Source organism: Rhodanobacter glycinis, from assembly GCF_900114325.1.
GTDB lineage: Bacteria > Pseudomonadota > Gammaproteobacteria > Xanthomonadales > Rhodanobacteraceae > Rhodanobacter_A > Rhodanobacter_A glycinis.
In genome coordinates this window covers 283,936-341,606 of sequence record NZ_FOSR01000002.1, presented here as the reverse complement: position 1 = coordinate 341,606, position 57,671 = coordinate 283,936, and the positions used below count along the sequence as shown (strand labels likewise).

Sequence of the window (57,671 nt, the reverse complement as noted above, 5' to 3'; positions counted from 1 at the left end):
GTAGTAGCTCATCTGCGGCAGCAGGCGGCCAAGGCTGATGCTGTTGGCGGAGCTGAGCGGGCGTTCGGCCTGCAGTTCGGCATCGTTGAGCGCGGCTTTCACCATGCGCTGGCAATCGTCGAAGCGGCCCTGCACGCGCAATGCCAGCACGTTGTCGCCGAAGCAGCCGAGCTGGTGCGCCTGGCGCGGCGAAACCAGGCCGTCCGGATACAGAATCACCACACGCACGTTCGGCTGGTGATGGAACGCGGCACCCACCGCGGCGCCGGTGTCGCCGGACGTGGCCACGAGGATGGTCAGCGGGCGTTCGTCCTTTCGCGGCAGGCGGCGCAGGCAGGCGGCGAGGAAGCGTGCGCCGACGTCCTTGAACGCAGCGGTGGGGCCGTGGAACAGCTCCAGCATGTGCGCGTCGCGATGCGGCAGCGGACGCAGCGGGGTGTCGAAGTCCAGTGCTTCCTTGCAGATCGCGGGGAGCGCCTGCGCGAGCGGGTCGCCGACGAAGAACGGCGCCAGCAAGGTGGCGGCGGTATCGGCCAGCGTGCCGCCTGGATCGAACGCGTCAGGCGAGAGCCGCGGCAGTGCTTCGGGCACGTACAGGCCGCCGTCCGGAGCCAGTCCGGCGGCAATGGCACCACTGATGCCCACGGCGGGACTGCGGCCGCGGGTGCTGAGGTAAAGCAGGGGTTCGGTCATGTCAGGCTTCGTCCGGCAAGGCATCAACAAGGGTGGCAGCAGGGCCGTCGACCGGGGCGACGAAGGTGTCGCTGTCCAGTCCGGCCTCGGCGAAAGCGGCGCGCATGGCGCTGGCCGCCGCATCGGCGTCGGCACGGCAGGCGTACCAGCCGAACACGCTGGGGCCGCCACCGGAGATGCTGGCGCCGAAGGCGTGATGATCCAGCGCTGCCTGTTTCACGCGGATGAAACCCGGCACCAGCGGGGCGCGGCGCGGTTCCACCAGCACGTCCTTCAGCCCTTCGCGCACCAGCGCGGCATCACCGCGGAAACAACCGGCCAGCAGCAGGGCGAGGTTGGCGCTTTGCGCCACGAATTCGCCGAGCGCGTAATTCCCCGCCAGTGCCGCGCGCGCCTTGCGCGTTTCCAGCACGCAGTGCGGATGCACCAGCGCGCAATGCCATGCAGGCGGCACGGGGATGCGCAGCAGGCGTTCGTGCGTGGCCAGCACCAGGCCGCCGAGCAGCATCGGGCCGAGGTTGTCGCCATGCCGGCTGCCGCTGGCCACGGCCTCGCCTTCCAGCGCAAAGCGGTACAGCGCCTCGCGCGACAACGGCTGTTCCAGCAAGGCATTGGCGGCCACCAGGGCGGCCACGCAGGACGCGGCCGAGCCGCCCATGCCGGAACCCAGCGCGATGCCCTTGTGCAGGGTCAGTTCGAAACCGAAAGGCAGGTCCAGCGCTTCGCGCATCGCCAGCAGGGCCGCGCCGGCGGTGTTCTTGTGCGGCTCCAGCGGCAGGTCGGCGACGCAGCCGCGGATGGCGGCGATGCGCACCTCCGGCTCGGCGAGGCGGCGCACTTCGGCGCGATCACCGGCCTCGACCATGCTGTGGCCGAGGATGTCGAAACCCACCGCCACGTTGCCCACGCTGGCGGGGGCGAAGGCGCGCGCCACATCGGTACGTGCGGCGGCCGCGGGAGCGGGAGTGGCCAGCACGGCGTCCACGGCTGGGCTGCTCATGCGTGCACCGCCAGCGATTCGGCGATGCGCAACATGTCGGCGAACACGCCGGCGGCGGTCACTTCCGGGCCTGCGCCGGGGCCTTGCACCAGCAGCGGGTTGTCGCGGTAGCGCTCGGTGCGGAACTGCACGATGTTGTCGGTCAGGCGCGTATGCGCAAAAGCGTGGCTGGATGGCAGCACCGCCAATCGCACGCGTGCGCGGCCGGCATGGTCGAGGCTGGCGACATGGCGCAATACGCCGCCGGCGGTGTGCGCGCTGGCCAGGCGCGCGGCCATCGGCGCATCGAGTTCATGCGCACGTTGCATGAAGGCATCCAGCGGCAGCGCGGCCAGCGCCGGCGGCACCAGGCTTTCCACTTCCACGTCCTCCAGCGACAGCGGCAGGCCCGCCTCGCGGGCCAGGATCACCAGCTTGCGCGCCACGTCGATGCCGGACAAGTCGGTACGCGGGTCCGGCTCGGTATAGCCCAGCGCATGCGCTTCGCGCAGCAGTGTGGAGAACGGCAGCTGGCCGTCGTGGCGGTTGTACAGCCATGCCAGCGTGCCGGAGAACATGCCTTCGATCGACAGCATGCGGTCGCCGGTGTCGAGCAGGTCACGCAGGGTCTGCACCACCGGCAGGCCGGCGCAGACCGTGGCCTCGTAGCGAAAGCGTGCGCCATGAGTGCAGGCGGCGCGGATCGCTCGCCACTGGGCCAGGTCGCCGCTGCCGGCCAGTTTGTTCGGCGTCACCACGTGGATGCCCGAAGCCAGCCAGTGCGGGTAATGCGCGGCCACCGCGGGATTGGCGCTGCAATCGACCAGCAGCGCATGGCGGCCTTCGTTGCCGCGCACGTGCGCGGCGAATTCGTCGAGGTCGCTGGGGCGCCAGGTCTGCGCGCTGTGGTGGCGTGCGTTGAGTTCCGGGTCGTCGCAATCCAGCCACATGCGTTTGCTGGCGACGACGCCACACAGGCGCAAGTCCAGCCCCGAATCGCGGGCCAACCGGGGTTGCGCCGCCCGGAGCTGTTCGAGCAACGCGCTGCCGACCCGGCCGGGGCCAACCACACCGACCGCAAGCGTGCGCTGGCGCGGGGTACGCGTGGGCAGCGCCAGGGCCGGCGGGAGCGGGTTCGGGTGTTCGGCGAGCGGTGAAGCGCAGATGTTCACAGTGACCTCCGGTAGAGGCCCCGTTTCGCTTGGCGGTGTCGGTGTGCGCCGGCCCGCCTCATCGAGGGCGGGGCCGTTGCGAGTGATGAAGCTAGTCGCGCACGGACACCCACCCGGAACCGGTCGTACCGGTGCCGGTGGTAATAATCGTGGCGATGATGGATGCCGTCGTGCCGCCCGCGAACAACGACGCGCGCCCGGTGGAAACCGGGGCGAAATGCGTGCGTGCGAGTGCGAAGAAGGGCGACATGGCTTTGGAGACTACGGGGCGGCTTGGGCGGCTGTCAATAGACTTTGTGGAATATGGGTGGGCGGTTGCCGCGTGTTTCGGTGCTGGACGTATGGATGTCCATATGAATGCCGACAGTCTTCTCCCTCTCCCCTCCGGGGAGAGGGTTGGGGTGAGGGTCGGCCTTGCGAGAGCCTTACCAACGAAGTGTTTTTGCGAGCACCCGCCCCTCACCTCGGTCCTCTCCCCAAAGGGAAGAGGAGGTAAAAGTTTCAGTGTGACAAGTCGATCGCGTAGACAGCGGTGCCGTCGCCGTTGTCCTTGATCTGGCGGATGTCGGTGAGGCCGTCGCCGCGGGCCACGTGCTGCTTGCCGCTGGCGGTGGTGAACAGCACCGGGCCGTGTGTCTTGATCTGGGCGAAATGCCACGAGCGGACGGGCAGGTGGTGCGCGCCGAGGTCGGGGTGGCGTTGCAGCCACTTGGCCACGATCTCGCGGGTGCCGTCCGGTGCGGCCAGCACGATGCTGCTGCCGTCGAGGCCGGGGAAGTGGCCGCCGCCGCTGGCGCGGTAGTTGTTGGTGACCACCACGAACGGCTGGTCCGGCTTGACCGGCTTGCCCTTCCATGTGAGCGAGACGATGCGCTGGCCCACCGGCTGGGTCACGTCGATGACGTAGTGCAGGCCGCCGCCCTGGATCTGGTCGAAGTTGAAGCCGGCGAAGTGCGTGTTGATCAATTCCTGCGGACCGGTTTTCGACGGATCGATGCGCTGGAAGCGTTCGGCCGATTTCTCCAGCCACGCTTTCACGCCGGCACCATCGGTTTTCACCGCGGCCAGGGTGTTCGGGTAGAAGTACAGGTCGGCGGCGCTGCGCAAGGTGAGCGGGCCGGGCTTCACGTCGGTGTAGTCGTCGGGGCCGCCGAAGCCGGTGCGGAACGCGGCGGCCGCGGCCAGCAGCGGTACGTGCGCCAGTTCCGGGTGCAGGCGCGGCAATTCGCGCCGCGCATAGTCGAGCTGGGCGGCGTTGACCGCGGCCAGCGCGGTCATGTCGCCCTCGTCGACGAAGTAACTGGACAGGCGCACGCGGCTGCTGCCGATCGGCGTGTTGACGTAGGCCACCGCGGACTTCTGCACATTGCTGATCAGCGGCGCGATCGACGGATCGGCTGGCACGCAGCTGCCGGCATCGCCGGGCTTGCTGCAGATCGGCCGCACTTCGCTGCGGGTCTGGCTCTTGTCGATCACCCAACGGCCATGCTCGCGGTCCAGCGCCAGCTTGATCACGCCCAGGTCCTTGCCGAAGAAGCCGCCCATCACCGCCGGTACGCCGCGCACGAAGCCCTTGCTGTCATCCACGTCCTTCATGTGCGCGAAGCGTGGGCCGGGGAAATCGGTGTGCATGTGGCCGAGCAGCAGCACGTCGATGCCAGGCACGCCGGCGAGGTACCAGCCGCCGTTCTCCATGGTCGACGTGTACGGCGCGGTGTCGAGGCCGCCGTGCAGGATGGCGATGACCAGGTCCGGGTGCTGCGCCTCGATCTGCGGCATGTATTTCTGCGCAGCCTCGACCACGCCGGTGGTGGTCACCTTGCCTTCCAGGTTGTGCTGGTCCCACTGCATGATCGGCGGTGGCGCGAAGCCGATGATGGCAATCTTCAACGGCACACTGAGCTCGCTGCCGTCCGGCGTATACGCGGCGATCTGGCGGTGGATCATCGTCCACGGCTTGAAGATCGGCTTGCCGTCGCGCGTGCTGACCACGTTGGACAGCACCAGCGGAAAGTGCGGGCCGGCGCAATGCTCGGCGGGCACGCCATCCACGTTCATCGGCGTGCCGGTGACCTGCGACAGGAACGGCAGGCCGTAGTTGAATTCGTGGTTGCCGATGGTGCCGCCGTCGTAACCCACCGCGTCCATCGCGCGGTACACCGCCAGTTCCTGGTGGCAGGTCACCGGCTTCACCTGGGCCTGGTAGTCGGCCAGCACGCTGCCCTGGATGGTGTCGCCGGCATCGAACAGGAAGGTGTTGGTGAACTCGGCGCGGGCGCGACGGATCAGCGTGACGGTGCGCTCGAAGCCCAGCGTCGGGTCGGCCTTCTGCTTGTAGTAGTCGTAGCTGAGGACGTTGGAGTGGATGTCGGTGGTTTCGAGAATCGCCACATCGGCCCGCGCGCCATCGGCCAGCTGTGCCGAATCGACATCGGGCCGGGTGGCCTGGCGGGCGCAGCCGGCGAGCAGCAGGGCGGCAGTGAGGGCGGCGAGACGGGTGAGACCTTGCGACATGACAGCTTCCGGCAGGATGGCGTGGGGGTGAAATCTGGCAGATCGGAGTGACGACACGATGTCGCGACACGGCCACTGCGATGGCGGCAAACCTTCTCGCCGCAGGCAAGGAGCGTAGCTCGCGCGGCAGCCGAAGTCGAAGCCCGAACGCGTGCGCGGCGGCGGGCACGGCCGTGCCAGGAGGGTCATGCCGACAGCCTGGCGCACGGAGCCGTTCCTGCGCGTCGATCCGGTCACGTGAATGGGGCCCAGACGCGCTGCGCCGGTGCCTGCCGAACCGCGCTCCGGCGCCGTGCAAACGCTCTAGAATGGCGGCCTCATCGATCATGACGCGCCGCGTACCACGGCCGTCGCTGCACAGGGGCGGCATACATGCAGGGCAACCCGTTTCGCGTTCCGCGACCGCGCGTGACGCTGGCCTGCGCGCTGGTGTTCTTCGCCGTCTGCGTGTGGCTCACTGCGTGGCGTGAACCGCTGCCGGAACAACGCGGCTTCGTATTCGCGCTGATGCTGTGCGTCAGCGGCGGGGTGCTGTTCGCCTCGGCGCGGCGTGCGTTCGCGCTGGTGTTCGGCGGCGGGCTGTTCCTGCTGTTGCGCGCGATCACGGTGATGAAGCAGGAGTATCTCGAATCGCCGCTGATGCCGGCCGACTTCGTCTACTACCTGCGCTCCAGCCTGTTCGAGACCTTGCGGCGCTATCCGCATATCTACAGCGTGGGGCTGGCCGTGCTGGTGGCAATCCCGCTGCTGCTGTGGCTGGCCTGGCGCGGCGACCGCCGCTTGTTCGCGCGCTGGCGCGGAGGGTTGCAGGCGATGCTGCGCGTGGGCGGCGTGGTGGTCTGCGCGGCGGCGTTCTGGGTCTGCCTGCTGCCCAATGGTCCGTTCGCCCAGGTGCATGCACGCGATACGTGGGACAAGATGTCCGACGACGCGGTGCTCACCGATTTCTTCGTCAACCTGCGCGATTCCAGCGTGCACCTGCCGCCGATGGCTGATGCTGCCACCGCCGAGCGCGACTGGCAGTCCACCGCCACGGCCGCCCAGGCCACGGTGCCGGCCAGCCAGTATCCGGACATCGTGCAGGTGCTGGAGGAAAGTACCTTCGATCCGGCGCCGTTCACGCATTGCAACGTACCGGCCTGCCATCCGGCGATGCTGCAACCCGACGCGCGCACCCGCGGCCACGGCTTCCTGCGCACGCACACCTTTGGTGGCGGCACCTGGGTCAGCGAGTTCGCCGCGCTCACCGGTTTGCCGCAGGACATCTTCGGCCCCGGCGGCATGTACGCGCCTTACGTGCTGGCGCCGCACATGCGCGACTCGCTGCCGCTGCTGCTGAAGCGGCTGGGTTACCTCACGGTGGCGATCTATCCCACCCACGGCGATTTCCTCAATGGCGAGGACGCGTACAAGGCCTACGGCATCGATCATTTCTACGGCGCGGATGCACTGGGCCTGGACGACTGGGAAGAGACCGACGCGCAGATGTTCACCGCGGCCAAGCGCGTCTACGACAAGCTGGAGACGTCGGGCTTGCGCAAGCCGGGGCAACCGGTGTTCGTGATGATCCTGACGATCAACGAGCACGGCCCGCACGACGACCCGATGTCCACCCTGCCCAAGCCGTTCCAGAACCTGCTGCAGGGTCTGCCGGCGGATGCGGCGCTGAATTTCGACACCTATCTTGCGCGCCTGCACGACTCGGACGTGGCGATGGCCGGGCTGGAACACGACTTCCTCGATCGCGCCCGGCCCACCGTGCTGGTGCACTTCGGCGACCACCAGCCCTCGTTCGACAGCCTGATGTCGACCTTGCCGCGCACGCTGCCGCCGGCGCTGGTGCCGTATCGCGATTACCTCACCTATTACATGATCAAGAGCAACGTGGCCGGGCCGCCGCTACCCGGCTACCCGATGCTCGACATCGCCTATCTGCCAGGCATGGTGCTGCAAGCCGCGGGCTTGCCGCTGGACCCGTATTTCGCCGCGCAGAAGGTGTTGCGCGAGCGTTGCGACGGGCGCTACGACGATTGCCCGGACAAGGCGCTGCTGGCGTCGTATCACGCGTGGATATTCGGGAAGTTGCACGTGTACGAGGAGTAGCGAGGCATTTGGCGCCCTCTCCCCGCCGGCGACCGAAGGGAGTCCCCTTGCGGGTGGAGGAGGGTTGGGGTGAGGGGCGGGTGCTCGCGCCAGACTTCATTTCCGTTTTTTTTTGCTCTTGTCGCAACTGACAGAGCAGGCGTCAAAAGCACCCCGCCCCAACCCTCTCCCCTGCATGCAGGGGAGGGAGTCATACGTTGCGTTCCCTTGAAGAGGATGGGCAAGCATGCGCTGCATGACCGCGAACGCACGCCGCAGACTGAAAGTCAGTCGATCGGGTGGGCCACGCCACCGATCCACGTCTCGCGCGCAACCAGCGCATCATCCAGCACCGCGAAATCCGCCCGGTAGCCGGCTGCGAGGCGTCCATGCGTGCGCCCGAGTCCAAGCCAGGCGGCGGGATAGGCACTGGCCATGCGCGAGGCTTCGGCCAGCGGCAGGCCGACCATCTCGACCAGGTTGCGTACGCCGGTGGCCATGTCCAGTGCGGAGCCGGCCAGTACGCCGGCCTCGCTCTGGCAGATGCCGTCGCGGGCGACGATGGTCTGGCCGTTGAGCGTGTAGGACGGATCGTCCGAGCCCACCGGCGGCATCGCGTCGGTGACCAGCACGCACTTGCCGCGCGCCTTGGCGGCGATGGCCACGCGCAAGCTGGCGGGGTGGACGTGATGGCCGTCGACGATCAGGCCGCACCAACTGTGCGGATCGTCCAGTGCAGCGCCGACCACGCCGGGTTCGCGACTGCCCAGCGGGGTCATCGCGTTGTACAGATGGGTGAAGCCGCAGATGCCGGCGTCGAGTGCGGCGCGGGTGGTGGCGTAGTCGGCGGCGGTGTGGCCGGCGACGACGATCACGCCGGCTTCGCTGAGCGTGCGGATGACCTCGGTCGACACCTGTTCCGGCGCCAGTGTCAGCATGATCCGGCCGCGATGTTTCGCCGCGAGCATCGCAAGATCGTCGGCATCGGGATGACGGAACAGGCGCGCGTCGTGGATGCCCTTGCGCGCGGGAGCGAGGAACGGACCTTCCAGGTGGATGCCGAGGATGCCAGGCACGCGCTGTTCGATCGCCGCGTCCACCGCATCCAGCGCGGCATGCATCTTCTCGGCCGTGTCGGTGATCAGGGTCGGCAGCAGTCCGGTGGTGCCGAAAGTGCGGTGCGCGGCGGCGATGCCGCGCAAGGTGTCCACCGTGGGTGCGTCGTTGAACAGCAGGCCGCCGCCGCCGTTGACCTGCACGTCGATGAAGCCGGGCAGCAGCAGGTGGCCGCCGAGGTCATGCGATGTCGCGCTGGCGACGCATGGGTCATCCTGCGCCACGATGGCGGCAATGCGCTCGCCTTCGACCAGCACGGCCAGTCCTTCGCGCGGGCCGTGGTCGCCGAGCACGCGGCCGTTGACGAGGGCAATCGTCGCAGCAGTTTCCATCACACCGTCTCCGTGACCTTGTTGAGATGCGGCGGCACATCCGGATCGTAGCCGCGTGCCAGCGACAGCGCACTGGCGGCGCGGTAGAAGCTTTGCACCGCCAGCAACGGGATGACGATGGGCGCGATGTTGGCCGGCAGCGGCAAGGTGTCGATGCCGCTGGCGCCAGGCGCGGCAACGAATACGCGCGCACCGCGTGCGCGGAACTCTTCGGCCACGGCCAGGGTGTTGTCCTGGGTGCCGTCGTCCTGCGCGAAGAACAGCAGCGGAAAGCCGTTGCCGACCAGTGCCATCGGGCCGTGTTTCACTTCCGCCGCGCTGAACGCTTCGGCATGCAGGCCGCAGGTTTCCTTGAGCTTCAGCGCCGCTTCCAGCGCGGCACCAAAGCCGTAGCCGCGGCCCACCACGAACAGGTTGGTCGCGTTGCGCAGGCCGTCGGCAAGCGCGCTCCAGTCACCGTTCCAGCCGCGGCGCAAGTCGTCGGGCAGGCGTGCAATCACGTCGTGCAGGGTGGCGTCGTCGCTCCAGTGCGCGACCAGTTGCAGCACGGCGGCCAGCGTGGCGAGGTAGCTCTTGGTGGCGGCCACGCTGCGCTCGGGTCCGGCGTGCAGCGGAATGAAGGTATCGGCCAGCGCGGCCAGCGGCGAATCTTCCACGTTGACCAGCGCCAGCACCTGCGCGCCGGCGTCCTTGGCGGCCTGCGCGCTGCGCAGCAGGTCGGGACTCTTGCCCGACTGTGAGATGGCGATGAACAGCGCGCCGTCCAGCTTCAGGTCGGCGTCGTAGATCGACGAGATCGACGGCGACGCCGAGGCGGTGACCAGGCCCAACCGCGTCTCGAACACGTACTTGGCGTAGGCGGCGGCGTGGTCGGAACTGCCGCGTGCGCAGGTGACGATGAAGCGCGGCGGCTGCGTGCGCAGCCGCTGGCCGAGTGCGGCCAGCGTGTCGGCGTTGCGGGCAAGCTGGCGCTCGACCACGGCGGCGGTTTCCTCCGCCTCGCGGTACATCAGGGTGTCGCTGGGGGACTTCATGGGGACTCCGGGAAGGTCGGCGGCACGCCAGACGTGGCGTGCCCGAATAGCGCGGCTTCCTCTCCCCTTCGGGGAGAGGATTGAGGTGAGGGGTGGGTGCTCGTAGCAGCGTCGCCAGTGAGAATCTCGAAAAACCTTCGTCGCCCCAGCGAAAGCTGGGGCCCAGTGCCTTCAAAGCATTGAAAAGCAAAGGCGCTGGATTCCTGCTTGACCAGCCCTTCGGCTGTTGAGAGCCGCAGGAATGACGAGCAAGATGGGGTTTTCCGAGGCTCCCGAAGGGGAGCGGGAGAAAGGCGGTGGGCGGAGCTCAGCCCTGCCGCGGCGGCGCGGTAGATCCGCGTACCACCAGTTCGGGCATGAAGCCCTCGTTGGCGTCGCCGGCTTCCGGCTGCTGCAGGCTGCGCATCAGGCGCAGCGCGGCGTGGCGGCCGACTTCCTCGGTCGACTGCCGCGCGGTGGTCAGTGCCGGCCATGCCTGCTTGGAGAACGGGCTGTCCTCGAAGCCGGCGATCGACAGATCCCACGGCACGTCCAGCCCGGTCGAGCGCGCGGCGGCCAGCACGCCGGCGGCAATCTCGTCGTTGCTGCCGAAGATCGCGGTGGGGCGTTCCTTGTCCTTCAGCGCCAGCAATTTGCGGGCGCCGCGGAAACCGTCGTCGAAGGCGTAGCGACCCGGCAGCACCAGTTTCTTGTTCAGCGCGATGCCGTAGTCCTTCAGTGCATCCGCGTAGCCCTGGTAGCGCTCCGGGCTGGAACGATGGTGCGGCTCGCCCCACAGGAAACCGATGCGCGTGTGGCCGAGCTGGATCAGGTGTTCGGTGATCGCGTAGGCCGCATGGCGGTCGTCGATGAAGACGCAGGGCGAGCCGTCGCGCGGGTCCTCGCGCGAGGAGATGATGCGCACGAAGGTGACGTCGTTGGCCTTCAGCGTGGCGATCAGTCCGGCCTGTTCCGACATCGGTGGCGCCAGCACCAGCCCGGCCAGGCGCGCGCGCTTGACCAGCGACACCAGTTCCTCGGCCAGCTTCGGCGAGCTGGAATCGCAAGGATGGATCTGCAGGCCGAAGCCGCGTTCGCGGCAGGCCGACAGCACGCCGTTCTGCATGTCGATCACGTAGTGCGCGTTCGGGTTGTCGTAGACCAGCCCGATCGCGAACGAATGCGTGCTGCGCAGGCTGCGCGCCGACGGATCGGGGCGATAGCCGAGTTGCGCGATCGCCCGCTCCACCTTCTCGCGCGTTTCGCTGCGCACCGCCGGCTCGTGATTGATCACCCGCGACACGGTTTTCAGCGAGACGCCGGCGTGACGGGCGACGTCCTTGATGGTGGGGCTGCGCAACGAGGGGCACTCCTGTGATCCGGATGGACATGGTAGCCCAGCCCCGAGGTTCAAAGGTGCAGGGTTCAAATGTGGAGGAACGGCAGGCGGCTCGCGGCATGGCGATCCATCAGCCCACGTGCTCGCCCACGGCGTGTCCGCGCATGCCGTAGTACAGGATGTACAGGTAGCACGGCACGATCACCACCAGGAACGCCAGCTGGAAATCGATGTGTTCCTTCAGGTGCACGAACACCTGTGGAATCAGCGCGCCACCCACGATGCCCATGATCAGCAGGGCCGAGCCGAATTCGGTGTGGCTGCCCAGGCCCTTGATCGCCAGCGGGAAGATCGCCGGCCACATCATCGCGTTGGCAAAGCCCAGCGCGGCGACGAAGGCGATCGAGGCGTAACCGTGGGTGACGTAGGCACCGATGGCGAACAGCACGCCCATCACCGCCGACACCGCCAGGTAACGCTGCTGCGAGATGAAACGCGGGATCAGGGCCAGGCCCACCACGTAGCCGGCCAGCATCGCGAACATGGTGAACGCGGTGAAATGCTTGGTCGCGTCCAGCGGCAAGCCCAGCGCCAGGCCGTAGATACCGATGGCGTCGCCGGCCATCACTTCCACGCCCACGTAAAGGAACAGGCACAGCACGCCCAGCCACAGGTGCGGGAAGCTGAAGATGCTGCCGCCCTTGTGGCCGATCTGGCCCTCGCTGTTGGCGCCGGTCGGCTTGATCTCCGGCAGCGAGGAGCGCACCACCCAGATCGCCAGCAGCACCAGCAGCGCGGCCATGATCATGTACGGCCAGTAGACCCGCGAGGCGAAATGGTTGAGCAGTTCGGTGGCGGCGGCGGGACTGGGTGCGGCCTTGACCTGCTGCGCCAATGCATCGATGCCGTGCAGCACCAGTGCGCCGAACACGAACGGGGCGAGGAAGCCGGCCAGCTTGTTGCAGATGCCCATGAAGGCCACGCGCTGGGCCGCGCTGTCGATCGGCCCGAGAATGCTGATGTACGGATTCGATGCCGTCTGCAGCAGCGACAGGCCGGCGCCGATCACGAACAGGCCGACCAGCGCACCGTGGTAGTTGCGCATGTCGATGAACTGGCCGAACAGCACCGAACCGATGGCCATCACGAACAGGCCCAGCGCCATGCCTTTCTTCATGCCGGTGCGCTTGAGCACGGCCGCCGACGGCAGCGCCAGCACGAAATACGACACGTAGAACGCAAACGGCACCAGGAAGGCGCTGACATCGTCGAGGTTGAAGGCCAGCTTCACGAAGATGGTCAGTGGACCGTTGAGCCAGGTGACGAAGCCGAAGATGAAGAACAGCACGCCGATGATGATCATCGGCAACAGGTTCGACGTGCGTGACTCGTCGGTGGCAAGCGGAATGGACGACATGAACGTTTCCCCGTGATGAACACCGATAACGCCCGCCATGGACGCCATCGCTCCGGCGGCCTTTATTGACCGCAATGCGCAACGTTGTCAATTGATGCCATGACTTTGGTCATGCTGCAAGCGCATCCGCTGCCTGGGGCAGCCGGCCGTGATGGCGCGGCGCAACACCCCGAAGCTCGCGGCTTGAGCGGCCCGTGATGCCTGCTGCATAAGGATCGACGGGCATTTTTCGAAACGCCGTGGCGGTCGACGAGTCTACCGTTCCGCAACGCACAAGCGTTATGACGAATGGTTGCGAAAAAGAAGTTGACACCGTTGTCATCCATGGCCAGACTCCGGCATCGAATGGGGGTCGCGTGCAGACAACGGCGACGCGACGGGACAATCGAGGAGGAACGCGTGGCCCAGGCTGTCAATCACAGCGATGCGCAGACGGTACCGGCAACGGAACCCGCCTTTCTTGCCGCCGACGTCGGCGGCACCCATGCGCGCATTGGCCTGGTCAGTCCGCATCCGGATGGCCGCCGCCCGGTGACCATGCTCGAGTACCGCCGCTACGCCTGCGCCGAATGGCCGAGCCTGACCGCGGTGCTGCAGGATTTCGTCAGTCAGGTTGGCGTGGGCCATGTCAGCCGTTGCGCAGTGGCCAGTGCCGGCTACGTGCTGGACGACGCCATCGTCAACGACAACCTGCCATGGCGCGTGTCCATCCGCGACATACGCGACAGCCTGGGCATCGAGCGGCTCGCCGTCATCAACGATTTCGAGGCGGTGGCCTATGCCACCCAGTTCCTCGCCCAGGCCGACACCACGCCGATCATCGAGACCCGCGCGCTGCCGGTTGATGGGCCGGTGCTGGTGATGGGGCCGGGTACCGGGCTGGGTTCGGCGGTGCTGCTGCCGGGTCAGCCGCACGCCACCGTGCTGGCCACTGAGGCCGGGCAGATCGCGCTGGCGCCGGGCAACGAGCGCGAGATCGAGATCCTGCGCCTGTTCTCCCGCGACCGCTCGTACGTGTCGTTCGAACACGCGCTGTCCGGGCCGGGTTTGCTCAATCTCTATCGTGCGATCTGCACCTTGCGGCACGTGCCGGCCACGCTGGCACGGCCGGCCGACGTCACCGCCGCGGCATTGGCCGGCGGCGACGAAGCCGCCGTCGAGGCGCTGGACGTGTTCTGCGGGCTGCTTGGCAGCTTCGTGGGCGACCTGGTGTTGCTGTACGGCGCGCGCGGCGGGGTATTCCTCGCCGGCGGCATCCTGCCGCAAATCCGCGAGCTGCTGCTGCAGAGCCGCTTCGCCGAACGTTTCTTCAACAAGGGCGTGATGCGCCCTTACCTGGAACAGATACCAGTACGACTGATGGAGCACGGCCAGCTCGGGGTGATCGGCGCCGCGGGCCTGTATCTGGAGGGTCAACCTCCGGAAGGCCAGCCCATGGAAGGCCAGATTGCCCACGACGGGCACGCCGAGCGGACGTGACAAGCACGCGTGAATCAGCACTTAGCAATGAACCGGGCGCAAGCCCAGATCGCCACACAGCACGGATGGTTGTGAGTAGCCGCCGCTGCTGACTTAGCCTCTGAGGGGAGGACACCATGTCATATCGCAAGAGTCTGTTGGCCGCGAGCATCGTCGCCGGCCTGTGTCTGTCGGGGGCGCTCAATGCGCAGGACAGCAACCCGACTTCCGACAATTCCAGCACCAGTACCGCGCAGCAGCAGAAGGACAAGATCAAGCAACTGGCGGCGGTTACCGTCGTTGGTATCCGCGGCAGCGAAGAGCTGTCGCTCGATACCAAGCGGGCTGCCAATTCGCACGTTGAAGTAGTGTCTGCCGAAGACATCGGCAAGCTGCCGGCCAAGAACGTGGCCGATACGCTGGCGCAGTTGCCTGGCGTCAACATCAGCTCGTCCAGCGCAAGCGAAGGCGCCTTTGACGAGGCTGATCGTGTCAGTTTGCGCGGTACCAATCCGAGCATGACCCAGACGCTGATCAACGGTCACAGTGTCGGCACGGGCGACTGGTTCGTGTTGAGCCAGGTGCAAACGGTAGGCCGCAGCGTCAGCTACAGCCTGCTGCCGTCGGAAATCGTCAGTCAGGTGGTGGTACACAAGACGTCCGAGGCACGCCTGGTCGAAGGTGGCAGCGCCGGCACGGTGGACATCCTTACGCGCAAGCCGCTGGATTACGCCAAGCCGTTCACTGGCTCGGTGTCTCTGGGTGGCGTTTACTCCACGCTTCCCGGCAAGACCGAGCCGCAGTTCAGCGGATTGGTCAACTGGAAGAACGACGACAACACGTTCGGCGTATTGCTGGAGGGCTTCTACGAGAAGCGCGCTCTGCAGCGCGATGGCCAGGAAGTGGTGGGCGGCTATCTGCCGACCACGCTGGATGGTCGCACGGTGTATTACCCGAACGAAATCGGCAACGCCTTGTTCCAGCAGAAGCGCACCCGCAAGGGTGGCTCCATCGATATCGAATGGAAGCCGGCCGACAACCTGACACTGGACCTGAACGGCTTCTACTCCAAGCTGCAGGCCGACAACATCAACACCAACTACATGTTGTGGACGAGCAACGTGCTCGGCGCAGGCGGTTCGATCATGCCTGGCTACTCGTTGAACGGTAATGTGATCAGCAAGGCGAATCTTGCGCCGGGGACTTCCACGGCCTACGGCATCTACGACCAGATATCCCGCCCGGGTGCATATTCGAAGACCAGCTACGTCAGCCTGAGTGCCGACTGGAATGTCTCTGACACGCTGAGCTTCAAGGGCGAGGCTGGCACCACCAATGGTACCGGCGAGAGCCCGCACCAGAATGTACTCGAGCTTGGCGAGAACGTGGGTGGCAGTGGCAGCTGGAACATGAACGGTCTTGGCTCGCCGATCGACTGGTCCGAAGGCGCCAACAACACCACACCCGCGGGCATGGCGCCTTCCTTCGGCTGGATCTTCGGCGAACAGGACATCCATGTGAAGGACAAGGAGAACTGGTTCAAAGTCGATGGCGAGCAGGATTTCGACGGAACGCTGTCCTCGCTGCAATTCGGTATTCGCTATGCCGACCATACCCGGCAGAGCCTGGAAGACATTGCCCAGGGTCCGCTGGCAGGCTGGACCGATCCGGCCAACTTCCCGACTTCTTATTCCAGCTATCCGGGTGATTTCGGCAGCCAGTTGGGAGCGTCGGTACCGAACAACGTGTGGATGTATTCGCCGGCGCAGTTGGCCGCGTTCGATGCAAAGTGGGCCAATCGTGACCCGGTCACGCGCTTCTACTGGAATGACATCTACAGCGTGAAGGAAAAAGACAGCGCTGCGTACTTCCAGGTGAACTTCGAGGGCGATCGCTGGGGCGGCAACATCGGTGCGCGCTGGGTACACACCGGCGAAACCATCAACGATGCCACCACCAGTCCCGATCCGGCGGCCAGTTCCTCGAATGGCCCGATCACCACTTCGGCGTTTGGTCCTTACTACTGGAACACCATCAAGCGCTCGTACAGCAAGCTTCTGCCCAGTGCGAACATCAAGTTCAACCTGACGGAGGACCTGCTGTTCCGCTTTGCCGCTTCGCAGACGCTGACTCGACCGGATTATTCCGCGATGGCCGGCTCGGTGTCGCTGGATGACCTGACTCATACCGGTACGGGCGGCAACCCGTTGATCAAGCCGCTGATCTCGACCAATTTCGACAGCTCGCTGGAGTGGTATTTCATGCCGCGTGGCCTGCTGTCGGCCAGCGTGTACGAGATGTCGTTGAAGGACTACGTCGATTTCGCGGACGTGAAGCGTACCTACAAGGACATCCAGGCCAGCACCACCGCCGGGCATGACGTGTTTGCCACCTACACCGTCGAAGTGCCAAGCAACGTCAATGGCAATGTGCGGGGCGTGGAGCTGAATTACATCCAGCCGATTGGCGATAACTTCGGCGTATCAGCCAACTACACGTTCGCCAGCGCCCACGCCGATGGCAACCAGCCGCTGGAAGGTACTTCGAAGAACACGGGTAACGTTTCGGCCTTCTTCGAGAACAGCAAGTTCAATGCGCGTGTCAGCTACACCTATCGCTCGTCGTTCTATGCCACCGTCAGCCACGGTTCGCAGTATTACCAGCAGGGTGTCGGCAACTTGTCGATGTCGCTGGGCTACACGATCAACAAGTGGGCATCGCTGTCGTTCGATGCGATGAATCTCAACAACCCGACGACGAAGTACTACTACAAGGATCCGGCATTCGGCAGTCAGCCGTATGCGTTCTACACGAATGGTCGGCAGTACTACCTGAACCTGCACTTCAAGTTCTGATCCATCGCTGCATCATTGCGGGCCAGGGACGGCCCGCCTTCTCTCCCCGAACGGGCCCCTTAGCTGTTTCCGGGCCCGTTTTTTTCTTCTGCATGGCCATGTCATGCATGGCATGCTGGACTGCCCGCGCCGGAGACCGCCGATGACCTTCCGCCCATTGCTCGCCGCCTGCGCTTTCCTGCTATTTGGCGCGTTGCAGCCGTCGCATGCCGCACCGGTGATGGCGTCACCATCGCTGATTCCGCTGCCGGCACAGATGACGATGGCCGACGGTCGCTTCCACGTCGATGCGCACACGCCGATCGTGCTGGACGACCACTCCGCTTCGACACGACAGACGGCGGCGTGGCTCACCGACGTGCTGGCGCGCACGCGCGGGCTGCATTTGCATGTGGTGCACGGTGCCGCGACAGCGCATGCCATCGTGCTGAAGCTCGATCCGCACGCGCCGGTGGCGCAGCATGCAGGCTATGCGCTGGACGTCACCGCGCAAGGCATCCGCATCACCGCGCGCGACGACACCGGCCTGTTCTACGGCGCGGTCACGCTTTACCAGTTGCTGACCCCGAATGCGGCACAAGGCGCGGTGGATGTGCCGGCGCTGCATATCCGCGACTGGCCGCGCTTCGCCTGGCGTGGCCTGATGCTGGATTCCGCGCGGCACTTCCAGAGCGTGGCTGACATCAAGCGTCTGCTCGACCAGATGGCGCAGCACAAGCTCGATGTATTCCACTGGCACCTCACCGACGACCAGGGCTGGCGCATCCAGATCAAGCGCTATCCCGAACTGACGAAGATCGGTGCCTGGCGCACGCCACCCGACGCCGGCCATGACGGCGAGCCGAAGCGTTACGGCGGTTTCTATACGCAGGCGCAGATCCGCCAGGTGGTGGCCTACGCCGCCGCGCGCCACATCACCATCGTGCCGGAGCTGGACATGCCCGGCCACGCGCAGGCCGCCGTGGCCTCGTATCCGCAACTGGGCGTCACCGGCAAGCGGCCGCAGGTGTCGACGCTCTGGGGCGTCAATCCGTACCTGTACAACGTGGACGATTCCACCTTCACCTTCATCGACAACGTGCTCGACGAGGTGATGGCGCTGTTCCCGTCGAAGTACATCCACGTCGGCGGCGACGAGGCGATCAAGGACCAGTGGAAGGCTTCGCCTGCGGTACAGGCGAAGATGCACGCGCTGGGCATCAAGAACGAGGATGCGCTGCAGGGCTGGTTCATCGGTCGCGTCGGCAAATACCTCGCCGCTCATGGGCGCAAGCTGATCGGCTGGGACGAAATTCTGGAAGGCAACAACGTGCCGGCCGATGCCACGGTGATGTCGTGGCGCGGCACGGATGGCGCGATCACGGCCGCGAAAGCCGGCCATGACGTGGTGTTGTCGCCCTCGCCGCAACTGTATTTCGACGGCGTGCAAAGCGATCACGCCGACGAATATGCTGGCCGCATCCCGGTGCAAACGCTGCAGAGCGTGTACGCCTTCGAGCCGGTGCCGAAGGTGCTGACGCCGGCGCAGGCCAGCCACGTGCTCGGCGCGCAGGCCAACGTGTGGACCGAGCACATGCCGGCCATGGCGCACGTGGAACACGCGGTGTTCCCGCGGCTGGATGCCTTGAGCGAGGTGGACTGGTCGCCGGCTTCCGCGCGCAACTGGAACGGTTTCCTGGCGCGGCTTCCGGCCCAATTCGCGCGCTATCGTGCGCAGCACATCAACGTGGCCGACAGCGCGTTTGCGCCGGTCATCGCGGTGGACCGCAACACGGCACTCGCGAGCGGGACGGCCACCGTCACCTTGTCCGATCAGACCGATTTCGGCGCGTTGCGCTACACCGTGGATGGCCGGGCGCCGACGCTGGCGTCGCCGCTGTACCGTGCGCCTTTCACCGCGAAACTGCCGCTGACGGTGCATGCCGCCACCTTCGCGCCTGACGGCAGCGAACTGGCCGCGCCGCGCGAGCGAATCATCGATCGCACGCATTTGCTCAGCCGCATCGGCAACACCATGCCCAACTGCCCCGGCAGCGATTTCCGCCTGCGCGTGCAGACGATGCCCGACGCCACCTCGACGCAACCGGTATACGGCATCAACGTGTTCGACAGTTGCCAGATGTTCCCGTCCACACGGATGGATGGCGTGACCGCGATCCATGTGGATGGCGTGCGACTGGAACGCAATTTCGCGCTGGCGCACGATCAGAAGCTGGTGGTGTCGCGCCCGCACACCACGCCGTTTGGCGAGCTGGTGGTCCATGCCGATAGTTGCAAGGGCGCCGTGCTGGCCTCGATGCCGTTGCCCGACCCGGCGCACAGTGCGCGTACGTTCCCGCTCACCGCGAAGCTGCCTGCGCAAACCGGTAATCACGCGCTGTGCCTGATCTACACCGCGCCGATCAGTGGGCCCATCTACGCGCTAGGCCGCGTGTCACTGGTGGCCACCAGGCCCTGACGGGATGCCGTGTCATCGCCGGCCATCTGGCCGGCGACGGATGCGCGTACTTCCGGGCGGTGCGTGGCTGCCGTGCGGGTTATGCTGGTCGCCATTCGTGCATGAGTCGCCCCTATGCCTCCCGAAAAGCCGATGGTCCCGTGCGTCCAGGTCATCGCCCATCGTGGCGCCAGCGCGTTGCGGCCGGAACACACGCTGGCGGCGTACATGCAGGCGATTCGCGATGGTGCGGACTGGGTCGAGCCGGACCTGGTGATGACCCGCGACGGCGTGCTGGTGGCGCGCCACGAGAACGCCATCGGCGGCACTACCGACGTGGCGGCGCATCCAGAGTTCGCCACGCGCCGGACCTGCAAATCGATCGATGGCGTCATGGTCGACGACTGGTTCGTCGAAGATTTCACGCTGGCGGAACTGAAAACGCTGCGTGCGCGCGAACGTCTGCCGGCACTGCGTGGCACGCGTTTCGATGGCCAGTTCGCGATTCCAACCTTCACGGAAATCGTCGAGCTGGTAGCCAGGGAATCAGCGGTACGCGGGCGGCGCATCGGCCTCATTCCCGAGATCAAGCACGGCACCTATTTCCAGGGAATCGGCTTGCCGATGGAAGACGTGCTGCTCGATGCACTGGCCGCGCACGGCTATACGCGCATCGCGCCGGTGGAGATCCAGTCGTTCGAGATCGGCAACCTGCGCTATCTGCGCGAACGCCTGGGTGCGCAACATGCCAACGTGCGCCTGTTGCAATTGATCGACGCGGCGGACATGCAACCGTTTGATGCGGTGGCTGCCGGTGGTGCGCAGCGTTACGCCGACATGGTCACGCCCGCCGGCTTGCGTGACATTGCCGGTTATGCCGATGCGATCGGGCCGAGCACGCGTGCCGTCATCCCGCTGGATCCGGGCGGCCGCCTGATGCCGCCCACCACGCTGGTGCGCGATGCACATGCCGCCGGGCTGGAAGTCCACGTATGGACGTTCCGCCCGGAGCAGCAGTTCATGGCGCGTGATTTCTGGTGCGACGACGATCCGGCCACGCGCAATGCGGCGGGCAGCATCGCCGAGATCCGTGCCTATCTCGATGCCGGCATCGATGCCTTCTTCAGCGACGACCCGGGCCTGGGGCGTATGGCGGTGGATGGCGGCTGAGGTCGCACGACGGCGGTGGCTTCGCGGCAGCCATGGCACCCGCACTGCCGCTAAGATCGGATCAACTGTCCACCCGGAACATCGCATGTCCAGCCCGTCGCCCGTCGTTCGCACGGGGTCGCCATCGACCCGGTTTGCCGTGCCGGTGGCGTTGGCGGCGTTGGGTGCGATCCTTGGTGCGATGCTGGCGTCGTCGCAGGCCATCGATGGCTGGCACTGGCTGCATTGGATGTGCAAGCCGCTGGCCACGGTACTGATCGTGGTGATGGCGTGGCGCGCGTCGCCACCCGTTTCGGGCCGCTACCGTCGGCACATGCTGATCGGCCTGGTGGCTTGCCTGGGCGGCGATATCTGCCTGATGTTGCCGGGCGATCTGTTCGTGCCGGGACTGGTGTGTTTCCTGATCGCGCATCTCCATTTCATTACGGCATTCACCAGTGACGTGCGTTTTGCCGCGCGGCCGTGGCCGTGGATCGGCTGCCTGGCCGTCGGCGGCTTGGTCGCGTGGCAGTTGTGGCCGGCGCTGGCGCCGACGTTACGGGTGCCGGTACTGATCTATGTGGCGGTGCTGGCGAGCATGGCCGGGCAGGCGTTGGGTCGCGCCCGCTGGCTGGGCATGCGGGGTGATCCATGTGCTGCATCGGCGCGGTGGGCCGCGATGGGCGGCCTGTTGTTCATGCTGAGCGATGCCCTGCTGGCCTGGAGCCGTTTCCGCGGTGGCGTGCCATGGCCTGCGCTGTGGGTGTTGGCGACGTATTATGCGGCGTTGTGGCTGCTGGCCCGGTCGGTGGATCGTACGGCGGGCACGGGCAGGCAGGCGGAGCCGAGATGATCACACCCGAACGCATCATGGCCTGGGCGATCCCGGGTTTCTTCGTGCTGATCGCGATCGAGTTCGCGGTGGCGCGATGGCGCGGCCGCGGCGACACGTATCGCGGCAATGATGCGATCAACAGCCTTGGCCTGGGCATGCTGTCGCAGGTCGTCGGCATCTTCACCAAGGTCTTCGGCATCGGTGTGTATGCGTGGTGCGCGCGCCATCTGGCACCATGGCAGCTGCCGGCCGACAGCGTGTGGGTATGGGTCAGCGGCCTGCTGTTGTACGACCTGCTCTACTACGTTTTCCATCGTGCCAGCCATCGGGTGGCGGTGTTCTGGGCGGCGCACGTGGTGCACCACCAGAGCGAGCGCTACAACCTCACCACGGCGCTGCGCCAGACCGGTACCGGTTTCCTGCTGACTTGGGTGTTCTACCTGCCGATGGCTTTGCTCGGCTGGCCGGTGCAGGTGTTCGCGGTGATTGCGCTGATCGACCTGCTGTACCAGTTCTGGGTGCACACCGAGCAGGTGGGCAAGCTGGGCTGGTTCGACCGCGTGTTCTGCTCGCCGTCGAACCATCGCGCGCATCACGCGGTGAACGAGCGCTACCTGGACCGCAACTACGGCGGCATCCTTATCGTGTGGGATCGTCTGTTCGGCACCTTCATCGAGGAAGACGACACCGATCCACCGGTGTACGGCACGCGTTCGCCGCTGCAAAGCTGGAACCCGTTATGGGCGAACGCCGAGGTGTACTGGGCGCTGGCGAAGGATGCCGCGCACGCGAAACGCTGGCGCGACAAGCTGCAGGTGTGGCTGCGTCCACCGGGCTGGCGTCCGGCCGACGTGGCTGAGCGTTTCCCCAAGCCGGCATTCGACATCGCGCATGCCGCGTTCGACCCGCCGCTGTCGCGCATGCTGCGCGCGTATTGCCTGCTCCAGTTCGCGTTGCTGCTGCTGATGGGCATGCACTTCCTGGGGCTGGCGCCAAAACTGGCGTGGCCGATGGCGCTGGCTTATGCGTTGTGGCTGGTGTTCGGCCTGTATGTGCTGGGTGCGTTGCTGGAAGGTCGGCGTAGTGCACTATGGCTGGAAGCGTTGCGCGTGCTGGCCGCCGCGGTGGTGCCGCTGGCCAGCGGGCGCTGGTTCGGCGTGGCCCATCTGGATGAGCGCATTGGCGTGGCCATGCTGGTGGTGTTCGGCTTCAGCGCACTGGCGTTGCCATGGCTGGGCGGACGCGGCTGGTTGCATGCGCCGCCGCCTTCGTCATCGCAAGGTGCGTTGCCGGGCTGATTTCGCGTTCCCCAACCCACGCATGCAGAAGCCCGCTGGTGGGCGATGCCTTGCGTTGCATGCCCGAGAGGCCTGGCGCATCGCCCGCAAGCGAGCTTCCGCGGTGGCAATGAAAACTGCCTCGGTCGGGATTTCACGCGCAGCATCACGTCGTGCATGCGTAGGCGACGGTCCAGGCGCAGGTCACCCACGAATCGATGGCGACACCGCGCCCGTCACGGCGACGATGGATCTTTTTTGCGCGACGCGATGCTTGTCGCGAACATCTGCATGGGTGCACCGCAGCATGGTCTTTGAGCGGCCGGTTCGGAATATCGGCGCGCATTCGTTATGCTCGGCGTTTGTTTTTGCGGGGAGAAGCCTATGACTTTCCTGAGCCGGGCGTTGCGCCACAAGTCCGTCGAGCAGTTGCAATCGGAGGCTGGCCAACGCGGTGACTTCAGGCGCGTACTGGGCTTGTGGCAGCTTACCGCCATCGGTATCGGCGCGATCATCGGCGTCGGCGTGTTCGTGCTGGCCGGCCAGCAGGCCGCGGCCAACGCGGGCCCCGCGGTGGTGCTGTCGTTCCTGATCGCCGGTGTCGGCAGTGCCTGCGCGGCGCTGTCCTATGCGGAATTTTCGGGAATGATCCCGGTCACCGGCAGCGCCTATACCTATGGGTATGCGGTGTTGGGCGAACTGGTGGCATGGATCATCGGCTGGGATCTGCTGCTGGAGTACGCCTTGATCGTGGCGGTGGTGGCGATCGGCTGGTCCGGCTACGTGCAGGCCTTGCTGTTGCAGCTCACCGGACTTTCGCTGCCCGCATGGGCACAAGGTGCGCCGGGTTCGGGCGACGGCCACGTGTTCAACGTGATCGCTGCGGGCATTTCGTTGCTGATCGCGTGGATGCTGACGGTGAAAACCGAATGGGGCGCGCGTGCGAATACCGCGATCGTGGCGATCAAGGTGATCGGCGTGGTCCTGGTGATCGGCGTCGGCGCGTTCTATGTCGACACGGCCAACTGGCACCCGTTCATTCCCGCCGCGACCAGCGGTGCGGATGGCGAAACGCATTTCGGCTGGAGCGGCGTGCTGACCGCTTCCAGCGTGGTGTTCTTCGCGGTATTCGGTTACGACACGCTGACCACGGCCGCCGAGGAATCGCGCAATCCGCAGCGCGACCTGCCGCGCGCCGTGCTGCTGTCGCTGGTGGTGTCGATGGTGCTGTACCTGGCGGTGTCGATGGTGCTCACCGGCATGGTGCCGTATCCCGAATTGAACAGCCCGGCCCCGGTGGATGCGGCGTTCAAGGCGCTGCACCTCAACTGGGTGCGTGGCGTGATCAATGTCGCGGCGATTGCCGGCATCACCAGCGTGCTGTTCGCTTTCATGCTGGGTGCGGCGCGCATCTGGTTCGCATTGGCACGCGATGGCCTGCTGCCGACATGGTTCGCCAAGATCCATCCGAAGTACGGCACGCCGCATCGGCCGACCATGATCCTCGGTGTGTTCATCGCGGTGGTCGCCGGCCTGCTGCCGATCGGCGAGGTGGCCGAGCTGGTCAACATCGGCACGCTGTCGGCCTTCATCGTGATCTGCACGGCGGTGTTGATCCTGCGTGTGCGCAAGCCGCAGATCAAGCGCGCCTTCCGCACCCCGGCCATCTGGATCATCTCGCCGCTGGGCGTGCTGTTCTCGCTGCTGCTGATCTTCGGCGTGCCGTGGATGGGCGTTCATGGCTGGCACCGCATCGGCGGCCTGCCGGCGATCACCTTCGAGCGCTTCGTGATCTGGATGGTGCTGGGTTGCGTGATCTACTTCTGCTACGGCATACGGCACAGCAAGGTGGATGATTGATAGCGTCCAGTTCGTTTGCATGCCTGTAGCAAGCATGCGTCGAACGCACGCCAAACGCCCCGAGGTGTCCACTCACTCGGGGCGTTTAGCGTATGGAAAGCCTCCGGGCATCGTGTCGTTGAGCCGAAGGTCCGGAGCCGGCGCTTCTGGTAACGGTTGTCCGAATCCGCGTGTTGGAGGTGCGGAACGATTGTGGTGGGCATCGGGCTTCGCCGGGTCTGCCGTCTTCTGCGTCGCTTGCGCTACCCTGCCGGGCAGTGCAGCACGACAAGGGCGGGGGCATGGTGGACGGGCAAGCGCGGCGTAGTCTCGGGCTGGATGTATTGCGGGTGGCCGCCACCGCCTGCGTGCTGTTATCGCATTTCGGTCTGTTCGCTGCGGTGCACTGGCACCTTCCCCATGCGGACCTGATGTTCGTCGCCGGTCCCTTCGGGCTTGCCGGGTTCTTCGTGCTGAGCGGCTATCTGATCGGCGGCATGCTCCTGCGCATCGTCGAGGCTGGTCCAGGCTTTCGAGCCTGGCGTGGCTTCACTTTGCGCCGCCTGCTGCGCGTGCTGCCGACGTACTTGCTGTGGCTGATCGTGCTGGCGCTGGTGGATCCACCCACGCATCCGATGGCTGCGGGCATGTTCATGCATTACTTCACGCTGACACAGAATTTCGCCTGGCCGATGTCGGGCGACAATTGGTTTGGCGTGTCCTGGTCGCTGGCGATCGAGGTGTGGTTCTACCTGGCCTTTGGCGCGCTGTCATTGGCGGCTGCAGCGCGTTGGGGCATGCGTGGCCTGTACGCGGTGCTGGTGGGGTTCCTCGTGCTGCCGTTGCTGGCACGCGCTTGCATGCCGACAGGATTGCCATGGGATGCATGGGTGCGCAAGATCGCGCTGTTGCGGCTGGATGCGATTGCCAGCGGTGTGGTCATGGCGGTGGCCGTGCGGCGTATGCCATGGCTGGATCGTCACCGGATCGCGCTGGGTCTGGCTGGCGCGGCCGTGCTTGTGGGCGTGTTGCTCTGGTGGACGCTGATCGTGCGCGGGTTTGAGTTGCGCGGCTGGTTTGCGCGCACCTTCGTGTTCGACGCGCTGCAGTTGGGCGTGGCACTGCTGGTGCCGATGTTGCTGGGATTGCGCCATGCGTCGGCGCGGGTCTGTGCCTGCTGGGCGTGGTTGAGTGATGCAACGTATGCGATTTATCTGGTGCACCTGAGCATGCTGCTGTGGGCATTTCAGCTGGTACAGCAAGGCATCATTCCATTCCTGCCGGCACTGGCATTGGCCCTGGTCGCCACCTTGCTGTGGGCAGCGTTCTCACTGCACATCATCGAGCGGCCGATTCGACGTTGGCGCCTGAGGCTGGCGACCACGGCGCGTGCTGTTGCCGGGGCGGGTGTCTAGCGTCGGCACCGGCCGTGATCCTTGCGGTTGGCGGTCAGTTTCAATGCGGGACGTTCGGCACGGACGCCTCGACGCAAGACCCTGCGATGTATCGCCATGACCTCTGGCAGGGTAAGCGGCGTGACCTTCGATCTACCATCGTCCGGCCACTGTCGGCCGTCGCTTCGCGGCGTCCGATGCATTCCTTGCCGGTAACGCGGATGTCCGCGCGAGCCGCCACCCGCCCGGAGTCCCTGCGTGAAAATCCCTGCCTTTCGTTCCAGCCTGATCGCCGCCGCGGTGATCGGGGCCTTGTCGTTGTCTGCGGCATCGTTCGCGCAGGATGCCTCGCGGCCGGCGCCGGTGGACCAGCCGTATCCGGGCACGCTGGCGGTCAAGGTCGATCTCACCGATGCGGCGAAGCGGATCTTCCGCGTGCACGAAACGATTCCGGTGACGTCCGGCCCGTTCACGCTGCTGTATCCGGAGTGGATCCCCGGCGAGCATGCGCCATCCGGCCCGATCCAGAACGTCGCCGGCCTGATCATCACAGCCAACGGCAAGCAGTTGCCGTGGCGGCGCGACCTGCGCGACATGTTCGCGATCAACCTTGACGTACCCGCGGGCGTGAGCCAGCTCGACGTGTCGTTCCAGTTCCTGTCGCCGGCACCGGGGCAGGGCAGCCTGTTCGGCGCCAGCGCCTCGTCCACGCCGAATTTCGTGGACGTGGAATTCAACCAGGTGGCCTTCTATCCGGCCGGGCATTATTCCAGCCAGATCCACATCCAGCCGACCGTGGAATTGCCGCAAGGCTGGAAGTTCGGCACGGCGCTGCAGGTGGAAAGCCAGGCCGGCAACGCCATCACCTTCAAGCCGGTGACCTTCAACAACTTCGTCGATTCGCCGCTGATCGCCGGCACGCATTTCGACCGCGTCGACCTGGCGCCCGGCGCCAAGGTACCGGTGCATCTGAACGTGGTGGGCGACGCGGCCGACGACGTGAAGCTGACCACCAAGCAGCTTGACGAACAGCGCTCGATGGTGAAGCAGACCGGCCTGCTGTTCGGCTCGCACCATTACGACCACTACGACTTCCTGCTCACGCTGTCCGACCACACCGGCCACTTCGGACTGGAGCATCACCAGTCGAGCGATGATCGCCTGCCCGCCGACTTCTTCACCAACGACGACATGCACACGCTGGCGGCGAGCCTGATGACGCACGAGTACGTGCACTCGTGGAACGGCAAGTTCCGCCGTCCGGCCGATTTGTGGACGCCCAACTTCAACGTGAAGGAACAGGACGACCTGCTGTGGGTGTACGAGGGCCTCACCGATTACTGGTGCAGCGTGCTCACCGCGCGCTCGGGCCTGTGGACACCGGCGCAATACCGCGATGTCATGGCCAACATGGACGCGGCGATGAGCGCGCGCACCGGTCGCGCCTGGCGTTCGCTGCAGGACACCGCCGACGCCGCGCCGCTGACCTATTACGGCGGTGGCGGCTGGGCCAACTGGCGCCGCGGCACCGATTTCTATCCGGAAGGCCAGTTGCTGTGGCTGGACGTGGATACCAAGATCCGCGAACTCAGCGGCGGCAAGCATTCGCTGGATGATTTCGCGCGCGCCTTCTACGGCATGGACAACGGCAGCTACGTCACCAAGACCTACACCTTCGACGACGTGATCCACACGCTCAATCAGGTGCAGCCGTTCGACTGGGCAACGTTCCTGCGGGCGCGACTGGATTACACCGGTCCGAACCTGCCGGAGAAGGGCATCGACCGCGGTGGCTGGAAGCTGGTCTACACCGACAAGCCGAATGCCGCGACCAAGGCGATGGAAAGCATCCGCCACGGCGCCAACATGGCCTATTCGATCGGCCTGTCCGCTTCCAGTAGCGGCAGCATCTACGACGTGCAGTGGAACGGTCCGGCATTCAAGGCCGGCCTGGTGCCGGGGCTGACCATCGTGGCGGTGGACGGCAAGGACTTCTCGTCCGAGCGTCTGAAGGACGCGGTGAAGGCGGCCAAGACCGGCGACGCACCGATCACCCTGCTGGTGAAGAACATCGACGTCTACAACACGGTGTCGATCGACTACCACGGTGGCCTGCGCTATCCGCACCTGGTGCGTGCCGGTGGCAAGGACCTGATCGGGGCCATCGTGGCACCGCTGAAGAAATGAACCTCGGCGGCCGGTGCGCCGGCCGCCAGCTCGTCCTGTACATGACCTCTGGCAGGGGAGCCCGCGCTCAGGCGCGGGCTAGCATCGGACCCTTGTCTGCCGTCGCAATCTTTTGCGATGGGTTCGTTGTCAGGAGAGTCCCTTGAAAGCCACGCCACTTCTTGCCGCCCTGGTTGCCGCCGGGTTCGGTCTCGTTGCCCTTCCCAGCCACGCCGACGTGCCGGCACCGCAGAACACGCCGTACACCCCCGGTGCGCTGCAGATCCACGTCGACGCCACCGATCTCGCCCATCGCATCTTCCGCGTGCATGAAGTGGTGCCGGCCGTGCCCGGCCCGCTGACCCTGCTTTATCCGCAGTGGATTCCCGGGCACCATTCGCCCACCGGTCCGATCGACAAGCTGGCCGGTCTGGTGGTGAAGGCCAACGGCAAGACGCTGACCTGGAAGCGCGATCCGTACAACGTCTACGCTTTCCAGATCGACGTGCCGCAGGGCGCCAGCTCGGTTGAAGTGGACTTCCAGTTCCTGTCGCCGCAGAGCACCCGCGAAGGCCGCGTGGTGATGACGCCGGAAATGCTCAACCTGCAGTGGAACACGGTGTCGCTGTATCCCGCCGGCTACTACGCCAAGCAGGTGCAGACGCAGCCCAGCGTCACCTTCCCGGCCGGCTGGCAGGCCGGCACCGCGCTGGACGTGGCTTCGCGCGACGGCAACACCGTGCACTACAAGCCGATCAACTACGACGACCTGGTCGACTCGCCGATCTATGCCGGCAAGTACTTCAAGCGCATCGACCTGGACCCGGGCGCCAAGGCGCCGGTGCACATGGACATCGTCGCCGACGCAGCGAAGGACCTGGAAGTCACGCCCGAGCAGGTCAAGCTGTTCCGCAACATGGTGCAGCAGATGTACAAGCTGTACGGTGCGCACCACTACAACCATTACGACTTCCTGGTCTCGCTCAGCGACAAGATGAGCGGCAACGGCCTGGAGCACCATCGTTCCAGCGAGGACGGTACCTCGCCCGATTTCTTCACCGCGTGGAAGAAGAACGCGCTGAGCCGCGACCTGTTCTCGCACGAGTTCAACCACTCCTGGGACGGCAAGTACCGTCGCGGTGCCGACCTGGCCACGCCGAACTTCAACGTGCCGATGGGCGACACCCTGTTGTGGGTGTACGAGGGCCAGACCCAGTTCTGGGGCCACGTGATCGCTGCCCGTTCCGGCTTGTGGGACACCGAGCAGGCGCACGACATGTGGGCCTACGTGGCGGCCACCTACGACAAGGGCCGCCCGGGCCTGGCCAGCTGGCGCAACGTGCAGGACACCACCAACGATCCGACCATCGCCCAGCGCGCGCCGCTGCCGTACCGCAACTACCAGTCCAGTGAGGACTACTACTCGGCTGGCCAGATGATCTGGCTGGACGTGGACGGCAAGCTGCGCGAGCTCAGCCACGGCAAGAAGTCCATCGACGACTTCGCCAAGGCGTTCTTCGGCATGGACAACGGCTCGTGGACGGTCAACCCGTACACCTTCGACGACGTGGTCAAGACGCTCAACGGCATCGCCCCGTTCGACTGGGCGCCCTACCTGCGCAGCCGCCTGGATGGCCACGGCCCGCTGATCGGCGGCATCGAGTCGCATGGCTGGAAGCTGGTCTACACCGACAAGCCATCCGACGCGATCAAGGCCATCGAGGCGCGTCGCCACTCCGCCAACCTCACCTACTCGCTGGGCGTGTCGGTGGGCAAGGGCGGCCAGATCGGCGACGTGCTGTGGGACGGCCCCGCGTTCAAGGCCGGCCTGTCGCCGGGCATGAGCATCGTGGCGGTGAACGGCCACGACTACAGCAGCGACGACCTGCGTGATGCGGTCACCGCCGCGGCGAAGGACAAGAGCCAGCCGATCGAGCTGCTGGTGAAGAACTTCGACGAGTACAAGACCATCCGCATCGACTACCACGATGGCCTGAAGTACCCGCACCTGGTCCGCGACACCCGCAAGCCCGACACCCTGGGCCCGTTGCTCAAGGCCCTCTGATCGCCCGAGCTTGTCTCCCTCTCCCTTCGGGGAGAGGGTTGGGGTGAGGGGCCGCCTGCGACAGCGCTTCGCACGCACAAAAAATCAAACGGGATCGCCCACATGGGCGATCCCCTTCAACTTCGCTATACTGCGCCTCCGCCGTCCGTGAACCCCCCGGGTTCACCCATCGTGACGGCGGTCGCCGCACCATGCGCCCGTAGCTCAGCCGGATAGAGTAGTGGCTTCCGAAGCCATTGGTCGGGGGTTCGAATCCCTCCGGGCGCACCATCTTGGAATCCGGCAGAATCCGGATTGGACAAATCACCATAAAGTGTCACTTTTGACACTTTATGCCGTCTCGGGCTCTGACACGAATTGCCATTTTTTCGTTATGGCTCGGTCCATTAGGACTGTCCGGCTGTCTACGATGCGAATAGCTTTCCACGCCCCAGACAAGTGCCGGCCTTGTCGACGCGGCTTGAATCCCAAACAGGGCTTCAGACTAGGGAATCGTTACTCAATGTGCTGCACATCGCGGTTTCCTCCGTCGATCAGGGAGGCTGTAATGTGCTCCCGCGCCGTATCATGCCCTGCGACGGTTGGGAGCCAGCAAGGTGGATGATCCATGACGAACAGCGATTCCATGGCGGCACTGCAGACTGAAATCACCCGACTGGTCTCACTGCTAGAGGCGAACGGCATTGACTGGCGATTGCCATCCCCGCCGAAGCCTGTGCGCTCCATCCCGCCAGAAGTCGAATCGTCATCACTTGGCACCATGGAAAAAGTGGCATTGTTCCGCCGCCTGTTTCGAGGGCGCACCGATGTCTATCCCGTTCGATGGGCCAGCAAATCCACGGGGAAATCCGGGTATTCACCCGCATGCGCAAATGAATGGCGCGCAGGTGTTTGCGAAAAACCGCGTATCAAGTGCTCGGATTGCCGTCATCGACAACTGCTTCCGCTGCTGGACAACGTGCTCTATGACCATCTTGCAGGCAAGCATACGGTCGGCGTCTACCCCTTGATGCCCAACGAGACATGCCACTTCCTGGCTGCCGATTTTGACGAGGCGGAATGGAAGGACGACATCCTGGCCTTTGCACAGTCCTGCGAGGATCTGGGCGTTCCTGTTGCGCTGGAGGTTTCGCGGTCTGGCAACGGCGCACATGCCTGGGTGTTTTTCGCTGGCCCTGTACCGGCGCGCGACGCACGGCGGCTCGGGTCGGCCATCATCAGCCATGCATGTGCGCGAACCCGGCAACTGAGGCTTACCTCCTACGATCGGCTATTTCCCAACCAGGACACGATGCCCAAGGGTGGTTTCGGCAACCTGATCGCCCTGCCGCTGCAGAAAGAATCGCGAGACCGTGGCTGCAGCGTCTTCGTTGATCGCACGTTCCAGCCGTACCCCGACCAGTGGGCTTTCCTGGCTTCCATTAGCCCTATGCCCGCGCATGACATCGAGCCGATCATTCTTCGCGCGACCGGCGGCGTGCATCCACTGGATGTGACGTTTATCGACGAGGAAGACCACAAGGAGCCTTGGAGGCGATCGGCGATACCGACCGGCAAGCTGGCAGGGCCGCTGCCGGCGGCCAAGCTGACAGTCACCTTGGCCAACCTCGTCTACTTCGAGAAGGCGCAACTCCCGCAATCGCTGGCCAACCGCCTGATCCGCCTCGCAGCCTTCCAGAACCCCGAGTTCTACAAGGCGCAGGCCATGCGGTTTGCCGTGTGGGACAAGCCGCGTGTCATTGGCTGTGCGGAGAATTATCCAAATCACATTGCGTTGCCGCGTGGCTGTCTGGATGCAGCCATGGAGCTGCTCGCATTCAACGGGATCCAATGCGATCTGCAGGATGAGCGCTTTGAGGGCGAGCCGATCGAGCTGGCTTTCGCGGGTACGCTGCGTGCCGACCAGGAAGCTGCCGCCGCTGCCATGCTGCAACACGATACCGGCGTGTTGTGCGCGCCCACGGCCTTCGGCAAAACCGTCACCGCAGCTGCCATGATCGCCCAGCGAGGTGTCAACACGTTGGTGCTGGTGCATCGCACCGAGCTACTCAAGCAATGGCAGGAACGCCTGCAACTCTTTCTCGGTGTTGGCAAGGGGGTGGTCGGCACCATCGGCGGCGGAAAGCCCAAGCCCACAGGCAAGATCGATGTCGCTGTGATCCAGTCACTGGCGAGGCGCGATGAGGTCAACGCGCTGGTCGAAAACTATGGACAGGTCATCGTTGATGAATGTCACCACGTCGGCGCTTTGTCGTTCGATATGACCCTGAAACGGGTTAAGGCTAAGTACGTACTCGGACTGACCGCCACACCCGTTCGACGGGATGGTCAGCAACCGATCGTCTTCATGCAATGTGGCCCGATGCGTCACGTCGCCACCCAGCCGGCAACGGCGCCGCACGATCTGGAAGTCGTTCCATGTTTGCTCGACAAGCCCATCGACCTCCCTCAAGAGGCAGGCATACAAGATGTGTTTCGCCATCTTGCCAACGACGTTAATAGGACGGCAGCGATTGCGCAGGCTGTCCAGAATGCATTCGTTCAAGGTCGCAAAGTGCTCGTACTGACCGAGCGTACCGATCACCTCGATGCCGTTGCCACGGCCCTGCTAGGTCGGGTGCCGAAGCCTTTCATTCTGCACGGGCGGATGTCGAAGAAACAGCGCGCCACGGCGATCATGGAACTCGCTGGGTTACCAGCAGATGCGCCGCGTGTTCTGCTCGCCACTGGCAAGCTGGTGGGCGAAGGGTTCGATCATCCGCCGCTCGACACGCTGGTACTGGCCATGCCGATATCGTGGAAAGGTACGCTGCAGCAGTACGCTGGCCGGCTACACCGCGAACACGCCAGCAAGGCCGACGTGCGCGTCATCGATTTCGTGGATACGGGTCATCCGGCCTTGCTCCGCATGTGGGACAGGCGTCAGCGTGGGTACCGAGCAATGGGTTATCGGATGACCGCTTCACTCCTCTGACAGGGATGTCCCCCCCCTGGGAGGCATAACTTGCTGGGTGGCTACGTACCGATGCAAGGCAGAAGAATCCCATGCAACCCATGCCCCATATGGCTTGGAAGCTCATGGAGCTCTGGGTGAATTCGCACGCGTGACACGATATGCCTGAAAGTTTCAGGCATATCGTGTCAACGGGGCCGTCATCCAGACACTATTTGACGGTTATTTCTGCCACTTTATGGCAATTTGTCCAGGATTCGCCCAGAACCCCCGGAAAATCTTGGGTTTCTTGTTGCTTGTGATCCGTCTGTGACCGAGTCCTTCTTGGACAATCCGCTCCCGTCAGGTTCGGATGCGCCGCATGCGACTGACCCACGTCGCGAGGGGCGAGGTCCTTCTCGCCAGCGTTGCCTTGAGACTGCACATGACCGCAGCTATTTCTTCGCACGTTTCCGTGTCTTGCCGGGCAGCGGGCCGACATAGCCGACCAGGTCCTGCCGGAGTTCGTTGATCTCGCTCAGCCGTTCCATGACGGCATCGCTTTCATCGATGACCAGGGCGACGATAAGGCTGATCAGGCTCGACATCGCGCTGTAGCTGTGCCACATCTCGCTCGCCGGGATCATCAGCGAGTGGGGCGTGAGCTCACGCGCCCAGTGGCATTCGACATCGGTGATCAGCACCAGCGGAATCCCGCGCCGTGCTACATGCTCGGCCACGTCGCGGAACTGCTTGAAGTAGCGGCGCTGGTCGATCAGGACCACGCAGCTGCTTTTCGTCGAGTCCAGCAGCATGTCGACGTAGGCTCCGTCCGAGCCATCGTTGAAGGCCACGTGCGGGCGCACCTGTTGCAACAACTTCGCCAAGCCAAGGCCAAGGAAGGTGCTGTGCTGGAAACTTGCCACCGAGACCCGGTCGGCCGACACCAGCAGCTGGACGATCGCTTTCCACTCTTTGCCTCGGGCCAGTTCGTGCACGCTGTCCAGCGCGCGAGTCTCCGCCAGCAGGTGCGAGGTAATCGGATCCTTGTCCCTGGGCTGCTTGGGCTGCGAGTAGAAATGCCTCCAGCCGCTGTCGACCCGGAACTCCTCTTTCAGCTCGTTGAGGCCTTCGTAACCCAGGGTTCGCACAAAACGCCCGATAGTCATCGGGCTCACGCCGACACGCTTGCTCAGTGATGCGCCCGTTTCGAAAGGCAGGTCGGCGATGTTGTGAATCAGGTAGGTGGCGACCTTCTGCTCGGAGGCGGTGAAGCGCTCCCAGTGATCCATGAGTTTTTGCTTTAAATCCTTGGCCATCGAAGTCAGCTCATTGCGAAACCATGGTGGTCAGATCTGGATTATCGCGCTTTTCCTTGCGCTTCACGCGAACACCGACGATGAACAGCAACGCCGCGGCGAAACCGGCGACGCAACCGATCACCAGGAAGAAGTCACCGTGGGACAGCACGCTCCATAACGTGCCTAGCGCGCCGGCGAGCAGGTTTCCGAAAAAGCCGGCGAAGAACCAGAGCGCGATGCACGTTGCACCGAAGCCTTCCGGCGCCATGCGACCGAACAGGCCCAGACCCACCGGTAGTATGTACAGCTCGCCCAGCGTCATCAGCACGAACCACCCCACCAGCCACGGCCAATGGGCGCGCATGCCTTGTGCCTCGCTCCACGCGGCGACGGCGGCGAGCAGCAGATAGGACAAGCCGACGATGGCCGCGCCGAATGCCATCTTGTGCAGCGATGGCGTGTCCACGCCATGCTTCGCCAAGCGCGTCCAGCGTGCCACCAGCCACGGCGTGGCCGCGAAGACCACCAGCGGATCCAATGCCTGGAACCAGGCCATCGGAATGCTCCAGCCGGCGGTGACCTGCCGGTTCACGCCCACTTCCGCCCACAGTGCAATGGTGTTGCCCACCTGCTCGTATGCACCGCGAAACACCACGACGATGGCGGCAATGCCGGCAAGAAAGACAAGTCGTCGCCGTGCGGATTGATCCAGTGGCATGCGCGATGTCTGGGTCTTTGCCGTGGGTGGAGACTCCTGCGGCAGATGCCGGCTTCCGGCGAGATAGATCACCAGCGACGCCAGCATGCCGATACCGGCAGCGGTGAAGCCCCAGTGCCAGCCATAGGCTTCACCCAGGAAGCCGCACACCAGTGGTGCCAGAAACGCCCCCAGGTTCACACCTACGTAGTAGACGTTGTAGGCGCTCTTGCTGCGCGGATCACCCTCGCGGTACAGCCCCTTGATCTGGCTGGCCAGGCTGGGCAGGAACAGGCCGTTGCCCAGGGCGATGGTGACCAATGCGGGATAGAACAGCGCCTCGGAGGCCATCATGAAATGGCCCAGCGCCATGGTGGACGCGCCGATGATCACCGCTCGTCGCTTGCCCAGCCAGCGGTCCGCCGCCATGCCGCCGAACACCGGGGTGAAATAGACGAAGGCCGCGTAGGCCCCATATACCATCGAGGCGTATTCCTGGCCGAAATCCAGCCGCATGGTCATGTAGTAGACCAGCAGCGCGCGCATGCCGAAGAAGGAGAACATCTCCCACATCTCGGTCAGGAACAGCACGCTCAGGCCGAGCGGATGGCCGAGGAATTGACGCTCGCGTGCCGTGGGTCGGGTCGTGTCCGAATGCTTCATGCGGCGATGGTATGCGATCCGCCCCAGACCGCGTCCGGGCACCACACGTGCCCGTCGCGGTAGCTGACCCCGGGTTCACGGTCGGCCTGGATGAACATCGGACCGTCCAGGTCGACCACAGAACATAACGATCCCAGCACGAAGGCCGGCCCCATCGACAGCGACGAGCCGCCCATGTTGCCGACCATCAGCCGGAAGCCGAGCGCGCTGGCCTCGCGGGCTAGCGTGAGGCCAGCGGTGAGGCCGCCGCACTTGTCCAGCTTGATGTTGATCACCTGCACGCGACCTTCGAGTCCATGCAGGTCGGTGCGGTCCTGCACGCTCTCGTCGGCGGCCAGCGGGATGGGATAGTTCAGCCCGTCAAACCAGCTCTCGTTGCCGATCGGGAACGGTTGTTCGACCACGGCCACGCGGGCTTCCACAAAGGTGGGCAGCATGCGCATCAACGACTCGCGCGTTAGGCCCTGATTGGCATCAACCATCAACCATGCGTCGGGGCAGGCGGCGCGTACGGCGCGCACGCGCTCGGCATTGAGTGGGTCATTGGTGAGCTTGAGCTTGAGTGCGCGAGCATTGACGAAACTGCGCGCAGTGGCGTCGACCACCTCGGGCTCATCGGCGCTGAGCGTATAGGTGGTCAGCAGTGATTCGGGTCGGCGCAGGCCGGCAAGCTGCCAGACGGAAGTATTCGCGCGGCTGGCTTCCAGTTCCCACAATGCGCAGTCCACGGCATTGCGTGCGCCACCGGCTGGCAGTAGCTCCAGCAACTGCTCGCGCGTGATGCCTTGCTCGATGGTGTCGCGCAGCTGCTCGACTTGCTGCAGCATCGTGCTTGGTGTGTCGTGACGGTAATAGACGCCAAGCCCCTCGCCGCGGCCGCTGCATTCGCCGTCGCGCAAGGTCACTACCAGCGCGTCGCAGGCAGTGAAGGTGTAGCCGGTGATATGGAATGGCTGCTTGAGCGGCAGCTTTTCGATGTGCGCGCTCAGCTTGATCATCGGATGACGGCGGTTTGTCATCATCATTCCTTGTTAGAAGTGCGTGTTGAAGCTCACCAGTCCGAAGACCAGGATGAACCAGCCGAGATAGAGCGCAGCGAGCGCGAGCAGTGTCTCGCCCAGCCGCACATGCAGGCTGCGTGATCCCAGGCGCCAGCTGTTGATTGCATGCAACACGACAGCAAGTGCGCCGAGCAGCGCAACCACGCCGAAGACGTACAGCGCCGTCATCCATGGCGCAGCAGTGCCTTGCAGCAGCAGCGTCGGATGCGTGCCGATGGTTGCGGCCAGCACGAGCCAGCCTGTCAGATCGACGAACAGCGCCAGCGCGCCCAGTCGCGAGTACAGGCGGCTGCGACGCAGGGCCGGTAGCAGTTCCAGCGTGGCCCGGTAATGGTGACGCTGCCAACAGCCCAGGCCCCACGTCGCCAGTGTTGTCAGCAGGATTAGCAGGGACAGCCCCGCGAGCGGTGTTGCGGTGCCCTTGCTACGTGCAGCGGAAACACGCTGGAACACCATGACGGGGGCGATGTAGGTAGTGGTCCAGTAACGGATGTGGCCGTCTGCGTCCGCGACGAAGCTCAGCCGATCCCTGCCGTTCATTTCGCGGTACTTCAGCGGTGCGACTTCGCGCCAGCGCAACGGTTCACCAGCGTCGTTGCTGAGCATGGGCGACACCGTCAAGGTGCCATCCGACGATGCGGCGACATGGAACTGCGAAAGCAGATTGAACAGACGCATTGCGCTGTCGTTGCGTCGTGACGTCTGGTACCAGCCGGCTACCTTGGTCGCGTCGGCGCTTGCGCTCAGCGGTGCCGGCGCCTGCACGGGCAACGGGGTCGGGAAGTAGCGATCAAGAAAGGCGTGGAAGATCGCCCGTCGCAGCGTCAGGGTGCCGCCGGCCGTGGGATTGCCGGCACTGTTGAATGAGAGGAACAGGCCCACGTCCTTATCCAGCAGCAGGTGCAGGTCGCTGTGGAACAACATGGTGTCGCCGGCGTGACCGATGATGCGCAGGCCGTTGCGGTTTTCCTGGTAGAAACCCAGGTCGAAGCCGGGCATGCCGGGCGCGGGTGCGTATTGCTGGCTGTGCATCAGCCTGACGGTGGCAGGTTGCAGGATTTGCGCGTCGCCGTAGCGACCATCCTGCAGCTGGGCGATCATGAATTTCGCCATGTCCGTCGCCGTCGTGCTCATCGCGCCGGCCGGCGGGGGATCGATCAGTTCGAACGGTTGTGGTTTGCCGTCGGAGGCGCGCAGATAACCCTTGGACATCAGCGGCGCCAGCGCCGGCGGTAGGGGTTGCGCGAAGGTTGAATGGCTCATTCCCAGTGGCTGCAGGATGTGCTGTTCGATGTACTGCGCGAAGGGTTCGCCAGAAGCCCGCTGCACGATGTAGCCGGCCAGTCCGCAGCCATAGTTGGAATAGGCCACGATCTTGCCGGGCGGAAAGATGCGTGTCGGCAGCCGATCCTTCAGGTAGCGCTGAAGGTCCAGGTCCTTGGGTGACGCCGGCATCAGGCCACGGGTAACGTCTTCGAAGCCTGCGGTATGCGTCATCAGCTCGCGCAAGGTGATCGGTTTGCCGTGCCAGGCCGGGATGTGGAAGTCGAGATAGTCATTGATGTCGCGATCCAGGCTCAACTTGCCTTGTTCCACCAGCTGCATCACCGCCGTCCAGGTGAACAGCTTGGAGGTGGAGCCGGGCCGGAACAGCGTGTCGTCCGACGATACCGGCGTGCGCGTGGCCAGGTTGGCATAGCCGTAACCACGGGTGAACAGCACCTTGCCGTCCTTCACCACGACCACCACGCCACCGGCGATGTCGTCGCGACGAAGTGCGTACGGCATCAGGCCATCGAAGAAGGACCCGAGATCTTGCTGCGTCAATGCCGGAGCATCTGCCGCCGGACCATTCGTGGACGCGTTGACGGCGGGTGAAGGTGGCAATGCAGTCGACTGTGCCATCGCCACACTCAGGCCGACGCTGGCGACCAAGGCGACCAGGCCTCTCAATGCTCGGTTCATGCGTGAATTCCCTTGGTGCCTGGCAGGAGCTTGCTCGTCATTTCGTTCAATGCCTCTCAGCTTTCCGTGGCAGGAGCGACTTGTAGGAGCGGCTTCAGCCACGATGCTTTTGGCATGGCGCCCGAAAAGCCTGAAAAGCATCGCGGCTGAAGCCGCTCCTACAGGGCTGTGCGTCCGGCTTCAGCAAGCGGCGACTCAGAAATCGACGCTGACTGTCACACCGACCGTGCGCGGCGTTTGCACCGTGGCATTGAACGGGCTGCCCACGGGGTTCAGCGTCTCCGGCCATACCGAGGTGATGCCGTGCCGGTTGGCCAGGTTCTTGGCGTAGACCTTGACGCTCCAGTCGCCGAGATTCACGCCCGCATACAGATCGATATTGTTGTAGGCAGGCAGGTAGACGCGCGGTGCGGGAATCTGGTTGAACTCCCCGGCGCGCCGGCCGACGTAGCTGAAGTTGCCGCCCACGAAGCCGGACCAACTGCCCATCGGGAAGTTGTAGTCGGCACCCAGGTTGGCACTCCACTTCGGCACGTACGGCAGGGGATTGCCCTTGAGGCCGTAAACACTGCCTGTCGGATTGTCCTTGGCGAGGCTGGCGTCCGTGTAGGAGGCGTTTGACCACAGAGTGAGGCCACGCAGCGGATGAAGCCGCCAGCTTGCCTCGAAGCCTTGGCTGATAGCCTTGCCGCCGTTGCTGAGGAAGCCGATGCCGCCGACGACGGACGTCAGCTGAACCTTGGACCAGTCGATGTAGAAGGCATCAACGTCGAGGCTCATGCGCCCGTCGAGCATCATCGTCTTCAAGCCGAGTTCGTAGTTGACCAGCTTGTCCGGCTCAAAGGTCAGTGGTGCACCCAATCCGGGCGAGACACCGACGTTGGCGCCGCCGGGGCGGAAGCCGGAGGCCACGCGCACATAAGCCATGACGTTGTCGGTGAACTTGTAGCTGGGATTGACGAGATAAGTGACCGGGTGATCGCTGCTGCGCGAAGTGAAGTCCGTGTCGCCGATGAGCAGACCCGTGCTGGTTTGCGAATACGTGGTGCGGTCGTTGCTGTAACGGGCGCCGACCAGCACGCTCAGCTTGGACGTGGGGTGCCAGGTCAGGTCGCCATAGCCGGCCCATTCCGTGAACAGTGCCGGTCCCACGGAGACATGAGCGATGGTCGGCAAGGCGATCGGCGTCCCGGTAGTGGCGTCGAAGGTCGCCATGTCCTGTTGGTCCACGGTGCGTTCGTGGGTGAAGAACAGGCCGGTGCGCCATTCCCAGGTCTGGTCTTCGGGCGACTGCAGGCGGAGTTCCTGCGTGACCTTGTTCAGCGCAATCGGCTGGACTTCCGCATAACCGCCGTTTGACAGGCCAAACATCGGGTTCAGCAGCGGGCCGTAAAGAGCAGTGTTGTCGACGTTTTCATTCAGTCGCAAGGTGCCGTAACTGCTAGTGGAAACCAGCTTGGCCCAGCCGAAGTCGGCCTTGACCGACAAGTCGTAGAGGCGGTACTTCACCTTGAACAGGCCGGTGCCGGCGGCGCGCGCCTGCTTGTTCCAGCCGTAGACCGGCTGCAGCGTGGCCGGATCGAGGTCGATGCCACCATTGGCCACGCCATTGCTGCTCAGGTTCTGCGCCAGCGCCGAGAAGCGTACCGAGACCTTGTCGTTAGGAGTCCACAGCACTTGCGCGCGCCCTCCGCGAACCTCGGCCTTGTTCACTTCCGATTGGCCGGTGCTGACGTTGTCGATGTAACCCGGATCGGTGCGGGCATACGTGTTGACGCGCAAACCGAGCGTGTCGGCCACCAGCGGGATGTTCACCATCGCATGCGAGCCAAAACCGCTGCCGCCGCCGGACACGCTGTTGACGTCGACATCGGCATGCGCGCTGGCCTGAGTCGTATCCGGGGGTGTCGTGACGAACTTGATCAGGCCGCCCAGCGTGTTTGATCCATAGAGCGTGCCTTGCGGTCCGTGCAGCACTTCGATGCGCTGCACGTCGCTGGGATCGATGTCCGGCGTCAGCATGCTGCCGGCCGCGTAAATGGTGCTGGAACCGTACGGTGTGTCGTCGATGTATGTGCCCACGGTCGCGTTGGGCTGGTGGCTTCCCGAGGTGATGCCGCGAAGGACCAGCTGGGTCCAGCCCTCGCCCGAGGAGATGGCGTTCAGGCCAGGAACCTGGGCCACGTAGTCGGCAAAGCTGGTGGCGCTCTGGCGGGAAAGCTGATCCTGCGTCAGCACCGACACGGCCATGGGGACGTACTGCAACGGCTCGCTGCGCTTGTCGGCCGTCACGATGATGGTGCTGAGCCGCGTCACTTCCCTTTGGGTGGCCTCGGTTTTGGCGGTGGCAGGAATATGGCCACGTGCCTGCGTGTCGGTCTTGCTAGCCATCGGTGGAACCGTTTGTTCCTGACCGCTGTCCTTGGCCATTAGTCCCAGCGGACAGGCCATGGCCACGGCAACGGCCAGGCAGATATAGCGACGTGCATACGGCGATAGATACATGTCCATGACGCTCCCCCACGAGAAACGGATAGCCCGTACCTGTATTGGTAGCATGCTACCAGTTAAAAGGTCAATGATTGATTTATACCATTTTGCCATCGTGCCGATCGGGGAATGTTCGGGGCGGAAGTGGATTGCGCCTGGCGCGGACGTTTTTCCTTCCTGCGGGAGACGCCTCACATGCACGGTCTGTTTGAAGCCGGTGCTTCGATACCGTGAAGCACAGACTCATCATGGCCAGTCCGTTACGATGGGCGCTGGCCATCAGACGCCCTGCCATGAACAAGCAATCCCTGCGCGACGTTACCGTGCCCACCGCCATTGGCGTTTTCATGTTGCTCACGCTGGGCATGGATATCTCCATGCCTCTCGGGTACGCCATCTGGTGCCTGTATTTCATTGCCGTGGGAGCCACGCTGTTCCAGTCGCGGCCCGGCATGCCCTTTTACGTGGCGATCGCGGCGACGGTGCTGCTCTATCTGGGGTTTGAGTTGTCCCCGCACGGGATCAACGACAAGATTTCCCTGGTCAGCCGCGGCATAGGCATGGTCTCGGCATGGGCTGTGGCCTTTGTGTCGTGGCAGGCGCTGCGGAACCGGCGCGATTCGGAACGCCTGCTCTGGCTGCAGCGCTGCCGCAATACCTTGTCGGATGTGTTGCGGGGCGACCAGAGTCCGGAGTCGCTCGCGGTGAATGCGGTGTCCTCGTTGTGCCGCAGCCTGCAGGCGCAATGCGGAGCGTTGTATCTGCTGCAGGGGGACCATCTGGTGCTGGCGGGCGGACTTGCGTTGAGCGAGCGCCAGCCGCGCAAGCTGGATCGGCATTCCGGACTGCTTGGCGCGGCGCTGCAAGCTGGTGTGACGCGCCAGGTCGGGGCGTTGCCGGCCGATCATCTCCCGGTGGTCTCGTCGCTTGGACGCAGCGCGCCGGCGGAGCTGTTGTTGATGCCAATCACCGTCGATGGCATGGTCAGCGGCGTGATCGAGCTGGGCCGACTGGCGCCCCGGGATGTGTACGGCGCCGACCAGACGTTGCTGGAACAGACCGGCGAATTGATCGGCATCGCCCTGCAGACGGCCCTGTTCCGCAGGCGCCAGAACGAGCTGCTGGAGGAGACCCAGCAGCAGAGCGAAGAGCTGCAGACCCAGCAGGAAGAATTGCGGGTGGCCAACGAAGAGCTGGAAGAGCAGAGCCGCGCATTGCAGCACTCGCAGGCTTCGCTGGAGTCGCAGCAGGCCGAGCTCGAGCAGACCAACGTGCAGCTGGAGGAGCGCACGCAGGAACTGGAGCGGCAGAAGCAGTCGCTGGTCAAGGTGCAGTCGGACCTGGTCAGGAACGCGCAGTCGCTGGAAGCGACCAGCCGCTACAAGTCCGAATTCCTGGCCAACATGTCGCACGAGTTGCGCACGCCGCTCAACAGCTCGCTGATCCTGGCCAAGCTGCTGGCCGACAACAAGTCCGGCACGCTGACCGACGAGCAGGTCAAGTACGCGCAGGCCATCCATTCCTCCAACAACGACCTGCTGGCGCTGATCAACGACATCCTCGACCTGTCCAAGATCGAGGCCGGACACGTGGAGTTGAACATCGAGCCGGTCTCGCTCGGAACGATCTTCCAGCGCGTGCGCGATACGTTCGAGCCGCTGATCAGCCAGAAGCGCCTGCGCTTCGTGCTGGGCAGTCCCCCGGAACTGGCCGCGCCGATGCAGGGCGATACGCAGCGTATCCTGCAAATTCTCAAGAACCTGCTGGCGAACGCGATCAAGTTCACCAACGCGGGCGAGATCTCGCTGCGGGTGGAAACGGTCGCGCGTGATCGCGTGCGCTTCATCGTCTGCGACAGCGGCATCGGCATTCCGCGCGACCAGCAGGCGGTGATCTTCGAGGCTTTCCGCCAGGCCGATGGCGGCACCAGCCGGCGCTTCGGTGGCACCGGCCTGGGGCTTTCCATTTCGCGCGAGCTGGCCCAGCGCATGGGCGGCGACATCAGTGTCGACAGCGAGCCGGGGCGGGGCAGTTGTTTCACCCTGGAATTGCCGCTGCACGGTACGGTGGCGACGCCTGCGCCGAAAGCGGTGTCGCCGCCACTCGTGCCCGTTCCCATGCCGGCGCCGGCGGAGCCTGCGGTCAGCCCGGCGGCCCCTCATGCCACCCCGGACACGGCACCGCCTTCGTCCGGGCAGGAGGTCGAGGACGACAGCGCGTCGCGGCAGCGCCCCGGCCGCCTGATTCTTGCGGTGGAGGACGACTCGACCTTTGCGCAAGCCCTGGTCGAGCTGGCGCACGAGCTGGATTTCGATTGCGTGGTGGCCTCCACGGCGGAGGATGCGCTGCGACTGGCACCGGAGCTTTCGCCCAGCGGCATCCTGCTGGACATCGGCCTGCCGGATGCCTCGGGCCTGAGCGTGCTCGAACGCCTCAAGCGCGACCCGGCGACCCGGCACATCCCCGTGCACGTCGTCTCGGCGCTGGACCGTACGCATACCGCGCTGGAACTCGGTGCGGTCGGTTTCGTGCTCAAGCCGGCCACCCGGGACCGCTTGGCGGAGGCCATCCAGCAGCTGGAAGACCGCCAGCAGCGCGAGGTGCGCAACCTGCTGATCATCGAGGACGACGCGCAGCTGCGCAGCAATCTCAAGTTGTTGCTGGCGCAGGATCATCTCAACATCGTGGCGGTAGGAACGGTCGCCGATGCACTGGAGCAACTGTCCGCGACGACGTTCGATTGCATGATCACCGACCTCGCGCTTCCGGACGGTACCGGTTACGACCTGCTCAAGCACATGGCAACGAACGAATCGCTGTCGTTCCCGCCGGTCATCGTCTACACCGGGCGCGCGCTCACGCGGGACGAGGAGCAGCGGCTGCGGCGCTACTCGAAGACCATCATCATCAAGGGTGCGCGCTCGCCCGAACGCCTGCTCGACGAGGTGACGCTGTTCCTGCACAGCGTCGAGGCGAGCCTGCCGGCGAGCCAGCAGCGCCTGCTGCGGCAGGCACGCCAGCGTGACGCGATGCTCGACGGCCGCACGATCCTGCTGGTAGAAGACGATGTCCGGAACATCTTCGCGCTGACCGCCGTGCTCGAACCACTGGGCGTCAACCTGGAAGTGGCGCGCAATGGCCGGGAGGCGCTGGAGCATCTCCAGCAACATGACGTCGACCTGGTATTGATGGACATCATGATGCCGGAAATGGACGGCTTGACGGCCATGCGCCGCATCCGCGAACAGCCGCAGCTGGCGAGCCTGCCGATCATCGCGTTGACCGCCAAGGCGATGGCGGATGACCGTGAGGAATGCCTGGCTGCTGGCGCCAACGATTACATCGCCAAGCCGATCCAGATCGACAAGCTGGTGTCGTTGTGCCGGGTGTGGTGTCCCAAATAATGCGCGACCAGGAAGCCGAGCTGCGCGATCTGGAGATCCGCCTGCTGCTGGAGGCGGTCTATCTCCGCTATCACTACGATTTTCGCGATTACGCGACGGCATCGCTGCGTCGGCGCATGACCCAGGCGATGATGAAATTCGGCTGCGCGCGGATCAGCGATTTGCAGCATCGGCTGCTGCACGAGCCGGCGTTGTTCTCGCAGATGCTGCAGTATTTCACGGTGCAGGTGTCCGAGATGTTTCGCGACCCGGGCTACTTCCTGGCCTTGCGCCAGCATGTCATCCCGGTCTTGCGCACCTATCCGTCGATCAAGCTGTGGGTGGCCGGCTGCAGCAGCGGCGAGGAGGTCTGGTCGCTCGCCATCCTGCTGCACGAAGAGGGCTTGCTGGAGCGCTCGCTGATCTACGCCACCGACATCAACACCGAAGCCCTCAAGGCGGCCGCCGGTGGCCGCTTCGACGTGGCCAACGTGGCCGGCTACAGCAAGAATTACCAGGCATCGGGCGGCAAGGCCTCGCTGGGCGATTACTACACCAGCGCCTACGACGGCGTGATCTTCGATCGCAGCCTGAAGAAGAACATCGTCTTCGCCGACCACAGCCTGTCCACCGACAGCGTGTTCTCGGAAGTGCAGCTGGTTTCGTGCCGCAACGTGCTGATCTATTTCAACCGCGCGCTGCAGGACCGCGCCGTGGGCCTGTTCCGCGACGCGCTGGTACGCGGCGGATTCCTCGGCCTGGGCAACAAGGAATCGCTGCAGTTCGGTACGCATGCCGATGCTTTCGAGCCGGTGGTGCGCGAGCAGCGCATCTACCGGAAAATCGCGCCGTGAAGCCGTCGCTGGATTGGCAGCACGACATCGACGCCATCGTGGTGGGCGCGTCGGCGGGCGGGGTGACCGCGCTGCGCGAACTGCTGGGCGCATTGCCGGCGGATTTCCGGCCGCCGATGCTCATCGTGCTGCACCTGCCCAGGCATCGGCCGAGCACGATTGCCGAGGTTCTGGGTGCATACTGCGCATTGCCTGTGTACGAGGCGTGCGACAAGCAGCGGATCGAACGTGGCTCGGTCATGTTTGCTCCGCCGGATTACCACATGCTGGTGGAGGACGAAGCCAGCGTGGCGTTGTCACTCGACGAGCCGGTGCTGTTTTCGCGACCGGCGATCGATCCGTTGTTCAGCTCGGCTGCCGCTGTTTTCTCGAATCGCCTGCTGGCGATCTTGCTGACCGGGGCGAGTACGGATGGCAGCAACGGCCTTGCCGCGGTGCGCCGCGCGGGAGGCACTGCGTGGGTACAGGCGCCGGAAGACGCCACTGCATCGATGATGCCGGCGGCGGCGCTGGCTTATGCTGGGGCCGAAGCGGTCCTGACTCTTGAGGAAATCTGCCAGCGGATGCGCAATCGAGCATGAATACATTCCACTCCGAGAACAACGCACCGGCTGATGCAGCGCCGGTGAACATCCTGATCGTCGACGACATCGCGCAGAACCTGATCGCGATGGAGGCGCTGCTTCGCGCCGAAGGCCGCCACGTCCTGCTCGCCTCGTCGGGTGCGGAGGCGCTGGAGATGCTGCTCACGCATGACGTGGCACTGGCCCTGCTCGACGTGCAGATGCCGGAGATGGACGGTTTCGCGCTGGCCGAACTGATGCGCGGATCGCAGAAGACGCGCGACGTGCCGATCATCTTCCTGACCGCTTCGCCCAACGATCCGCTGCGTTCCTTCAAGGGCTACGAATCCGGCGCCGTCGATTTTCTGCACAAGCCGATCGATCCGTACGTGATCGAAGGCAAGGTCAAGGTCTTCATCGAGCTCTATCGGCAACGGCAATTGCTGAGCGAAAAGAACCAGCAGTTGGAAAAGTCGCTCAAGCTCAACGAGACCATGATCGCGATCCTCTCGCACGACCTGCGCACGCCGCTGTCGGTGATCGTGCTGTGTGCCGACGTGCTCAAATCGGCGCTGGGCGAGGGCGAGTTTGCGCGCAACATCGCGCACATGCACACCAGTGCGCATCGCATGTCACGCATGATCGGGCAGCTGCTGGAATTTTCGCGCATCCGTTCCGAAGTGCTGCAGATCGAGGCATGCGAGGCGGATTTGTCCGAGGTCGCCGACGCGGTGCTCGACGAAGTGCGCATGGCCCATCCGGACCGCGAGTTTTCGCTATCCGTTGCGGGTGGCGTGAAAGGCCACTTCGACCGCGATCGCCTGGCCCAGGTTTTCTCCAACCTGATCGGCAACGCCCTGGAGCACGGCGACCCCACCCGTCCCATCGAGGTGATGCTCGATGGCACCGACCAGGGCCAGTTGGCGCTCAAGGTGAAGAACGCGGGCACCGTCCCGGAAGACCTGCTGCCTAACCTGTTCGACCCCTTCAGGTCGGGCAAGAACTCCAAGTCCGGCCTGGGCCTTGGCCTGTACATCGTCGATCAGTTCGTGCGGGCACATCGTGGCCGCGTGGAAGTGGCCAACGTGGACGATGGCGTGGTGTTCAAGGCGCAATTCGCGCGGCACGTGCCCGGCGTCGCCGATTTGCCCAGTGAAGCTTAGCGCTGGGCGGAGGTTGAATCCGGTCCACCGCGTTCCTATCCAGCCGGACACGCTGTTCCCGCATGCGGAGTACCGTGCAAGCGGCAAAAGGATGGCTCGGCGAATGCCGGGCAAACCGCCGGAGTCGCCGTCAGTGCCTGCCGGGTGATACGCACTTTCCTGCACCGATCTTTTCCGCCGCCTTGAACACCGCCTGGTTGGCGGCGCGTACGCGTGCGAAGTCCATTTTTTCCACGCGTCGGTCGTAGGTCAGGAAGCCGTTGACTTCGTGTTCGACGTCGGTCAGTTGTGTATACACGGCTGCACCAAGACCGTCTTTTTCGACCAGCGGCAGCAGTTCCGCCTGGAGTTTCTCATAGCGGGTTGTCAGTGCTTCGGCATCGGGCTCCATGACGTACGAATCGTGCTTGCCGGGCCACATGTGGCCCGGCACCCGTTCGCCCAGGCCGCCATATTCGCCCAGCGCCGCGGCGCGGGTGGCGCTGGGGCGTGGCGGTGTGCCGGGACCGACATAGATATGACGGTCGTTGAAGTCGCCGTTGCCGGGGTCGCCCGGCGCCTTGCGATATCCGGGCGCGTTGTTGTAGCCGGTATTGCCATCGACCAGCCGTGTCGGATCGAGCTGCTTGGTCCAGGCCGTGATCCGGGCCACGTCGTAGGCGCCCCAGTTCTCGTTGAAGGGCACCCACGTGACGATGGCCGGCGAGTTGGCGTGTTGCTTGATGATGGACTGCCATTCACGCTCGAACTCGTCGCGGACCTGGTGGGGGTGGTCATCGGGGAGCCACATGGAGGGCATGTCCTGCCAGACCAGCAGGCCGAGTTTGTCTACCCAGTAATACCAGCGCTGCGGCTCGACCTTGGCATGCTTGCGGATCATGTTGAACCCCAGCCGCTTGACCGTCTCCAGATCGTGTTTGATGGCGGCATCGCTGGGCGCGGTATAGATCCCGTCGGGCCAGTAGCCCTGGTCCAGCGGACCCATCTGGAACACGAACTTGCCGTTGAGCATCGGTCGCAGCTGGCCGTTGACCATTCCGAGACAGATGCTGCGCATGCCGAAATAGCTTTGCACTTCGTCCAGCACGCGACCGTGCCCATCAAGCAGACGTACCGCGAGACCATAGAGATAGGGGTCGTGCGGTGACCATGCGTGTGGCTGAGCCACATGAATTTGTACGGGGCCCGATCCGTTTTGGGTCGACTTGTCGATAGTCTTCCCATCGGCAATCACGGACACCTGAACCTTGCTGGCCACACCCTGCACCAGCGGTTTTACGGTCACTGTCGACTGGTCCAGGTTCGGATGGATCACCAGGCGTTTGATATACGTCTCGGGCACGGGTTCGAGCCAGACGGTTTGCCAGATGCCCGAGGTGAAGGTGTAGTCGCCGTGGTCGATGGCGCCCTTGCCGCTGGAATGCCTGCCATCGTGGGTATCCCGTGCGCCGACGATCACTTCATTCGCTCCGGGATGCAGCCATCGGGTGATATCGATGGTGAAGGCTTCCCAATCACCCCGGTGCGTGCCGGCGCGGTGCCCGTTGATATAGATCACCGACTGGTAGGAAATGGCGCCGAAGTGCAGCAACACCCTGTGTCTGGCCCAGGTTTTCGGAATCGCGAACCGGCGCCGATACCACATGTTGATTGGTTGCTTTTCCATGATGCCGGAGAGGTACGATTCCGGCGGAAAAGGCACCCGGATCTGTCGAGGCCTGGCGGGAAACTGCGGTGGGGTGGCGCTGCGCAGGGATGGATCCGCTCGATGTGGGCCGCTCATGTAGTCCCAGCGACCATTCAAGTTGAGCCAGTTGCGCCGTGTCATTTGCGGTCTGGGATAATCGGGCAGAGGAATCCGACTGTTCATGGCTGCTGCGGTCCATGGTGTCGTCAGTGGTGCGACCAGCTGCTCCTTTGCCGCCATCGCCGTTGTCGGAGCCAGCGCAACGACCAGCCATAGTGCCGCGATCGCACATCGTTTCCTGTCGCGCCGCTGTCTGATTCCCATGGTTGCCTTCCTGTCGAATTGTTGGGTCCGCTACCGACGAGGGTGGGGCGGAAAACGGGGTTTTGCGCTATCGGGTCGTGTCATTGCCCGGTCGTGGAAGGACATCCATTTCGTCGATCTTCCCGGGAGATCACGCACAACGGATGGGACTAACTTTTTGCCGGGACGCCCAGCTCAAGCAGAATTACGCCATGGGCCGGTACCTGAAATACGCGGCGCGTGTCGATATCGCCCAGGTCGCGATGCCGCCACAGATCGCGTGCAGGCACCGCGCCATGCAGCCCCAGTGCCTCGAAGTCGAGCGTGGCGCCGAGCGGATGATCGAGCGTGTTGAACAATCCCACTGCCAGTGTGCCGTTGGCCAGCGGGCGCGCCCACAACTGGATCGGTCCGCGTTGCGCGACCCGACGCCCCTGCACACCGCGCGGATCCTGGTCGATGGCCAGCACTTCCGGGTTGGTCAGCACGGCGCGTGTGTCCGCATTCATTGCCGACAGATCGTTGCCGGCAATCAGTGGCGCGGCCAGCAGCGTCCACAGGCTCATGTGGGTACGTTCCATCGCCGGGTCGTCCATGCCCGGGTTGCCGATCTCCAGCATGTCCGGATCGTTCCAGTGGCCCGGGCCGGCGTAGCGCTGCAGCCCCAGTTGCGAGGTGGCGTTGAACAGCATGCTCTGGTAGTTGGACCGGATGTCGGCGCTGCTGCGCCACAGGTTGCCACCCACGGCGGCACCCCACGTCCAGATGCGACCCCAGCCGCCATTGCACAAGGCGTAAACGATGGGTCGGCCGGTGGCATCGAGTGCATGGTGCATGCGCAGGTAGGCCGCTTTCATCATGGCCACCTGTCGCGCCGGCGGCTTGCCTTCCAGTTGTCGGGTGAAGCTGCACATGTCGTACTTGAGGTAGTCCACGCCCCAGCTGGCGAACGTCCGTGCGTCTTGCGCCTCGTGACCCGCGCTGCCGGCGTAGCCGCCACAGGTGCGTTTGCCAGGCGAGGAGTAGATGCCGAACTCCAGCCCCTTGGCGTGTACATAGGCGGCCAGTGCCTTCATGTCCGGAAACTTGGCGTTGGGGTGTAGCACGCCGCGTGCGTCGCGCTCGCCCTGCCAGCCGTCGTCGATGATGACGTAGCGGTAGCCGGCTGCGGCCATGCCGCTGGATACCAGTGCGTCGGCCGCGTGGCGGATATCCGCCGCGGTGACGGCGGTGCCGAAGTGGTTCCAGCTGTTCCAGCCCATCGGCGGTGTACGCGCCGGCGTGGCGGTGTCCACGGCGAAGGACCTTGCCGCGGCGGACCATGCCAGCAGCATGATCGCCAGCAGCAGGCAGCACAGCGAGTACATTCCGTGCCGACGGGTGAGGGCGAGGCGTTTTCCGTCGGCCGACGCAAGCGTGGAGACATTCTTCATCGAGGGCTCTCGGTCAATGCTTCGGAGGATGGGCGGAGGTTTTTCCGGAAGCCGCTCCTGCCGGCGAGGCGAACAGCTCGCGGTAGCCAGGTGCGGGCACCAGGCGAACGTGCAACGCGCTGCGGTAGTTACCCAGCGTCACCAGCGATACCTTGCCCAGTCCGCCGCGAGTACCGGTATTCCAGTCAGCGATCGCAATCGTGTTCCGGCCATGTGGATTCAACAGCCCGGCAGGCAGGTTGAACACGCGCTGCGGACCGGTCGCATTGATGTAGCGGCCGACCTGCCAGCCGTTGATGAAGATCAGCGCACGATAGTGGCGCGAGGGATCGTCACTGATCTTCAGCCCGATCGGCACGTCCTGGCCGACCGGCACATCCAGCGTGAAGGTTATGCGGTACCAGTCGACGCCGGGCGTGCTGGTGGTCCTCGGCATGGTGGCCGCAGTCCAACCCTGGTCGGGATAGCCTGGCAGCGACCAGCCCATGCGCTCGCCGTACAGGCCGCCGTTGTTCATCGGGCCGCGTACCGGGTCTGCGGGCACTTCGCCGCCGCGATCGCCCTGGATCTTCCACTTTATCGTCGGCGACGCGCCCAGCAGAGTGGCGGATTCCAGTCCGCGCGGCTGCTTGAACAGGTCGTCGCCGCTGCCGTCCTGGTTGTGCCCCATGTTGCCGACCAGCACCGACAGCACGTTGTCCTTGCCGACTTTCAGGTCGGCGGGATCGAAGCCGAAGTAGCTGGCGCCGCTGGGGTAGTCGCCCAGGTAACGGCCATTGAGCCAGACCGTGAAGCGGCCATGGTTGCCCTGGTGGGTTCCCGGCGAGGCGGCGAGGATGACGCCTTGCTCGCGACCAGTGGCGGTGAAATGACCGCGATACCACACGTTACCGTGGTGGAACCCGTAGTCGTCGCTGTTGAGGATGGGCAGGTGGCCGTTCCAGTTCGGGTTGTTCGAACTTTTCCGGTTCGCAGCCGGCCAGTGCGAGTCGTCGAAGGAGGGTTGGATTTCCGGGGCACCCGGCTGGTATTTCCAGTCGGTCAGTTGCGGCAGGGTCACCGGCTGCGGTCCGTCGAGCTGCCCGAGCAGGCTGCCGGAAGGCGTCGTCTCGGCATGGACGGGATGGCCGTTCCAGGTGAACTCGTGGACGTCGGCGGGGGCGAATACTTCCACCGTGGTGGCCTTGTCGGTATCGCCGGTCAGTTCGATCGTGCGTGGCACTGCTGGAGCGGCGGCGAGCGATGCCGTACGCACGAGATAGGGGCCGCGCACCAGCACGGCGCCGCTTTGCGTGTCGAGTTTCCAGAAGCGTTCTGCCGTCTGGTCGTCGCCGATCAGCAGCAATAGCGAATGCTGGCCGGATTGGATCAGCACGCGCGTCAGGCCTTCGTGCGTGTAATTCAGCCTCAGCTGGCCGCGGGTGGCATCCCATGCGGTGACCACCTTGCCGGAAAGCACCTGGACCGACGGCTTCGCCCGATAGGTGAATACGGTTTCGCCATCCTCGCCACGGCGGCCGTAGATGACCGCGATATCGCGCTTGCCCTGGCTGAGGTTGGTCATCCAGTCGGAGGTGGAATACAGCAGATTCTGCCCTCCGAAGTGATAGTCGGCCAGCAGGATCTTGGAGTCACGGCCATCGATTCGCAGCGCGGTGCCCGCTTGTTGCGGGATCCGCGTGTAACGGTCCAGTGCTGCCGCGCTGCTGCGATCACCGCGGCCCAGGTCGAGCCAGAGGTGGGTGCTGTCGGCGGCGGTGGAGCTCGCGTCGGCGTGGCGCAGGATGTAGAACTGCGTGTCGTCGACCGGATTGATCCGCGCATCCAGGCGCAAGGCGGGATTGTCCGGCGACTTGGCCGCCATCCGGTCGGTCTGGGTCAACGGTTGCACCGCCCGGGTGAAATAGCCGAGCAGTTTCTGCTGGTCGTACTTGGCGGTCAGTCGTCGCGCCGCATCGATGGGTGCGGCGTAGTCGTAGGAGGTGTATACGCCGGGCGAGGCCAGCCAGCCCCAGTTGATGCCGCCGTAGGTCATGTAGAAATTCTGCATGGTCGAGCCGCTGGCCATCATGGCTTCGTAGTACACGCGCTCGAAGGCCGGGCCGGTGAGTTGGCGGCACTTTGCGTAACCCGGGCCGCCCCAGGGGTCGAACGAGCCGCCCTGGTATTCGGGAAAGAACAGCGGAGCATGGGTCAGCGCACGACGCTCGCGGGTGTAATCGTAAAGTTCACTCCACTGCTGCGGACGCGAGCAGTCGAAGCCCAGCGGGTAATCGTCGTAGCCCGGGATATCGATTGCACCGACGCCGTGCTCGAAGCTTCCATTGTGGTTGCCGACAAGCGGCACCGTGATGCCATCGGCACGGGCCTTTTGCTCGATGTCGCGCATGTAGCGGCGCCCGGCTGGAGAGTTGTCGTAGAACTCGTTCTCGACCTGGTAGAGGATCACCGAACCGGTTCCGTTGGTGAGCTGGTGGCGGGCCAGGATGCGGTCGATGCGGGTGAGCCATTCCTTGTAGGCGGCGGTGTAATCCGGCGCCGGCGAGCGTGCCCGGCCCTTGACCGCGATCAACCAATCGGGGAAACCGCCGGCGTCGGTTTCCGCATTGATGTATGGGCCCGGCCGCGCGATGACGTAGAGGCCGGCCTTCTGGGCGTCGTCGAGTACGCGATCGACATCGCGGATGCCCGAGAAGTCGTAGCGCCCTTTGCGGGGCGAGTGGTAGGCCCAGTTGAAATAGATTTCCACGGTGTTGTAGCCGGCGGCCTTCATCTTCTGGAAGACATCTGTCCACAGGCTTGGGCTGGGCAATCGCCAGTAGTGGAACGAGCCCGACCATACATAGATGCGCCGACCGTCGATCTTCAGCGAGTAGCGGTCGTAGCTGATGGTGTGCCGTCGGGCCGGTTCATGGTCCTGTGCAGCCGCTGATGATGAAGCCCCCGCCAAGGCACTTGCCGACAAGCTTGCCAGCAACATGCAGACACCCCAGTGGCGCAGGCCAAGGCGACGCTTGCGTGAGGCGGGATCGACCCGGGGTGGTGTCGTCGACGTGGGTATCTGCATGTGTGTATCCGTGAATGGCCTGGACTTTTCGCGAAGCTGTAGCCGCGGCTCGTCCGTCGCAGTCGCATGGCGCGGCCAGGCGGTCGGCGTGATCAATGAGCCTGGACGAAACTTGCCCTAAGCGGCGTGTCCGCGGAGGACGGCCCTGCAAGAATCGTGTAGGTTCCTGGCAGGCGAAGCATGGTGTCCTTCGCCGTGTCGTAGACGGACAGGCACAGCGAATTCAACGGAACCGTGATGCGCTTTGATTCGCCCGGCGCGAGCTCGACCCGGTCGAAGCCGACAAGGCGCTTGTAAGTCTCTCCGGAGGCCTTCGGCAGTACCGCATAGACCTGGGCGATTTCGGCCCCGGCGCGCTGGCCGGTGTTCCTGACGGTAAGCGTGGCCGTGTGGCCATCACGGTCTACCGTCAGCCCCGAATACGCGTAGCTGGTGTAGGAGAGGCCGAAGCCGAACGGGAACAGCGGCTTGAGATGCTTCATCTCGAACCATTTGTAGCCGACCGCGGCCCCTGCCTTGTTGTAGTCCACGTCGAAAAAGACCGGCGTCTTCGACGCGGTTGTTGCGGTGATTCCGGCGATCTCGGGATGAGGCAGCTGGTTGTCGTTGCGGGGGAAGCTGACCGGCAGCTTGGCAGAGAAGTCGACATTGCCGAAGAGCAGGTCGGCAAGCGCCTGCGCACCACCGATCCCGGGATACCAGGCTTCGACGATTCCCTGCACCTTGTCGATCCAAGGCATGGCGACCGGGCCGCCGGTTTCGAGCACGACGAGGGTATGCGGATTGGCGGCGGCTACGGCGGCTACCAGCGCATCCTGGTCATGGGGCAGCGCGAGCGTGGGGCGGTCCATGCCTTCCTGCATGGGCTGGTTGACGAAAACGATGGCGACCTGGGCCGTTCGCGCCAGCGCGGCAGCGGCGGCCGGGTCAGTGCCCGGGTTGAAGTCGATTTTGGCAGCGGGTGCGTGTTCGCGGATGTATTTCAGGGGCGACGATGGGAAATAAATGCTCTCCCCTGCGTGGGCGCCGGGACCAATGGCGTTGCCGCCGGGCGCGTTCACCTGGGCCGAGCCGCCGCCCGAGGGCACGCCGACGTCGGCATGCGAGCCGATCAGGGCGATCGAGCGGATGGACGAAGCCTGCAAGGGCAGCAGGTGTGCCTCGTTTTTCAGAAGCACCATGCTTTCTTCGGCAAGCTGCTGGGCATCATCGCGGCCGCGGAAAGGGTTGATCACCGTGCGTGGCGTCGGCGGGTCATCGATGACGCCGGCGGCGAACATGCTGCGCAGGATGCGATGGTCCATGTCGTCGAGCCGCGACATGGGTACCTTGCCGGCGAGCACGGCCTGCTTCAGCGGTTCGCCAAAGTACTTGTCACTGGGCATCTCCTGGTCGAGGCCGGCGAGCGCCGCCTTGACGGTGGAGTGCGTACCGCCCCAGTCGGACAACACCCAGCCCTTGAAGCCGAAATCCTTCTTCAGCACGTCGGTAAGCAGCCAGTGGTTCTCGCAGGCGTAGACCGTGTTGACACGGTTGTACGAGCACATCACGCCAGACGGGTGCGCGATGCCAATGGCGATCTGGAAGGCGAGCAGGTCGCTTTCGCGCGCTGCGCGCTTGTTGATGTCGGCACTGTAGATCGTGCGTCCGGTTTCCTGATCGTTGAAGGCGTAGTGCTTGACGTCACCCATCAGGTGCTGGGCCTGTACGCCCTTCATCAGGTTGCCGGTCATGGTGCCGGCCAGCAACGGATCCTCGCCGGCGTATTCGAAATTGCGTCCGTTGCGCGGCTCGCGGGTGATATCGACACCGCCGCCGATGGACATGTTGAAACCCATTGCGCGCAGTTCGCGGCCAATCACGGAGCCGTACAGGAAAGCAGCTTGCGGATTCCAGCTCGAAGCGGCCCCCAGGGTCGAGGGCAACAGGGTTGCGTAGCGCCCCTGGAAGGTCGACACACGGACGCCCACGGCAGAGTCCGCCATGTTGATGCCGGGAATGCCAAGGCGATCAATGCCCGGTACAAAGCCGGCGCCGTAGTTCGAATGCGCGGGGACGTCCTGGCCGTCTCGGTGCACGATCCAGTGAGTGCCGTGGACCAGTTGGATCTTCTCGTCCAGGGTCATCTGCGCGATAACCAGATCGGCACGCCTGTCCGGCGAGAGTGCCTTGTTCATCCATGGCATCTTCGACACGTCCGGATGCATCGATGCCGGTGCCGCCATACTGGCGAAAGCCGCGAAAATCGACATGGCGATGGCCGATGGTGCGAGGATCCTGCGGAACAATGCTGTTGCGGACATGCGGACTCCTTGAGGCGGAAACGGAAAGCCGGGCATTCGGTGTTTCTGTTACTGCACGGCCTTCACGACGGGAAGGTCGATGTATGTCGCCTGTTGCGGGCTGTGATAGATACGCTGCGTCGCCTTTTGGTAGTCGCCCGGTTTGGCCAGGAAAATGTTTGGCACGAAGGCCTGCGGATTGCGGTCGTAAAGCGGAAACCAGCTCGACTGGATCTGCACCATCAGTCGATGCCCCTTCTTGAAGACATGGTTGACGGTCGGCAGGTCGAATCGGTACGGCAATGGCCGGTTCGATGGAATCGGCTCGGGATCGGCGAAGCTCTTGCGATAGCGGCCGCGGAAAATATCCATGGCGATCGGAAGCTCGTAACCACCCATCGAAGGCTGCTCCGCCATCTCATCGGGATACACATCGATCAGCTTGACCACCCAGTCGCTGTCGCTGCCACTGGTCGAGGCCACCAGATGCACGGCGGGTGAGCCGGCGATCATCAGCGGCTGCTCGAGCGGTTTGGAGACATAGGTCACCACGTCGGTGCGGGTAGCGAACTGACGCTGATCGTCGACCAGCCATTCGGGCCACGTATCGACCTGGTCGGGCATGCCGTGGCTCCACGGCTGGATCGGGCGGATGCGATAGGGCACTGGCTTGGCCGGGTCGGACACATATTCGTCGTAGCCGCTGCCACCGGCCTTTGGCGCTGTGAAACCCAGACCATCGTCGGCGTGCAGGTAGAGCGGTTTCATGGTGGGCGTGCAATGACCATCACAACCTTCGGGCCAATGCGCGAGTCGTTCCCAGCGATTGGCGCCGGTGATGAAGGCCGTGACGGGTGCGATGGATGCCTTCGGCGCGCCGTCTTTCAGGTATTGCGCCAGGAACGGTCGCAGCACGTGGTTGCGAAACCAGTCGCCGGTGTTCATGCCCAGGTCGATCTTGCCGATGTCCGGCGCCCGCTCCCAGGTCTTGGCATGACGCCAGGGTCCGATGACCAGGAACAGTTTGCCGCGCGCCGAGGGCTTGTCGGCCAGCGCGCGATAGACGGCCATGTCGCCGTAGATGTCTTCCTCGTCCCACAGGCTGTGGACCAGCATCATCGGGACGCTCAGCGGTTGCTTCGCCAGCAACTTGTCCATGGCCTGGTCTTGCCAGAACGCATCATAGGCCGGATGCGCGAGCAGCTTGCGCCAGAAACCGAGCTGGTCCATGCCACGCGACTGTGCCAGCGCGCCGGCGGAACCGGCCTTGAGGTAAAGGTTGTAGTCGTCGCGCTCGCCGGACCACCACGGATACTGGCTGGAGCGGCCGGCATCCTGGCCGTAGATATAGGGAATCATCTGCTCGCGGAAGGCGCCGTTGTGGAACCAGTCGTCGCCCATCCAGCCATCCACCATCGGATTGATCGGCACCACCACCTTCAGGGCGGGATGTGGATGGAAGGCACCTACCAGGGCCTCGAAGCCGTCGTAGGAAATGCCGATGATGCCGACCTTGCCGTTGCTCTGCGGCAGGTTCTTCACCAGCCAGTCGATGGTGTCGTAGGTGTCCGTCGCATCGTCGACCGAGGTCTTGTTCAACGGACCGCGCATCGGGCGGTTCATCACGAAGGCGCCACCGGAACCGTACTTGCCGCGCACGTCCTGCACCACGCGGATATAGCCGTCCTCGACGAC

At 64.6% G+C, this 57,671-nt stretch carries 34 protein-coding genes and 1 tRNA gene (2 of these 35 only partly in view); 17 read left to right on the top strand and 18 right to left on the bottom strand.

Translation table 11 applies throughout. The annotated features are described in order from the left end of the window. The 4 genes from thrC to BMY90_RS03655 form a co-directional block, all read right to left on the bottom strand. A protein-coding gene (gene thrC, locus BMY90_RS03670; RefSeq protein WP_092701669.1) for a threonine synthase crosses the window boundary here: on the bottom strand, window positions 1-693 show its 5' portion. It extends 624 nt beyond the left edge of the window; the window shows 693 of its 1,317 coding nt (coding positions 1-693); it begins with the start codon at window positions 691-693; the stop codon falls past the left edge of the window. Between the two features lies 1 nt (window position 694). Next, window positions 695-1,693, bottom strand: a complete 999-nt coding sequence (locus BMY90_RS03665; RefSeq protein WP_092701666.1) for a homoserine kinase — start codon at window positions 1,691-1,693, stop codon at window positions 695-697. Next, window positions 1,690-2,844: a homoserine dehydrogenase family protein gene (locus BMY90_RS03660; protein ID WP_092701663.1), complete on the bottom strand. Its 1,155-nt coding sequence runs from the start codon at window positions 2,842-2,844 to the stop codon at window positions 1,690-1,692. Before BMY90_RS03660 ends, BMY90_RS03665 begins: the two co-directional genes overlap by 4 nt. 501 nt (window positions 2,845-3,345) lie before the next feature. Then, complete coding sequence (locus BMY90_RS03655) at window positions 3,346-5,358, bottom strand: bifunctional 2',3'-cyclic-nucleotide 2'-phosphodiesterase/3'-nucleotidase (RefSeq protein WP_092701660.1); 2,013 nt, start codon at window positions 5,356-5,358, stop codon at window positions 3,346-3,348. A 372-nt stretch (window positions 5,359-5,730) separates the two neighbouring features. Here BMY90_RS03655 and BMY90_RS03650 point away from each other — a divergent pair, with 372 nt between their 5' ends. Next, a complete protein-coding gene (locus tag BMY90_RS03650) occupies window positions 5,731-7,461 on the top strand; it encodes an LTA synthase family protein (RefSeq protein WP_092701657.1) in 1,731 nt (576 codons plus the stop codon). 266 nt (window positions 7,462-7,727) lie between these two features. Here BMY90_RS03650 and nagA read toward each other — a convergent pair whose 3' ends face one another. From nagA to BMY90_RS03630, 4 genes are all read right to left on the bottom strand, one after another. Beyond that, on the bottom strand, window positions 7,728-8,888 hold the full coding sequence (nagA, locus tag BMY90_RS03645) for an N-acetylglucosamine-6-phosphate deacetylase (protein WP_092701654.1): 1,161 nt from the start codon (window positions 8,886-8,888) through the stop codon (window positions 7,728-7,730). Beyond that, window positions 8,888-9,922, bottom strand: a complete 1,035-nt coding sequence (locus BMY90_RS03640) for an SIS domain-containing protein (protein ID WP_092701651.1) — start codon at window positions 9,920-9,922, stop codon at window positions 8,888-8,890. Before BMY90_RS03640 ends, nagA begins: the two co-directional genes overlap by 1 nt. A 307-nt stretch (window positions 9,923-10,229) precedes the next feature. After that, window positions 10,230-11,261 carry a LacI family DNA-binding transcriptional regulator gene (locus BMY90_RS03635; RefSeq protein WP_008213732.1) on the bottom strand — a complete coding sequence of 344 codons (1,032 nt, stop codon included), beginning with the start codon at window positions 11,259-11,261 and terminating at the stop codon, window positions 10,230-10,232. 109 nt (window positions 11,262-11,370) lie between these two features. Next, complete coding sequence (locus BMY90_RS03630) at window positions 11,371-12,657, bottom strand: sugar MFS transporter (RefSeq protein WP_008213730.1); 1,287 nt, start codon at window positions 12,655-12,657, stop codon at window positions 11,371-11,373. A gap of 399 nt (window positions 12,658-13,056) precedes the next feature. Between BMY90_RS03630 and glk the strand changes: the two genes are divergently transcribed. The 12 genes from glk (at window position 13,057) to BMY90_RS03570 (ending at window position 33,106) form a co-directional block, all read left to right on the top strand. Beyond that, a complete protein-coding gene (glk, locus tag BMY90_RS03625) occupies window positions 13,057-14,136 on the top strand; it encodes a glucokinase (protein ID WP_092701648.1) in 1,080 nt (359 codons plus the stop codon). Window positions 14,137-14,252: 116 nt separating this feature from the next. Next, window positions 14,253-16,970 (top strand): TonB-dependent receptor, encoded by a 2,718-nt coding sequence (locus BMY90_RS03620; protein ID WP_092701645.1) that lies wholly within the window; start codon window positions 14,253-14,255, stop codon window positions 16,968-16,970. Window positions 16,971-17,082: 112 nt separating this feature from the next. After that, entirely contained in the window at window positions 17,083-19,428 is a 2,346-nt protein-coding gene (locus BMY90_RS03615; RefSeq protein WP_425438643.1) for a beta-N-acetylhexosaminidase, read from the top strand. 132 nt (window positions 19,429-19,560) lie between these two features. Further along, the gene (locus BMY90_RS03610; protein WP_245734858.1) at window positions 19,561-20,577 is read left to right on the top strand and encodes a glycerophosphodiester phosphodiesterase; all 1,017 of its coding nucleotides are present in this window, start codon (window positions 19,561-19,563) and stop codon (window positions 20,575-20,577) included. A gap of 85 nt (window positions 20,578-20,662) precedes the next feature. Then, window positions 20,663-21,409 carry a lysoplasmalogenase gene (locus BMY90_RS03605; RefSeq protein WP_092701637.1) on the top strand — a complete coding sequence of 249 codons (747 nt, stop codon included), beginning with the start codon at window positions 20,663-20,665 and terminating at the stop codon, window positions 21,407-21,409. After that, window positions 21,406-22,689: a sterol desaturase family protein gene (locus BMY90_RS03600; protein WP_092701634.1), complete on the top strand. Its 1,284-nt coding sequence runs from the start codon at window positions 21,406-21,408 to the stop codon at window positions 22,687-22,689. The genes BMY90_RS03605 and BMY90_RS03600 overlap by 4 nt, the downstream gene beginning before the upstream one ends. A 363-nt stretch (window positions 22,690-23,052) precedes the next feature. Then, complete coding sequence (locus BMY90_RS03595; RefSeq protein WP_092701631.1) at window positions 23,053-24,528, top strand: amino acid permease; 1,476 nt, start codon at window positions 23,053-23,055, stop codon at window positions 24,526-24,528. Between the two features lie 281 nt (window positions 24,529-24,809). Next, window positions 24,810-25,922: an acyltransferase family protein gene (locus BMY90_RS03590; protein WP_139201676.1), complete on the top strand. Its 1,113-nt coding sequence runs from the start codon at window positions 24,810-24,812 to the stop codon at window positions 25,920-25,922. A gap of 237 nt (window positions 25,923-26,159) precedes the next feature. Further along, complete coding sequence (locus BMY90_RS03585; protein WP_245734856.1) at window positions 26,160-28,088, top strand: M61 family metallopeptidase; 1,929 nt, start codon at window positions 26,160-26,162, stop codon at window positions 28,086-28,088. A 142-nt stretch (window positions 28,089-28,230) separates the two neighbouring features. Continuing rightward, window positions 28,231-30,132, top strand: a complete 1,902-nt coding sequence (locus BMY90_RS03580) for a M61 family metallopeptidase (RefSeq protein WP_092701625.1) — start codon at window positions 28,231-28,233, stop codon at window positions 30,130-30,132. A gap of 193 nt (window positions 30,133-30,325) precedes the next feature. Next, window positions 30,326-30,402, top strand: a tRNA-Arg gene (locus BMY90_RS03575). Between the two features lie 337 nt (window positions 30,403-30,739). After that, the gene (locus BMY90_RS03570; protein WP_092701622.1) at window positions 30,740-33,106 is read left to right on the top strand and encodes a TOTE conflict system archaeo-eukaryotic primase domain-containing protein; all 2,367 of its coding nucleotides are present in this window, start codon (window positions 30,740-30,742) and stop codon (window positions 33,104-33,106) included. A 413-nt stretch (window positions 33,107-33,519) separates the two neighbouring features. On the opposite strand, the gene BMY90_RS03565 is transcribed toward BMY90_RS03570, so the two are convergent. The 5 genes from BMY90_RS03565 to BMY90_RS03545 all read right to left on the bottom strand — a co-directional run bounded on the left by BMY90_RS03565 (window position 33,520) and on the right by BMY90_RS03545 (window position 41,262). After that, a complete protein-coding gene (locus BMY90_RS03565; protein WP_092701619.1) occupies window positions 33,520-34,383 on the bottom strand; it encodes a MurR/RpiR family transcriptional regulator in 864 nt (287 codons plus the stop codon). Window positions 34,384-34,393: 10 nt separating this feature from the next. Further along, window positions 34,394-35,725 (bottom strand): peptide MFS transporter, encoded by a 1,332-nt coding sequence (locus BMY90_RS03560; RefSeq protein WP_092701616.1) that lies wholly within the window; start codon window positions 35,723-35,725, stop codon window positions 34,394-34,396. Beyond that, window positions 35,722-36,744, bottom strand: a complete 1,023-nt coding sequence (locus BMY90_RS03555; protein WP_092701830.1) for a dipeptide epimerase — start codon at window positions 36,742-36,744, stop codon at window positions 35,722-35,724. The genes BMY90_RS03560 and BMY90_RS03555 overlap by 4 nt, the downstream gene beginning before the upstream one ends. A gap of 12 nt (window positions 36,745-36,756) precedes the next feature. After that, window positions 36,757-38,751 carry a serine hydrolase domain-containing protein gene (locus BMY90_RS03550; RefSeq protein ID WP_092701613.1) on the bottom strand — a complete coding sequence of 665 codons (1,995 nt, stop codon included), beginning with the start codon at window positions 38,749-38,751 and terminating at the stop codon, window positions 36,757-36,759. 195 nt (window positions 38,752-38,946) lie between these two features. Then, complete coding sequence (locus tag BMY90_RS03545) at window positions 38,947-41,262, bottom strand: TonB-dependent receptor (RefSeq protein WP_092701610.1); 2,316 nt, start codon at window positions 41,260-41,262, stop codon at window positions 38,947-38,949. Window positions 41,263-41,534: 272 nt separating this feature from the next. Here BMY90_RS03545 and BMY90_RS03540 point away from each other — a divergent pair, with 272 nt between their 5' ends. The 4 genes from BMY90_RS03540 to BMY90_RS03525 are packed head-to-tail and all read left to right on the top strand — an operon-like array spanning window position 41,535 to window position 47,204. Beyond that, window positions 41,535-44,645 carry a response regulator gene (locus tag BMY90_RS03540; protein WP_092701607.1) on the top strand — a complete coding sequence of 1,037 codons (3,111 nt, stop codon included), beginning with the start codon at window positions 41,535-41,537 and terminating at the stop codon, window positions 44,643-44,645. After that, on the top strand, window positions 44,621-45,478 hold the full coding sequence (locus BMY90_RS03535) for a CheR family methyltransferase (RefSeq protein ID WP_425438642.1): 858 nt from the start codon (window positions 44,621-44,623) through the stop codon (window positions 45,476-45,478). Before BMY90_RS03540 ends, BMY90_RS03535 begins: the two co-directional genes overlap by 25 nt. Beyond that, complete coding sequence (locus BMY90_RS03530; protein WP_092701599.1) at window positions 45,475-46,059, top strand: chemotaxis protein CheB; 585 nt, start codon at window positions 45,475-45,477, stop codon at window positions 46,057-46,059. Before BMY90_RS03535 ends, BMY90_RS03530 begins: the two co-directional genes overlap by 4 nt. Then, window positions 46,056-47,204, top strand: a complete 1,149-nt coding sequence (locus BMY90_RS03525; RefSeq protein ID WP_092701596.1) for a hybrid sensor histidine kinase/response regulator — start codon at window positions 46,056-46,058, stop codon at window positions 47,202-47,204. The genes BMY90_RS03530 and BMY90_RS03525 overlap by 4 nt, the downstream gene beginning before the upstream one ends. A gap of 130 nt (window positions 47,205-47,334) precedes the next feature. Here the strand turns inward: BMY90_RS03525 and BMY90_RS03520 are convergent, their stop codons facing one another. The 5 genes from BMY90_RS03520 to BMY90_RS03500 form a co-directional block, all read right to left on the bottom strand. Further along, the gene (locus BMY90_RS03520; protein WP_092701593.1) at window positions 47,335-49,215 is read right to left on the bottom strand and encodes a glycoside hydrolase family 2 protein; all 1,881 of its coding nucleotides are present in this window, start codon (window positions 49,213-49,215) and stop codon (window positions 47,335-47,337) included. Window positions 49,216-49,364: 149 nt separating this feature from the next. Further along, window positions 49,365-50,627 carry a glycoside hydrolase family 27 protein gene (locus BMY90_RS03515; RefSeq protein WP_245734854.1) on the bottom strand — a complete coding sequence of 421 codons (1,263 nt, stop codon included), beginning with the start codon at window positions 50,625-50,627 and terminating at the stop codon, window positions 49,365-49,367. A gap of 13 nt (window positions 50,628-50,640) precedes the next feature. Further along, window positions 50,641-53,694 (bottom strand): glycoside hydrolase family 35 protein, encoded by a 3,054-nt coding sequence (locus tag BMY90_RS03510; RefSeq protein ID WP_092701590.1) that lies wholly within the window; start codon window positions 53,692-53,694, stop codon window positions 50,641-50,643. Window positions 53,695-53,786: 92 nt separating this feature from the next. Continuing rightward, window positions 53,787-55,946, bottom strand: a complete 2,160-nt coding sequence (locus BMY90_RS03505) for a beta-glucosidase family protein (RefSeq protein ID WP_245734852.1) — start codon at window positions 55,944-55,946, stop codon at window positions 53,787-53,789. A gap of 99 nt (window positions 55,947-56,045) precedes the next feature. After that, a protein-coding gene (locus BMY90_RS03500) for a CocE/NonD family hydrolase (RefSeq protein ID WP_245734850.1) crosses the window boundary here: on the bottom strand, window positions 56,046-57,671 show its 3' portion. Its footprint extends 342 nt past the window's final position; only the last 1,626 of its 1,968 coding nucleotides appear in the window; its start codon lies beyond the right edge, outside the window — the gene reads right to left on this strand; its stop codon occupies window positions 56,046-56,048.

Excerpts from the sequence above, each read along its gene's own strand:
- BMY90_RS03665 (WP_092701666.1), bottom strand. The coding sequence starts at position 1,693 with ATGAGCAGCCCAGCCGTGGACGCCGTGCTGGCCACTCCCGCTCCCGCG.
- BMY90_RS03655 (WP_092701660.1), bottom strand. The coding sequence starts at position 5,358 with ATGTCGCAAGGTCTCACCCGTCTCGCCGCCCTCACTGCCGCCCTGCTG.
- BMY90_RS03650 (WP_092701657.1), top strand. The coding sequence starts at position 5,731 with ATGCAGGGCAACCCGTTTCGCGTTCCGCGACCGCGCGTGACGCTGGCC.
- nagA (WP_092701654.1), bottom strand. The coding sequence starts at position 8,888 with ATGGAAACTGCTGCGACGATTGCCCTCGTCAACGGCCGCGTGCTCGGC.
- BMY90_RS03640 (WP_092701651.1), bottom strand. The coding sequence starts at position 9,922 with ATGAAGTCCCCCAGCGACACCCTGATGTACCGCGAGGCGGAGGAAACC.
- BMY90_RS03630 (WP_008213730.1), bottom strand. The coding sequence starts at position 12,657 with ATGTCGTCCATTCCGCTTGCCACCGACGAGTCACGCACGTCGAACCTG.
- BMY90_RS03620 (WP_092701645.1), top strand. The coding sequence starts at position 14,253 with ATGTCATATCGCAAGAGTCTGTTGGCCGCGAGCATCGTCGCCGGCCTG.
- BMY90_RS03615 (WP_425438643.1), top strand. The coding sequence starts at position 17,083 with ATGCTGGACTGCCCGCGCCGGAGACCGCCGATGACCTTCCGCCCATTG.
- BMY90_RS03610 (WP_245734858.1), top strand. The coding sequence starts at position 19,561 with ATGGTCCCGTGCGTCCAGGTCATCGCCCATCGTGGCGCCAGCGCGTTG.
- BMY90_RS03605 (WP_092701637.1), top strand. The coding sequence starts at position 20,663 with ATGTCCAGCCCGTCGCCCGTCGTTCGCACGGGGTCGCCATCGACCCGG.
- BMY90_RS03600 (WP_092701634.1), top strand. The coding sequence starts at position 21,406 with ATGATCACACCCGAACGCATCATGGCCTGGGCGATCCCGGGTTTCTTC.
- BMY90_RS03595 (WP_092701631.1), top strand. The coding sequence starts at position 23,053 with ATGACTTTCCTGAGCCGGGCGTTGCGCCACAAGTCCGTCGAGCAGTTG.
- BMY90_RS03590 (WP_139201676.1), top strand. The coding sequence starts at position 24,810 with ATGGTGGACGGGCAAGCGCGGCGTAGTCTCGGGCTGGATGTATTGCGG.
- BMY90_RS03570 (WP_092701622.1), top strand. The coding sequence starts at position 30,740 with ATGACGAACAGCGATTCCATGGCGGCACTGCAGACTGAAATCACCCGA.
- BMY90_RS03565 (WP_092701619.1), bottom strand. The coding sequence starts at position 34,383 with ATGGCCAAGGATTTAAAGCAAAAACTCATGGATCACTGGGAGCGCTTC.
- BMY90_RS03560 (WP_092701616.1), bottom strand. The coding sequence starts at position 35,725 with ATGAAGCATTCGGACACGACCCGACCCACGGCACGCGAGCGTCAATTC.
- BMY90_RS03555 (WP_092701830.1), bottom strand. The coding sequence starts at position 36,744 with ATGACAAACCGCCGTCATCCGATGATCAAGCTGAGCGCGCACATCGAA.
- BMY90_RS03550 (WP_092701613.1), bottom strand. The coding sequence starts at position 38,751 with ATGAACCGAGCATTGAGAGGCCTGGTCGCCTTGGTCGCCAGCGTCGGC.
- BMY90_RS03545 (WP_092701610.1), bottom strand. The coding sequence starts at position 41,262 with ATGGACATGTATCTATCGCCGTATGCACGTCGCTATATCTGCCTGGCC.
- BMY90_RS03540 (WP_092701607.1), top strand. The coding sequence starts at position 41,535 with ATGAACAAGCAATCCCTGCGCGACGTTACCGTGCCCACCGCCATTGGC.
- BMY90_RS03525 (WP_092701596.1), top strand. The coding sequence starts at position 46,056 with ATGAATACATTCCACTCCGAGAACAACGCACCGGCTGATGCAGCGCCG.
- BMY90_RS03520 (WP_092701593.1), bottom strand. The coding sequence starts at position 49,215 with ATGGGAATCAGACAGCGGCGCGACAGGAAACGATGTGCGATCGCGGCA.
- BMY90_RS03515 (WP_245734854.1), bottom strand. The coding sequence starts at position 50,627 with ATGAAGAATGTCTCCACGCTTGCGTCGGCCGACGGAAAACGCCTCGCC.
- BMY90_RS03510 (WP_092701590.1), bottom strand. The coding sequence starts at position 53,694 with ATGCAGATACCCACGTCGACGACACCACCCCGGGTCGATCCCGCCTCA.
- BMY90_RS03505 (WP_245734852.1), bottom strand. The coding sequence starts at position 55,946 with ATGTCGATTTTCGCGGCTTTCGCCAGTATGGCGGCACCGGCATCGATG.